This window comes from Francisella sp. 19X1-34 (assembly GCF_041102755.1).
Classification (GTDB): Bacteria; Pseudomonadota; Gammaproteobacteria; order Francisellales; family Francisellaceae; genus Francisella.
On record NZ_JBGCTX010000010.1, the window covers coordinates 1 to 44,344 of the forward strand.

Genomic DNA, 44,344 nt, shown 5'->3' on the forward strand with positions numbered 1-44,344 from the left:
ACTTCTTTTATATGATAATGCATTTGCTAAACCCTTGATATTTACTGCCTTTCAACTTTTAAATAACAACGGTTTAGCTATTTTCAATCTAATTTATATTTTTTGTGCACAGAACCTAATTAAAACTATATATGATGTGCTTATGTTATGAAATCAAAAAGATATTAAAATTAAAGAAATACTTATATGAAAATTTAATTAAGTAGCTTTAAACTAAAACAAAGCTATCTGGTAAAAGTTTTTCTATATCTGTTTCTCTAACATCTGATTGATCTAGGTTCGATAAAATAATAGGACAATTTTTATCCATTAGCTCCGCTATTACTTGGCGACAAACTCCACAAGGAGTTGAAGCTTTAGGAGTATCTGTAACAATTGCTATCATAGTGATATCATCTTTGATATAGCCTTGGCTATATGCACTAAATAATGCTGAACGTTCGGCACAGTTTGATGGTCCATATGCACAGTTTTCAATATTTGCACCTAAAACTATTTCACCACTTTTCATAAGCAAAGCAGAACCAACTTTGAAATTTGAGTATGGAGCATATGCATTGTGAAATGCCTCTATAGCTTTTGAAATAAGTTTAATTTTATCTTCTTGTTTAATCATTAGTCTATCTTTTGCTAAAAAGGACGTTTAGTTTACACTATTTTTATTTAATATTACAACTTTGTAAAGTTTATTCGGGTATTGTGTGATACAGAAGTTAAATTTTATTTGGAATTTAGTAGATAATATTTACAGTTTAAACTTAGGCGTTATAGATATATTAGTCATCGATTATAGTGTTAAAAAGACTTAAAAATACTTTTAATATAAAATACACATTTTGAGGTGTTTTATGTATATAATATTGGGTATTTTCTTATTAGAATCTTAATAATCATAAATGACAAAAATTCAATATGCTAATTTTGCAACCATAGAAAACTTTTTATTATGTGAAACTCCTAATCAATGGATTAAGAAAGCTTTAGATAATATTGAACTAATGCTAATAGATCATGCTCATTGCGAGATGAAGGCTGCTTCATCAGCAATGACATATATTTATCGCCATCCTGACAAGTATGATTTAGTGACAAGGATGTCAAAAATAGCTCGAGAGGAGCTTGTTCACTTTGAGCAAGTTATGCGAATTTTAAAAAGACGTAATATTGAATATAAGGCTATTTCAGCATCAAGATATGCTAGTCAACTTATAAAAACAGCTCGTACTGATAAAGAAGGGCGATTTATAGATGCATTAATAATAGGAGCATATATTGAGGCTAGATCTTGTGAAAGATTTGCAAAAGTTGCACCGTACTTAGATCATGATCTACAAAAGTTTTATAATGGTTTATTAGAATCTGAAAAAAGGCATTTTACTATTTATCTAACATTTGCTGAGAAATACTCATCAAAAGATATAGGTGAAGATATAAAAAGAATAGGTGAGGTAGAAAAAGAGCTTATATTATCTGCTGACAATGAATTTCGCTTTCACAGTGGTATCTAGAATATATCTTTAAAAGGAATTTCCCTCCATCCTTTATTATCTTCTAGATTTAGATATATATTTTTTGCCTTAGTATCATAGATTATCTGATAAATAGTATATGGATTTTTAGCACCGCCATTTCTTACATTTGTATCCATTATTTTTTTAGCTGTAGGAATATCTATCGTTTGATAGCTCTCTATAAGTTTTGTAAGGTTGCTTCTTCTTGTTATGCTTGAACCCATAGTTTTTATATTTGGTTTTGGTACTAAGTCTCCCCACTTAGGGCTAAGAAAGTTATTAGTTACTACAAAATTTGAGTTTGGTTGTATATTATCTTTTTTGTGGCCTTTAGTCGAAGAGTATTCATAAGAAATAGTGTTATTGCTATCTCCAGCATTAATAATTAGTGAAAAATCTGATTGAGTAGCTTCTAGCTTATTATTAAGTTGAGCTATATCTTTAGAGGTTCTTAACATACTAAGCATTTGTATAAGCATAGTTTCTTTATTTGCATTTACTGAAGAGCCACCAGATAAAAAGCCATTATTTAATTCTATAAATACACCTTTACTATTTAAACAAGATGGACAGTATAGTTGACCTGGCATAGCTATAATAGCTACAGGATAACCTGTACTAAAATTGAAAGTTGTAATACTTAGAAGCTTACTAATTTTATTAAATGGTTTTGAGTAGTCATAATTTCTAAGAATTATTCTGCTATTTGAGTAGCTACTTTTTTGTGAAATAGAAGCAAAGGCACAACCGCTGTTTAATTTTGGTTTAGCTGCTTTTATTACAACAAGAGTTTCCATACCATTAAGTATAATTTCATCATTTAGACTTATATTAGCTCCTTTAGCAGCACCTTTAAGTATAGATTTATATTTATCAGGAAACCTTTTATAAAGTTCATTTGCTTGTTTAAATAAATCGTTATAAGTAAGTCCTTTTTGCTTTATATAATAGTTTTCAATAATTTTTAATGACTCTGACATTTGTTGGCGCATTTGTTGGCCATATTCTACTCCCATCTCATAGTTAGAACCTTTTAAGATATTAATAGGTATACCATTAACTATTTTTTGCTCAGCAATTAGTGAACAAGGGATGAGTAAAATAAGTAATAAGAGGTTTTTAATAATTTTCATAATCAATTTATATTTGTGCTAAATAATAGGCAGCTTCCATTTATATACTATAGACATTATTCTTATAGTTAGTCCAATGCCTATTATTATTGCGGCACTTAAGTATAAGTTTATATTTAGATATATAAATACAATATTCATACCACCAACTATCCCTGCTACAGAGGCATATAGCTCAGATGTGAATGCAACAGGAATATCATTACAAATCATGTCTCTCATAATTCCTCCGGCAACACCATTAAGAATAGCAATAACAATACCAACGATAAATACACTAAAAAAGTGCATAGCAAAAACAGCAGTGCAGACATGATATGCTATAGAACTACCTATATATGCAAAAGCAATAAGACCTATAGAGTCAAGTATTAAAAATATTTTATAAAATTTATTTACATATTTTTGCGTAAAAATAGCTATGATTGAGAAAAATAAGCAGATAACTATATAGTGAGGATTTAAGATAATAGTTACAGGTAAGTTACCTAATAATACATCTCTTACTACGCCACCACCTAAAGCCGTTGTTAGGGCAATGGTAACGACTCCAAAAGCATCCATATTTCTTCTTGAGGATGATATAACCCCAGTCATACTTTCAGCAATTATTCCTAAAAGAAACATTATGGTAAAAATTAATGGTCCTGTAATACCAATATGATACATCGCTATCTCCAATAGCTTATAGATGGCTATTATTTTAGAGATTATTTTTCAAAATTAAATCTTTTTTATGATTAGTTTTGCACAAATATTAGAAGTACTCTTTTCTTTTAGAATATCAAAGCCATCTAGTGAGTATTTGGCCTGCTTCTCAGTTTCAATATATATGATAGAGTCTTTGGTAATAAGTTTATTTTCAGCTATTGAGGTTAGTGCTTTGGGAACTAGATTTTTATTAAAAGGTGGATCAAGAAATATAATTAGCTGAGAGTCTTTGATATCTAGTTTTGTAAGAGCTTTTATACTATCAGTCTTAGCTATTTCAAAATTTAAGATATCAAGTGTTTTAAGATTATCTTTAATTTGCTGTAGAGCTTTAAAATTAAGTTCATAAAATATAGCTTTAGTAGCACCTCTGGATAAACTTTCGATACCTAGGCTACCACTACCAGCAAAAGCATCAATACAAACACTGTCATGTATATAAGGAGCAAGCCAGTTAAATATAGTTTCTTTGAGCTGATCAGAAGTAGGCCGTAGACCATTTATGTTAGGAAATTTAAGTCTGCGGTTTTTATATTTTCCAGAAACTACACGAATAGTGTTTGTTTTCACAGTTAAACATCTCCAACCATTACAGTTATAAATTTATTTTGTTGAATTTGTAAGAATGAGTCGTGTATTTGTTGAGCAGTTACATTTTTGATGTTTCCAACATAGGTGTCAAAGAAATCTATAGCTAGATCTTTATTTGCTATAGATGATAACATATTTAACTTTGAGCTATTTTTTACACAGCTAATTAAGTGAGTTCCCTCAATATGTTTTTTTGAGTTTTCTAGAGTTTCATCATCTACTATACTTTGGATGAAATTACTATAAACATCATTTATAGTTTCTAGAGCTAGCTTTGGATTACTAGTTTGAGCAGATATTACAAAACTACCATAATCTGGGTTAAGGTTTGCATTGCTACCAATATTATAAACTAACCCAAGCTCTTCACGTACTTTATTGAATAATAGTGAATTTAGGCCTCCGCCACCAAGTATTTCATTACCTAGTTTTAGTGGAAAATATAAAGGATCACTTATATCTAGCAATAATTGATGTCCCATTAAAATAGATGTTTGTTTACTATCAAAAGTTTTTTTAATGATTTTTGTATTATTTGCTTTTTGTTCAAATGATAGAGTATTTTTAACACCTTTAGGCAATGAGTCTAGAATTTGTTGAGAGATATCTCTTGCTTGATCTAGCTCAACAGCCCCAACAATACAAATATTAGAATTATTTGCACAAATATATTTACTAAAGAAACCTTCTATATCTTTAATGCTTATATTTTGAACACTATTTTCATAGCCAATAACAGGATGTTTATAAGGATTATTTGCAAAAATATTTTTTGAAAACTCTAGAGATGCTAAATAATTAGGCTGCTGAGTTAGGTAATTGATATGAGTTAGAGTTTGGATTTTTTCTCTATCTAATATATTTTGGTCAAAATCAGGAGCTGTAAATATCTCATGAAGGATCTTAATAGTTTTATCAATAATTTCCTTATCATTTAGCAGACGAATTTTAATGTTAAAAAACTCTTTAGTGGTTTCAGCATGTATTGATACACCAATGTCTGTGATCTTATTTATAAGCTCTTGCTCACTAGATATTTGTGTTTTAGTTGCAAACATACTTACAGCAAGATCAGCTAGACCGTTCAAATTACCATCGAATGCTGAACCTGCTCTGAAGTTTAGCTGTATATCTAGCATTGGAAGGCTTTGTGATTCTTGAAAATATATTGGTGTGTTATCTATATTAAATTTTTGGATCATTGTTTAATCTCTTAGTAAATGTAAAGATGTAAGGTTCTCTTTGTTAAAATATTTATTAAGAACTCGATTTACATCTTCAACAGTCACATCATAAAGTTTTTCTAAATATTTATAGTAATCAACATCAAGGTTGATACTAGCCAGAGAGCCAATAAGGTTTGCTTGAGTTTCTAGGGAGTCCATAGCAAAGACTTTATCAGCTTTTATAGTTACTTTAGCTCTATTTAATTGTTCTTGAGAAATACCTGCTGTTTTTAAATTATCTATAGTTCTCTCTATCTTTTCTTGAATATTCTCTAAATCTTGATCATGATTAGCTATAGCTGTGATAATGAATATATCTTCTCCTTTTATGAAAGGTGAGTATTCGCTATCGATATGGCAACATAGATTTTCTTCTCGTACTAGTTTTTGCTGTAGTATTGAGGCATCAGCACTACCGATAATATTATTTAAAACCATAAGTGCGAAAGGATCATTTTCTTCATAGTTAGTAGTTAGAGAAGGGGTTATATATCCTAGTATTGCAGCATCAGTATCATTTGGGGATTTTTTAATCTTTGAGTATCTATAGCCAAAGTTTATTAAGCTAGGTTCTTGGTTATAATTTTTAAGAGTTGATTTAGGAATATTGCCAAAATATTCTTTTACCATTGCAATAGTTGATTTCTCATCAATATCGCCTACTAAAACAATACTTGAGTTATTTGGAGCATAATGCTGTTGATACCAGTCTTTGAGATTACTAAGAGTATAGTTTTCAATATCTTCTCGCCAGCCAATAATAGGCGAATGGCGAGAATTAGTTTGATAAGCAAGTTTCATAAATTGTTCAAAAGCATAACTAAAAGCTTTGTCATCAACACGTAGATTGCGCTCTTCTAAAACAACTTTTCTTTCTGGAGCAAATTCATTATTATCAAACAATAAGTTTGCCATACGCGAAGATTCTATAGATAAACTAAGCTCAAGATTTTTTTTATGCCAAAATTGATAATAGGCTGTATAGTCAAAGCTTGTAAAAGCATTTTGAAGACCACCATTGTTCTCTACAATGCTGTTTAAATCGTCTTTTGAGTATTTGTCAGTACCCTTAAACATCATATGTTCTAGCATGTGAGAAATACCAGTAAGCTTTTTAGGTTCATATGTTGAACCAACCTTGTACCATATTTGTGATAAAACTACAGGAGCTCGAGAGTCTTTTTTTATATATACGTTTAGATCGTTATCTAGTGAGTATTTTGATATGTTCATATGTTAATTACGTTTCTTTTGACTTTATAAATAAGTAAATTAATAATACTAAAGCTACTGCTGTTGGGCCTGCAGCTCCAAATATAGGAGGGATATGCATTATTAAAGCAATAGGACCAAAAATCTGGTTAATAATAAAGAATGCAAAACCAAAAAATGCTCCGAGGATTAGCTTTATTATTAAAGTTGATGACCTTGTTGATCCGATACTTAAAGGTACTGATAAAAGTATTAAAACCATTAAAGATATTGGTTGAAATATTTCTTGCCAGAATTTTAAAGCTATAGCTGTATCATTAGTTTGACCTCGAGAAAACATGTACTTACTTAATTGATTAAAGTTTAAATAGTTATCATCATTAATAGTAATAACTTGAGCTACTGATATTGGAATAGGGTTTGACCAATTTGTTTTGTTTATACCTATTTCTACATGAATATGCTTTTGTTCATCTTTAGTTGGGAATGTAACTGTGCTTATATTAAATACATCTGCTACAGTATCATTTGTATATTTTGCTGATTGTGCAAAACGTATTTGCTTAATTTTATTATCTTCTACAATAAATTTTCTAATGCCAAAAGCTGTTTTCTTTTTTGGGTCGATATCTGTAATGTTCATCAAACCATCTTTAGTTTTAAACCAAAGGTCATATGTGTTGTATGCAACTGTGTTTGTATCTGATATTTTTTGAAGTACAGGTGCTATGTATCCACCAAAAACCATAGTAACTAAAGAACCAATTATACCAACTAAAACAACTCCTTTAGCTATTTGAAAGGTTGAGCGTCCTGATGCTCTAAGGATAATGATCTCAGAATGGTTAGCTAATAAACTAAGTCCCATAAGAGCACCAACCATAGCACATGCAGGTAGCAGTGTATAAAGTATTCCAGGGAGCTGATAAAAAGTATTGATAATTAGTTCAATATTACTGGCGTTACTATTGTTATTACTTACTTGTGCAAGATAAGTGAAAATGAAAAAGAGAATACAAAATATTATTGTAACTATTAGAAAGCTACCAAATACAGTTTTAAAAATATAACGGTCTATACGATTTAATAGCATTACTTATCCTTTTTAGACGATCCATTTTGTTTTCTAATAGCTTTGATAGCAAATATTATAAATACTATATGAGGTAACCATACACCTATCCATACAGGTATTGATCCATTAGTCATACAGGTATTAATAAACATATTTGTACAAAGATATATTGCTAATACAATAACAGCTGGCAATAACTTAGCATATTTATTTTGTCTTGGCCTCAAACGACAAAGCGCTAGAGCAATTAAAGATGCTACAAGCACAGATAAGGAGTTATTTATACGTGAGAAAAACTCTCCTTCACATGCAGTTGCAAGTTTTGAATCTTTATTGTCAAAGTTTTCTATTAATGAGTGCATGTAGTATCTATCAACTCTTTGGTGGTTAAAATCTCTAATAGTATTATCATAAATCGTATAAATAGCTTTATCAGCTTTACCATAACTTGATTTAAAGGTTGTGGGATCTCTTGAATAGATGTTTACATTTTTAAAATCAACATAAGCAGCTTTGCTATTTGAGTCAATTTCTGCATTTGGAGCAGTTATAACTTTGTATTCACTTTCTTTTGGATCTTTTTGGTATAAAAAAACATTATGTAGCTTGTTCCCTGATTTATCTTTTATGTATAGTACTTTTCCCCCTGGGATCTTTATGATTTTATCATCAGTAACCGAAGATAATAGTGCTTGAGCTGATAAAGATGACTGGTATATGTCAGAAGTCTGTTTTGAAAGAGGAGTAAGATACATTGTTGTAACAAGTGTTATTATAGTTAAAACTACAGCTGGTTTAAGCGTGTTTTTAACTATCTCCATCCATGTTACACCGCCAGCAAGAGTTACAAACATTTCGTTATTTGAAAAGTATTTACCAAAACAAATAATAATTGCTAGAAACATAGCTATTGGAGCTATCAAACTTACGTTTTCTGGAAGAGTTAAGATAACAAACTTTATTATTGAATCTATCCCTAGCCCTCTTGCATAAGCTTCATGAAAAAGCCTAATAAGAAGGTTAGCAGATACTATAGATATTATAAATAGAGTTATAGATGTGAATGTGTTAACTATATCTCTATTGTAGTACTTTTCTAGAATCAATGTTTGGCTCTATATTTATGATAAAATTAAACTAACACTAATTTTATATTTTTTATAAACAAAAGTCAGTAGTTAACAATTGCCTGTGCTAAATTTTAATGTTTTAGTTATACTTTTTTGTTATTATGTCCTTAAAATTTGTTCTAAAAATTAATAAATGGAGCGTAAATGAAATTAGTAGTAAATAGTCAGGCTACAATGCCTGCTCAGATAATAATCGTAGCACAAGAGAATTTACAAAATCTTATCAATGAAACAGAATGTCCAAACTCGAGATCTTTACTGGATAGGAAAGTATTTAAAGCAAAGTCTGCAGAGGTGCTGCCATTATTGCATGCTGATAGAACTGTTATTCTTTTAGGTCTTGGTTTACGACAAGACTTTATAGCTTCAGAATACGATAAAGTAATAGCAAAAGCTGCAGAAGAGCTAAAAAGACTAGATATAAAAGAGGTTTCTGTAAATATTGATTATGCATTTGAAAGTGGTGATGCTAAGCAGTTTACATTAGATACAATTAGAGCTCTTATATCAGAGACTTATGTTTTTGATCAGTTAAAATCAAAGAAACAGAATTATTCTCTAGAGCAAATCGAGTTGGTTTATTCAGGTGATCAAGATATTGATGAGGCAGCTAAAATTGGTTCGGCTATTGCGTGCGGTCAAAACTATGCAAAAGATTTACAAAACTTACCAGCAAATATTTGTAATACAGACTATATGCTAAATGAAGCTAGAGAACTTACATCAAAATATGAAGCATTTAATTTAGATTATTTAGATCAGGATGCTATGGCTGAGCAAGGCATGGGGTGTGCTTTAGCAGTTGGTAGAGGTTCTGATATGTCTAACTATACAGTTTGTATGGAGTATAACGGTGGAGATGAAGACCAAGCTCCTATAGTTTTAGTTGGTAAAGGTTTAGTATTTGATAATGGTGGTATCTGTATTAAGCCTGCAGCAGGTATGGATACTATGAAAATGGATATGGGTGGCGCTGCGACTGTTATGGGTATTATGAAAACTGTAGCTATGCTTAATTTACCTGTTAATGTTGTTGGTGTTATGGCACTTGCTGAGAATGCTGTTGATGCAAGATCATATAGACCTGGTGATGTACTTAAGAGCATGAAAGGTATAACAGTTGAGGTAAGTAATACTGATGCTGAAGGCCGACTAGTATTATGTGATACTCTAACTTATATTGGGAAGTACAAACCAAAAACTGTTATAGATATAGCAACTTTAACTGGAGCTATAATAATGGCGTTAGGAGATGCTTTTTCTGGGTTAATGACAAATAGTGATAAGTTAGCAAATAGCTTACAGCAAGCTGCTAATGCTTCTAGTGATCCTGTTTGGAGATTACCACTACACAAGCCTTATCTTAAAAAGCTAGATAGTAAAGTTGCTGATATGGATAACTCTAGTCGTGGTAGGGCTGCAGGATCAATATGTGCAGGACTATTTTTATCTAGGTTTACAGAAGATTATGAATGGGCGCACCTTGATGTAGCAGGCTCTGCTATGGGCGATTTTGCAAATTGTAAAGCAACTGGTAGACCAGTACCTTTATTAGTTCATTACTTACTATCTCAATCAAGATAAGACTAATCTTATTCTACAATAAAATATTTCTTAAAATTTCCTATATGATGATTATTATCAATATCTTTAAATAAAAAATAGCTAAACTTCTAGCTATTAATCTAATTTATACAATTTTATATATGTTTACTTACAGACTTAAGAATCATGATTAATATAAGTGTTTATTTGTGGTATAATCGTATCTAATTGGGTTTATAAAAAATATAACTTGGAGCTTATTAATGTCTGAAAATAAAGCTTATGATTCATCGAGTATTAAAGTACTCAAGGGTCTAGATGCGGTTAGAAAAAGACCAGGAATGTATATTGGTGATACTGATGATGGTAGCGGTTTACATCACATGGTCTTTGAAGTTCTTGATAATGCTATTGATGAAGCATTAGCAGGACATTGTGATGACATTAAAGTTATCATTAATAAAGATGGTTCGGTATCAGTGTCTGATAATGGGCGAGGTATCCCGACAGATATTCATAAAGAAGAAGGCCGATCAGCTGCTGAGGTTATAATGACTATACTTCATGCTGGCGGTAAGTTCGATGATAACTCTTATAAAGTTTCAGGCGGTTTACATGGTGTAGGTGTATCTGTAGTAAATGCATTATCTGAATCATTATCTTTAGATATTTGTCGTAATGGTTATAGATATTTTCAAGAGTATACTCATGGTGTGCCACAATATCCATTAAAGCAACTTGAACAGACTGATAAAAGTGGTTCGATAATTACATTTAAGCCGAGTAAAGATACTTTTTCTTTTGTTGAGTTTGATTATGATATCTTGATGAAGAGAATTCGAGAGCTTTCTTTTTTAAACTCTGGTGTGAAGATAGAGCTTATTGATAAGATTAATAACAGATCTGAAGTCTTTAAATATGATGGTGGTATTGTAGCTTTTGTTGAATATTTAAATAAAAGTAAAAAACCAATTCATGAGAATGTTATAGCTGTAAATGGTATCAAGGATGATATTCAAGTAGAGCTTGCGTTACAGTGGAATGACTCATATAAAGAATCAATATTCTGCTTTACAAATAATATTCCTCAACGCGATGGTGGTACTCATTTATCAGGCTTAAAAGCTGCAGTTACTAGAACAATGAACTCTTATATAGAATCAGAAGGCTTAAATAAAAAACTTAAGGTTTCTTTAACAGGAGAAGATACTCGTGAAGGCTTAGCAGCTGTACTGTCTGTAAAAGTTCCAGATCCAAAGTTCTCATCTCAGACAAAAGATAAGCTAGTATCTTCAGATGTTAAATCAGCTGTGGAGTCACTAGTAAATGAGAAGTTGCAAGAATTTCTTTTAGAGAACCCTAAAGAAGCTAAAATTGTATGCGAGAAGATTTTAGATTCTGCAAAAGCTCGTGAAGCTGCACGTAAAGCTCGTGATATGACTCGTCGTAAGGGAGCTTTGGATATTGCAGGCCTTCCAGGTAAGTTAGCAGACTGTCAAGAAAAAGATCCATCTTTATCAGAAATATATCTGGTAGAGGGTGATTCAGCAGGTGGTTCAGCTAAGCAAGCTCGTGATCGTAAGACTCAAGCAATTTTACCTTTAAAAGGTAAGATTCTAAATGTTGAAAAAGCACGTTTTGATAAAATGTTAGGCTCTCAAGAAGTTGCTACTCTTATTAAAGCGCTTGGTTGTGGTATTGGTAAGGAAGATTATAATCCTGATAAAACTAGATATCATAAAATTATCCTGATGACGGATGCTGATGTTGATGGCTCACACATTAGAACACTTCTTTTGACATTTTTCTATAGACAAATGCCTGAGCTTGTAGAAAGAGGGTATTTATATATTGCACAACCTCCTTTATATAAAGTGAAAAAAGGTAAGCAAGAAACATATTTAAAAGACGAAGATTCTTTAGCAGAATATCTAGGTAATATTGGTCTTGAAGGAGCTAATATCCATCTTAGTAATAGTAATGTTATATCTGGTCAAGTCTTAGCTAATTATTATGAGTTATATCAAAAATCTGAAAAAGTTATTAAAAAATATGCAAAAACATATCCTGAGAAGTTACTTAGAGTTATGGCGTATAGTACAAAATATGTTGATGAGAATATTGATATTAAACAGTGGTGGGAAGCTATTGTTGAAAAGTGTAATGAAAAAGCATTATCTTATGAGAGATTTAAGCTTATAGAATCAAAAGAGATTGATAGTGATGATCAAGAAACAGTTTCTTATGGAGTTAATCATTATATAAATGGTTATGACACGGATTATATAGTTAAAAATAGCTTCTTTACAACTAAAGACTATGAAGATCTTATTACATATGGTGATGTATTGTCTGATATATCTTTTGATGGTGCATATGTGGAAAGAGGATCTAAAAAAGAGTATGTAGATGATTTTGAGTCTGCGATTGACTGGTTATTACAAGAAGCTAGAAGAGGCAATGATGTTCAACGTTATAAAGGTCTTGGTGAGATGAATCCGGGCCAGCTTTGGGAAACGACTATGGATCCAGATAATAGGGTATTGTTACAAGTTTCTGTCAAAGATGCTGTTGAAGCTGATGCTTTGTTTACAACTCTTATGGGTGATGAAGTTGAGCCACGTAGAAACTTTATTGAGTCAAATGCACTAAATGTTATAAATTTAGATGTATAACAAATAATCTAAATTAGTTATTTCTGGGGCACTATATGATCAATAAGTATTGCCAATTTATCTTTTTAATATTCTTGTTTCCTTTCATAGTTATTGCCAATAATGTTGTTAGACCACAAGCTTTACATAAAGGTGATACCGTAGCACTTTTAGCCTCAGCATCAGCTGTAGCATCTGAGCAAATCCAAGATTCTATAGATAAATTACAGTCTTTAGGTTTGAAGGTTAAATTAGGGCACTATGTTAATCCTATTTACCAAGATGGCTATTTTTCTGCTAAGGCAAAGTATAGAGCACAAGATTTAAATAATGCATTTACCGATCCTAATGTTAAGGCTATTTATGAAATTAGAGGTGGTTGGGGTAGTGCTCAATTACTACCACTAATTAACTATAGCCAAATAGCGAAGAACCCAAAAATCATAATAGGATTTAGTGATATAACTTCTTTGCTTTTAGCTATAAATAAAGAAACTGGATTAATTACATTTCATGGACCCTTAGGTGTAGAGCCTTGGCCAGACTTCTCTAGAAAATATATGAAAGAAGTTCTTTTTGATTCTAAGAAAGCAATATTTAAAAGTGTTACTCCTACCCAAACAATTTATCCTGGAAAAGCTACGGGTGTTCTCTTAGGTGGCAATCTAGGCAATTTAGTAGCTTTAATTGGAACTAAATATGAACCTAACTGGAAGGGTAAGATCTTATTTGTAGAAGAAGTTGATGAAAAGAACTATCAGATAGATAGGATGATGAATCAGCTACAATTGGCTGGGGTTTTCAGTAAAATTAATGGTTTTGTTTTTGGCGAATGTACAAAATGTGAAAAGCCTATTAGAGGTGAGCAAACCTTAAAAGGCATACTTAAGTATTACCTCGTTAAAAATAAGATTCCTTCTTTTATGGGTGCAAGCTTTGGACATGGTGAAAATAACTTTACACTGCCTACAGGTGATAAAGTTGAGATTAATACAGATACAAAAACTATCAAAATGCTAGCTCCAGCAACCCAAGCTTAGAGTTAAATAAAATTATATTTCTGAGAATAGTTTTTATTATTAACAAAAAATAATTTATCTATAGCGGTTGAAGATATTATAATGTTGCTTGTATTTTATTTCACTAAATCAAAAAGGAGTACTCTAAAATGTCTGAAATCAACTTAAAAACGGGTTTAGCAGAGATGTTAAAAGGTGGAGTTATAATGGATGTTGTAAATGCACAACAAGCTGAAATAGCTCAAGAAGCTGGTGCTGTGGCTGTGATGGCTCTTGAGAGAGTGCCTGCTGATATCAGAAAAGATGGCGGTATAGCTAGAATGTCTGATCCAAAGCTTATCAAAGAAATCATGTCTGTGGTATCTATACCTGTAATGGCAAAAGCAAGGATAGGTCATTTTGTTGAGGCTCAGATCTTAGAATCTTTAGGTGTTGACTTTATTGATGAAAGTGAAGTTTTAAGCCCAGCAGATGAGATAAATCATGTTGATAAACGAAGTTTTAAAGTACCATTTGTATGCGGGTGTACAAATCTAGGCGAGGCTCTAAGAAGAATAGGTGAAGGAGCTGCTCTTATTAGGACAAAAGGTGAGGCTGGTACAGGAAATATTGTTGAAGCTGTGAGACAGTTAAGACAAGTAACTAGAGATATAAACTATATTAAAAGTGCCGATCCAACAGAGCTAATGTCTATTGCAAAAAATATGCAAGCCCCATATGAGCTTGTTAGATATGTTCATAAAAATGGTAAGCTACCTGTACCAAATTTTTCTGCTGGTGGTGTTGCTACTCCTGCAGATGCAGCATTGATGATGCAATTAGGTGCTGAATCAGTTTTTGTTGGATCAGGTATATTTAAATCAGCGGATCCATTAAAAAGAGCAAAAGCTATAGTAAGTGCAGTTACTTACTATAATGATCCTAAGTTGCTTGCTGAAGTTTCAACGGATCTTGGAGAGCCGATGACAGGTATTAACTGTGATTTTGAAAAGTTCTCAGAAAGAGGTTGGTAATGTCAGTAAAAGTAGGCGTCTTAGCAATTCAAGGAGCTTATGCAAAGCATAGCGATATGCTTAAATCTTTGGGTGCTGATGTGAGGTTAGTAAAATCTAGTGCTGATTTTGAGAGTATTGATAAGTTGGTTATTCCAGGTGGAGAAAGTACTACACTTTTAAATGTACTAGCGAAACATTCTTTATTTGATAAATTGCGTGATTTTTGTAGTAAAAAACCTGTTTTTGGTACTTGTGCTGGGAGTATTATCTTATCAAAAGGACCTAGTTATCTTGGGCTAATAGATTTAACAGTTGAGCGCAATGCTTATGGTAGACAGCTAGATAGTTTTATTACAAACCTTGAGTTTGATGGTGGAAGTATATCAGGTATGTTTATTAGAGCTCCCAGATTTGTATCTATTGGAGATAATGTGGACGTTCTATCTAGCTATAATCATTCACCAGTCTTAGTTAGACAGGGAAATGTTCTAGTCAGTAGTTTTCATCCTGAGCTAACAAATGATGCTTCGATACATCAATATTTCTTAAATATGTGAATTATTTTTGGCACTTCTTACAGTAAAAAGTGTTTCTTTGACCAATTACTAGGCTTTGAATTTTTGTATTACATGTATAGCATTCTTGGTTTACTCTGCCATAAACATTAAGTTGTTGAGTAAAGTAACCAGGTTTTCCTTCTATGTTTTTATAGTCTTTAAGAGTAGTACCACCTTCAGCAATAGCTTTTTCTAGTATCTTTTTTATAGATATCGTGAGTTTTTCAGCTTCTTTTTTAGTAATGGTGTTAGAAGCTCTAGTTGGTAATATATTACTATCAAAAAGTGCCTCACTTGCATAAATATTTCCAACGCCGACGACTATAGAGTTATCCATAATGGTTTGTTTAATCTTTCTAGATGTCTTAGAGAGTCTTGTTACTAAGTATTTAGCGTTGAAATCATTTGTTAGAGGTTCTACACCATGAGAAGCCAAAACTTTATGTTCAAGTGGCGAGTTATTAGAGTTTATTAGCCAGTAGCCAAACTTACGCGGATCGTTATAGATTATACTAATGTTGTCTGAAAGTCGTAAAATTATATGATCATGTTTGATTCTGTCATACTGCTTTGTTTCCTTAATTTTTATAACTCCAGACATTCCTAGATGAATTATAAGTTGTAAATCATCTTTTAATGTTATTATCAGATGTTTACCTCTTCTTTGAACATTTCTTATTTCATTATTTTTAATATTTGATAATTGGGTATTTTCAATTGGATAGCGGAGTTTTTCTGTATATGTCTCTACATCAAGTATTTTTTTACCAATAATATTTTTAGTCAATCCTCTTTTGACTGTTTCTACTTCAGGAAGTTCTGGCATAAATGTTATATTGTTATAAAAATTAATGTGAGTATATGATAACATAATATCCTATGCAGTAAGTTTACATTGTCAATTAACATAGGATAAAAATGCGCCTAAATCAGCTTAAATCTTCTATCCATAAAAGACTTAATCAATCTTATATATATGATTGTAATAAAGAAATTGATTTTAGACAGTTTAAGAACGGCTCGATAATTGTTGCTAACGATACAAGTATTATTAGTGTTCTAGCACTAAAAACATTTTTAGATAGCCAAAATATTACAGTGCTAGATACTTTTGATGAGCGAGCTAAAGGTCTAGAAAAAACTATGCAAAAGATTGGTATTGGTTTTGTTGATCATATTAGTTTTTGGGATCATCAAGGTGTATTGCTAGTTAATAAAAATCTTATTTCTCAATTAGAGCAAAATGATCATAGATTTTTAATGTTTATCTGCGGCCCTGAAATGCCAAGTTTTCCTAAACGCAAAAATTTAGATAGGCAAGTATTCTTTGATATTTCTACTTTACAAAGTTTAAGAACTCTAAATGAGGAAATGGAAGATTTATCTGTAAGAGCATGGGAAGAATATTTGCAATTACTTAAAGCTCCAGCAGAAATATGGTTTAGGCAAATGCTAAATGCGAAAAACAACCTTGTCCTAACAGATACAACCGGGGTTAGTTTAGACGGATATAAATTTACGACTGGGGCTGCTTTAATGTCTAAAAAGCTCCAGGAAATTACTGAAAGTGAAGATAATGTTGGGATATGTTTGCCTACAAGCGGTGGTGGTTACCTAGCAATTTTAGCATTAATGATGAGTGCTAAATCAATAGTTAATCTTAATTACACTGCTTCAGAAGATGCTTTAAGACACGCGATAAAAAATGCCGATATTAAAACTATTATAACTTCTGGGGCATTTGTTGAGAAACTTACACATAAAGGTTTCTTTGTTGAGGAAGTATTCTCAACTTGTAAAATTGTTTATCTTGAAGATATCAAAGCTAAAATTACAAAACTAGAAGCAATTAAAACGCTACTAAGCATGAAGCTATTGCCTGCAGATTGGCTTGTTAAGAAATACATCAAACCAACAAAACTAGAAGATTTATCTTTTATAATCTTTAGTAGCGGTAGTGAAGGTGTACCAAAAGGTATTGCTATTAAACAGAAAAATCTTCTAGCAAATGTTTATCAAAGTACAAATGTTATTGAGTGTAAAGATAATGACTCTGTAGCTGGGATATTGCCAATCTTTCATGCCTTTGGTTTGACTATATCATTGGTTTCTCTTTTTCAAGGTGGCTATATTGCATGTCATCCAGATCCGACAGATGCTAAAGGTGTGGCAAATTTAGTTAGGAAAAATAAAACTACTGTACTTTGTGCAACGCCAACATTCTTAAGAATTTATACAAAGAATAAGTCAGTTGAAAAAGAAGATTTTGCAACTATTAGGCTTATTGTTACTGGGGCAGAAAAATTATCAAAAGAAGTACGCTCAATGTTTGAAGAGAAATTTGATAAGGTAATTAACGAAGGTTATGGCACTACAGAGCTTTCACCAGTTGCTGCAGTTAATAGACCAACAAAATCGCCAAATAAGATAGGAACAGTTGGACTTACCGTGCCAGGTGGGCAGTTTAAAATTATACATCCTGAGTCTCACGAGGAGCTTCCAACAGGTACTGAAGGTATGATTATCTACAGAGGCGTTAATAAGATGGATTATTATCTTAATGACCCTAAGAAGACTAGTGAAGTTATGATAGAGAAATGTGGTCATATATGGTACATAACAGGAGATAAAGGTAAGATTGATGGCGAAGGGTATTTAACTGTTGTTGATAGATACTCTAGGTTTGCTAAAGTAGCTGGTGAAATGGTAAGTTTGGGTCTTCTTGAGCAAAAAGTTTATGATGCTTTGAGAGAAAAAGGATACGATTCTCATCAAATTGATTTTGAAGTTCTGGCTGTTGCCACTTCAGATACTAAACGTGGTGAGATAATTAGTTTACTCTATACTTTAGAAAGTTTGGAGCCAAGTGATTTAAAAGATATTGTTAGACACTCTGGTATAGAAAATTTATATAAACCAACAAATTATTTTAAAGTTATTGATATACCTAAATTAGGGTCTGGTAAGACAGATTTTTCAAAGGCTAAAAAACTAACTAATGAATTAGTCAAGGCATAACAAATGCATTTTTCAGTATTATTACAAGAATCAATAAATGATTTAAATATAAACCCGGAAGGTATTTATGTTGATGCAACCTTTGGAAGAGGTGGACATTCTCGAGCAATACTAAGTAAATTAAATGATGGACGTTTAATAGCTTTTGATAAAGACCTTGATGCTATACACTATGCTAATGATAATTTTACATCTGATAATTTTGAAATAGTTCATACAAGCTTTGCTAATATCTATAAGTATTGTCAGCAAAATAATCTTTTAGGTAAAATAGATGGTATTATTATGGATCTTGGTGTTTCTTCGCCACAGTTAGATAATGCTGATAGAGGATTTAGCTTTATGCATGATGGTCCTTTAGATATGCGTATGGATACTAGTAGTGGGGTTACAGCAAGTCAAGCTTTAGATGATTTATCTGTTGAAGACCTAGCTTATATATTTAAAGTTTATGGTGAAGAACGTTTTGCAAAAAAAATTGCTCAGAGAGTAAAGTCGTATATACAGGAAAATGGTAGTATAAAAACTACTCTAGAGTTATCAAACCTTATAAGAGAAACAATAGGTAAGAGAGAAAAGAAAAATCCTGCAACTAGATGTTTTCAAGCTCTACGAATTTATGTTAATAATGAACTAGGTGATTTAGAAGATTTGTTAGGAGATATCTTAGATGTTATTAAAACTGGTGGAAGGATTGCTGCGATATCCTTCCACTCACTAGAGGATAGAATTGTTAAGCAAAAATTCACATCTTTGATTACTCCAAAGCAAGAAGTTAATCGTATTACTAAGATGTTACCTCAAGATAATAGTCTTATAAAACTAAAATGGATTACAAAAAAATCTAAAGCAAATCAGGATGAACTTGATCAAAATGTTCGCTCGAGAAGTGCTATTTTAAGGGTGGTAGAAAAACTATGATGTTAACAAACCGTCAAATTAGAATAAGACTTTTTGAGTCGCTTAGAAATAGTTTCTTTAGAAAGACTGTTGGGATATCTTTTGCATTGTTATTTATTTTGTTAATAACAGCATTTAGTCTGATTGTTGTGCGTTTTGAATATAAGCTACAATTAAATCAACAAAAAGATTTAATTGTAGAAGATTCTAAACTAGATGAGGAATGGAGCCAGATTGTTTTAGAATATAGCTCCTTAGCTGCACCAACTGCTGTTGAAAAATTTGCAGAAAAAGAAAAAATGTCTTTGCCAACTAAGGCTGATTTACGTTTTCTAAATGAGCAAGGGGAGGACTCGAATAATGAGTAACTATCGACCTAAGCTTAGACACCTTGTTGTTATTGTCCTTCTTATTATAAGTTTCTGTGTATTATTTTTTAAGCTTACGTATATGGAAACTATACAGTATCCAAGATTAAAGCAAGAAGGCGATAACCGTAGTGATAGAAGTATAAATATCAAAGCTTATAGAGGGATAATCGTTGATAGAAATGGAAATCCTCTAGCTATAAGTACGCCAGTTGATACTATTTGGGTAGACCCTTTTTATGTAAAAGCTAATAGTCCGGAACTGAAAAAAGTTATGGATATTTTAGGTTTATCTAAGAAAGAAAGAGAAAAAATTGAAAGACAGGTTAAACCTAGAGAGGGACGTAGTGGCTTTGTATATATCAAGCGAAAAGTTCAGCCATATTTATCACAGAAAATTAAAGATCTTGATATAACAGGTATTCATGTAATACGTGAGTTCAAACGTTATTATCCATTAGCAGAGGTAGCTTCACAGATTGTTGGATTTACTAATATTGATGGTAAGGGTCAAGAGGGGCTTGAGCTTGAGTTTAATAAGTTTCTAACAGGTCATGATGGGTATTTTGAGTACAAAAAAGATCTTCATGGAGGTGTTGCATCTAAAAATGAAGATAAGTATATTGAGCCTAAAAATGGTCATAATTTACAGATAAGTATTGATTCTAGAATTCAATATGTCGCATATAAATATTTAAAAGAAGGCGTGATTAAAACTAATTCCGAAGCAGGTTCTGTAATTGTTGAGAATGTTCATACTGGTGAGATATTGGCTATGGCAAACTATCCATCTTATAACCCGAACAGTATGGCTGATGCGTATCCTGATAGGCGAAGAAATAGAGCGGTTACTGATGTATATGAGTTAGGTTCTGTGATGAAGACTTTTGCTGCTGCTACAGCACTTACTTACGGAGATGATGTGAGTGCGAATGAGCCTGTTATTGATACTCACCCTGGATATTATCGTATCGGTAGAAATACAGTGCGTGATGAAAGAGATTATGGTGATGCAGATCTTAGATATATTCTAATGAAATCAAGTAACGTTGGTATTTCAAAGATGATACTAAGCCTAACAGATCCAACTATACTTGAATCTTCTTTAAGAAATTTTGGTTTTGGTGATAAAACAGGTATAAAGCTTCCTGGAGAAAGAGATGGATATGTTCCTCCTACAGATCAATGGGGAGATTTCCAACTTGCAACTTTATCATTTGGTTATGGGATGAATGCCACAGATTTACAACTAGTAGCTGGAGTATCAGCAATTGCCAATGATGGTCAGTATATCAAACCGACAATTTTAAAAAGACAACCTGGAGAACAAATTAATTCAAGGCCTGTTCTATCAAAAAAAGACTCTAAAGAAATGATAAGTATGATGGAATCTGTCGTTGAAGGGATGGGTGGAACAGGTCCTAAAGCTAGAATCCCTATGTATCATGTTGCTGGTAAAACAGGTACTGCTAGGATGTTAGAAGGGGGAACTTATGGAGCTAAATACTTGGCTAGTTTTGTTGGCATGGTACCAGCGAGCCATCCTGATTTGGCGATAGTTGTAACAATTAAGGATCCTAAAGGGGATCATTATGGGGGTGGTTCAGTTGCTGCTCCAGTTTTTGCAAATGTAGCTTTAAATAGCTTACAGATCTTAGGTATTGAACCTGATAATGTTAATAACTAAAACTTTTGTTTTTTAGATCTTTATAGTATATAATTATGCGTTGGTAAACTGTTCCTTTGTGCGGTTTATCTAAAGTTAATTATAATCAAGAAAACAAACGGAGAAAAGTTATGTTAACAGCTCAAGATAAGCAAAACATCATTAAAGAAAATCAACAGTCAGAAGGTGATACTGGTTCCCCTGAGGTTCAAGTTGCACTTTTAACTGCAAGAATTAATGACCTTCAAGGTCACTTTGCAACTCATAAAAAAGACAATCACTCAAGAAGAGGTCTTTTAAGACTTGTAAGTCAACGTCGTAAATTATTAGACTATTTACATGATAAAGATGTAGAAAGATACCGTAGCCTAATCAAAAAACTAAACCTACGTAGATAATAAAATCTCATCTTAGTTGTTCTTACATCGTATAAAATCAAAAAATAAGGTTAAACTGTGAAAATATTTAGAGAAATCTTTGAATTAGGAAACAAAGAAATTGTTCTTGAAACAGGAGGAATGGCTCGTCAAGCAGATGGGTCAGTAACGGTAAGTTGTGGGAATAATGTTGTATTAGTTACTACAGTAGTAAAGAAATCTGTGGCGGATGGTCAAGATTTTTTTCCATTATCGGTACATTACTTAGAGAAAACTTATGCTGCGGGTAAAATTCCAGGCGGTTTTTTAAGAAGAGAAGGTAGACCTTCTGAAGAGCAAATACTTATTTCCAGGTTGATAGATAGATCTATTAGACCATCTTTCCCTGATGGTTTTTTTAATGAGATTCAAATAGTAGCTACTGTTGTATCTTATGATGGTTCATTTTCACCAGATATATTAGCGTTAATAGGAGCTTCTGCTTCTTTAGCTATTACTGGTGCCCCTTATAATGATGTTATAGCTGGTGTAAGAGTTGGCTATAGTAATGGTAAATATATTCTAAACCCTAATAAAGAAGATTTAAAAGAGTCAGCTTTAGATTTGGTTGTTTCTGGTACTGAAGATGCTATTTTGATGGTTGAATCAGAAGCTAATAGTTTACCAGAATCAGTTATGCTAGGCGGTATATTATATGCTCATAAACATTTAAAAACTATTATTGAATCTATCAATAAACTTGCAAAAGTGGCAGCTAAGCCACCTATGGAATATTCTGTTTATCAAATAAACAAAGTTTTAAAATCACAAATTAAATCACAGTTTTTTGGTGAAATAAAAAATGCTTATACTATAGCATCTAAGCAAGAAAGAAATATCAAGCTTAATGAGATTAGAAAAAGTGTTTTAGAGTTTATATTTTCTAGCGATGTTGATAGTGGTGAATATAGTGAAAAAGAAATACTAGAAGCTTTCCATGATATCGAAAAAGATCTTGTAAGAGCAAATATCTTAGAAGGTAAGCCTAGGATAGATGGTAGATGTACTGAAACTATAAGACCAATTAATGTTAAAGTTGGTGTTTTACCAGGAGTGCATGGGTCAGCTTTATTTACTAGAGGTGAGACTCAGGCTTTAGTTGTTACTACACTAGGTAGTGATAGAGATGCTCAGCTTGTTGAGTCTTTAGATGGTATGGAAAAATCTAGATATATGCTACATTATAACTTCCCTCCATATTCTGTAGGCGAGTGTGGTATGGTTGGTATGGCACCAAAACGTCGTGAAATTGGTCATGCTAATTTAGCTAAGCGTGCGACACAAGCTGTATTTCCTAACCAGGATGCATACCCATATGTTGTAAGAATTGTTTCTGAGATCTTAGAATCAAATGGTTCTAGCTCTATGGCAACTGTTTGTGGTTCATCTTTATCTATGATGGATGCAGGTGTACCAATAGCTGAGCCAGTAGCAGGTATTGCTATGGGTCTTATCAAAGATGGTTCAAAATATGCGGTATTATCAGATATCTTAGGTGATGAAGATCATCTTGGTGATATGGACTTTAAAGTAGCTGGTACTAGATATGGTGTTACAGCTTTACAGATGGATATTAAGATAAAAGGTATTTCTAGAGAAATTCTTGAGCAAGCTTTAGAGCAAGCAAGAGTTGGTAGATTACATATCTTAGGTATCATGAATGAAGTTATAAAAGAGCATAAACAAGCAGTTTCTGATGTTGCTCCGCAAATTCATGTTATGAATGTGAATCCAGCAAAAATTAAAGATGTTGTTGGTCGTGGTGGTTCAGTTGTAAAAGGAATTGTAGAAAAAACTGGAGCACAAATAGACACTAATGATTCAGGTGAAGTTAAAATCTTTGCTAAAGATAAGGCTTCTTTAGACATGGCAGTAGCAATGGTTGAAGAGATAGTTGCTGAAGCTGAAGAAGGCCAAGTATATAAAGGTAAAATTGTTAAGCTTTTAGATTCTGGGGCTTTTGTTAATTTATTTGGAAAGCAAGATGGTTACTTGCCTTTTGCAGATGTTGAACAAGCAGGTATTAAAACTAACTCTTTAGTTGAAGGCCAAGGTCTTGAAGTTGTAGTTCAAGCCATTGATAAAATGGGCAGAGTTAAGGTTGGTATAGTAGCGAGGTAATTTTTATGAGCGAAGTAGTTCAAAGTGTAGACCCAATAAATTTCACAGATGCAGCTTCTTTAAAAGTAAAAGAGCTTATTGAAGAAGAGGGCGATAAATCTCTTAGCCTTAGAGTATATATCACAGGCGGAGGTTGTTCTGGTTTTCAATATGCTTTTGCTTTTGATAATGAAGTAAAAGATGATGATATGGTTATTACAAAAAATGACGTACGTCTTCTTGTTGACTCAATGAGCTTCCAATATTTAGTGGGAGCAGATGTTGATTATAAAGATGACGTTGAAGGCGCATATTTTGTAATTAGGAACCCTAATGCGAAAACTACTTGTGGTTGTGGCTCATCTTTTTCTGTATAATTAAACTAATAAGTATTTCCAAATAAAAGAGATTTATATGAAAATCGCTAATTTTGAAGTAGGTAATGGTAAGCCATTTTTCCTAATGTCTGGACCATGTGTTATTGAATCTGAGCAGATGGCAATGGACACAGCTGGTTATCTTAAAGAAGTAACTAGTGATCTTGGAATTAATTTTGTTTACAAATCATCTTTTGATAAAGCAAACCGTTCTTCGATTGATAGTTTCAGGGGGCTTGGTGTTGATAAAGGGTTAGAAATTTTATCAAAAGTTAAAAAGACCTACAATATTCCCGTTGTAACAGATGTTCATGAGGATACTCCATTTGCTGAAGTAGCTGAGGTGGTAGATGTTCTACAGACTCCTGCTTTTTTATGCCGTCAAACAAATTTTATCTTAGATGTTTGTAAACAAGGTAAACCTGTAAATATTAAAAAAGGTCAGTTCTTAGCTCCTTGGGATATGCAACATGTAGTAGCTAAAGCTAAAGCGACAGGCAATGAGCAGATTATGGTTTGTGAAAGAGGAGTAAGTTTCGGTTATAACAACCTAATTTCAGATATGCGCTCTCTAGAGATTATGAAAGATACAGGTTGTCCAGTTGTGTTTGATGCTACGCATTCGGTACAATTACCAGGTGGTCAAGGAAGCTCTTCTGGCGGACAAAGAGAGTTTGTGCCAGTTTTATCAAAGGCTGCTATGGCTGTTGGTATAGATGGTTTATTTATGGAGACTCATCCAAAACCAGATGAAGCTAAAAGTGATGGGCCTAACTCATTCCCAATGTATAAGATAAAAGAGTTTTTGAGCCTTCTTCAAGAGCTAGATAACTTGATAAAAAGTCAACCTAAAATAGAATTATAGGATTTAGTAGTATGGCTGGGAAAGATGATGTTTTTATAATAGGAATTGTTGGCGGTTCAGGTTCTGGAAAGACCTTATTTTCAAATGAGATAATAAAAAAGTTAAAATCAAAACATCTCAATAGAATAGCAGTCATTTCAGAAGACCGTTATTATAAAAACTGGGGTGAAATTGTAGGCTTTGAAGAGGCTTGCAAAATAAACTATGATCACCCTGATGCTTTTGATCATAAGCTGTTAAGAAAAGATTTGGCTGATTTAATTCAAGGTAATGATATACACATTCCTCATTATGATTATACTACTCATTCTAGAATAGACTCTAAAGCCGAGAAGATTGCTGGTGGTGTGAGTGTTATTATTCTTGAAGGAATTATGCTTTTTAATGACCGTAAGCTTCTAAAAATGATGGATTTTAAGGTTTATATGGATACTCCTTCAGACCTGTGTTTTATTAGAAGATTAATGCGTGATCAGAATGAGAGAGGTAGAAGTGTTGACAGTGTTATAAATCAATATTTAGATACTGTTAGGCCGATGCATATTAAATTTATTGAGCCTTCAAAGAGAAAAGCTGATATTATAATTCCAGATGGTGCTCAAAATAAAACTGTTATTGATGTAATATATAATAAAGTAAAACAATTATTAAAAAGAAATGGAGTAAAAAATGGCTAGAGTAACGATTGAAGATTGTTTAGATAAAGTAGAAACAAGGTTTGACTTAGTGGTTTTAGCTTCTATGAGAGCGAATAATATCTTAAAAAAAGGTTATTCAGAATCTGTAGAGAATGAGAAGAAGGAAAAAGCGACAGTTGTTGCATTAAGAGAAATCGCTGAATCAGAGATAACAGCTGAACAAATCCTTAGAAGTGAAGTGGAAGGATAGTTTTTTTGTAAAAAAAAGATTGACTTGCCTAGAAAGCTCTATATAATATCAGTCTATCGGGTGCATAGCTCAGCTGGGAGAGCATCGCCCTTACAAGGCGAGGGTCGGGGGTTCGAACCCCTCTGCACCCACCACGATACGAAAGGCGATTTATACCGCCTTTTTTGTTTCTATACTTTCTATTTTAATATCGATTTATTAATCCAAATACTATTAACTGTGTTAGAATTTTCTTAGGTTTAACTAGAAAGAGAGAATTATGAGAAGAATAGTATTAACATCATTATTTGTATCAATATCTATTTCAAGTCTTGCTTATGCAGATAGTCCAAAAAGTAATATTTGTCCTAGTGATTTGAAATACAAAAATATAAATATGAAAGATATGAATTTTAAATATGCTAAATATGAAGACCATATTTGTGCTACTTTGAAAGTCAATCTAGATAAAAATAAGACTTGGAAAGAGCAAGGAAGTGGCTGGTTTGCAGCAGGTTTTGGAGCTCCAACAATGAAGGGTGCTAATATGTTTATATTTGTGCCACAAAAATCTAATAGTAGTGATGTAAAGTATAATGTCTTTGCTAATGTGGGTGGTGGATATGGTCCAACGAAACCACTTAATACTAAGCCTAAAAAAGGCCAGATTGATATTTTATCGTCCTCACTAGGAGAGGTTAAATTTGCACTATACCCTAAAAAAGTAGCAAATTTGGTAGATAATGGCACGATTGATATGATTTTTTCGCATTCTAAAGCAGGAGTTTATAAGTTTATGCCACCTCATGTATCAGCTTATGGTGGTAAGAAAATGATTATAAAATAAATATTTCCTTTAAGTTGTATTTAACTACTTAATTAAATACAATTATCCTAATATATTTTAGTTAAATTATTTATGGGAAGAGCCAGAAGAAGAAAGCTCAAAGAAGGTATCTTTGAAGCTGAAATTGTATCTTTAAGTCATGATGGTAGAGGTATAGCAAAAGTAGATGGTAAAACAACTTTTATACCTTTTACATTACCAGGTGAAATAGTCAAATTTGAATATACTTTTTCAAAAGCTAAATTTGATGAAGCTAAAGCTGTAGAGTATATTAAAAAATCTCCAGATAGAATTACACCAAAATGTGATTTCTTTGAAGTTTGCGGAGGCTGTAATTTACAGCACATGTCTAATAGTGCTCAAATTGAGCATAAGCAAGAAACTTTATTAAATCAGCTTAAATATATTGGAGAAGGTGTAGAGCCTGAAAATATTCTAGAACCTCTATTAACAGATAAGACTGAAGGATATCGTAATAAGGCACGTCTAGGAGTCAGATATGTTAATAAGAAAGGTAAGATCTTAGTCGGTTTTAGAGAGCGTAATGGTAGATTCTTAGCAGAGGTTGAAAACTGTATAGTTCTTAACCCATTGGTTGGTGAAAAAATTAATGATATCTCTAAATTTATAGAAAGTTTGTCAATATATAATCAGATTGCACAATTAGAAATAGCTATAGATGATCACCGTCCAGCGATTATTGTTAGGCATTTAGAGCCTTTCACAAATGAAGATTTAGCTAAATTAAGAGATTTTGGTCAGGAAAATAATTATTGGATATATTTACAATCAAAAGGTCCTGATACTATTTATAGACTTTATCCAGATAGAGATATTGCGCCAATTAAGCTAAGCTATGAACCAATAGATGGAATTGAAATCGGTTTTGAACCAAATGATTTTACCCAAGTAAATAATGATATTAATCGGAAAATGATTAAGAAAGCTATAGGTCTCTTAGATATCTCAAAAGAAGATTCTATAATTGATCTATTCTGTGGCTTAGGTAATTTTACACTACCAATATCAAGGTATGCAAAGTCTGTAATTGGTGTTGAAGGTGAGTCAACTATGGTTCAAAGAGCTATCGAAACAGCGCAAAATAATAATATCTCAAATGTTAAGTTTTATGCTGCGAATCTTTTTGAGAGTTTTGATGATAAAGAATGGTTTAATAATTTTGAATATAATAAGATGCTTTTAGATCCTCCAAGAGCTGGCGCTCAAGAGGTTTGTCAAGCTATTGAGAAGTTTAATGTTGAGCGAATCGTTTATGTATCTTGTAATACTGCAACTTTAGCAAGAGATGCGGGTATCTTAGTAAATCAAAAAGGTTATAAATTAGTAAGTGCTGGAGTTATGGACATGTTTCCCCATACTATGCATGTTGAGTCTATTGCAGTTTTTGAAAAGGTTTAATGGAGAGGCTTATGTACATAGGTTTAGATATTGGTGGTACTAACATATCTTCAGGTCTCTTTGATCAAGATAAAAATCTACTAACCACAGCTAAAGTTAAATCAAAAGGCAAAAGTGATAGTGATATTGTTTTAGGTCAAATATTTAAAGTAATTAATAAGCTTATCGATGATTCAAATAAAGATAAAATAAAAGCTATTGGTATTGGTATAGCTGGATTTGTTGATTCTAAGCAAGGGGTACTTAAATTTAGCGCTAATATAAATTTAAATGGTATTAATATTGCTAAAGAAGTAAGTCAAAAGTTTAATAATGTACCTGTATTTTTAGAAAATGATGTTAATGTTGGTGTTATTGGTGAGTGGAAATATGGTGTTGGTAAAGGTCATAGAAATATTGTAGGTATTTTTGTGGGTACTGGTATTGGCGGTGGTCTTGTTATTAATGATCAGTTTTTATATGGAGAAACTGGTGGTGCTGGAGCTGTTGGCCATGTTACTATTAATCCTCAAGGAGCATATTGTCAAAGTTGTGGTTCTCAAGGGTGTGTCGAGACATATGCAGGTAAGGTAGGCATTGAAAATAGAATTATGAATTTGCATAAAAAAGGTATCAAAAGTATGCTGATTGATTCTGTTTTGGAAAATGATAATAAGCTAAAAGGATCTCATCTTAAAAAAGCCTTAGATGCGAAAGATCCCGTTGCTATAGATATTGCAAATACAGCAATGACTCACTTAGGTATAGCTGTCGCAAATTATATAAATTTAATAAATCCATCCTTAGTTCTTTTTGGTGGTGGAATTATGGAAGCTATTGGCCAGGATTATATAAATACTATTTATCAATCTTGTTCAAAATATGCTTTTAAAACGATGTTAGATGTATGTCAGTTAAAGATTGCTACTTTAGGTGACAACTCAGGTGTGTATGGAGCTATGGATATAGCAGTTAATAGACTAGAAGGAAATTGGTAATGCTTATAGGTGTAGATATTGGTGGCTCAAATATGGCTGCTGGATTATTTGATGAAGATAGGAAACTAGTAACAACAGCGAAAGTAAAATCAAAGGCAAAAGATGCAACAGAAGTTGTTATCGGCCAGTTATTTAAAGTCATTAATAAACTAATAGCAGATATCCCTGAAGATAAAAAACTTGAAGGTATAGGTATTGGAATCGCTGGATTAGTAGATAAAAGGACATCAGTCATTCGTAGAAGTGTTAATATCAATGTTAACGGAGTTAACCTTAAGCAGATTTTAGAAGAAGAGTATGGTGTACTTGCTGAGATAGATAATGATGTCAATGTAGGTATCTTAGGCGAGGCTAAATATGGAGCAGGCGTTGGTTACAATGATATCGTTGGAGTATTTGTAGGTACTGGTATTGGAGGTGGCTTTGTATTAAATGGAAAGTTATATACTGGCAATAGTGGTTTGGCTGCAGAGCTTGGTCACACGATTATTAAACAAGGTGGTTCATATTGTCCAGGTTGTGGCTCTCAAGGCTGTTTAGAGGCTTACGCAGGTAAAGTAGGTATTGAGAAGAAGATCGAGAATCTGGCTAAAAAGAGAATCAAAAGCACATTAATTGATTTAGTTACTGAAAATAATGGAAAGCTTAAAAGTAGCCATATGAAAAAAGCTATCGAGGAAAATGATGAAATTGCTTTAGATATTTTATCAGAAGCTATGGAATACTTAGGAGCAGGCTTAGGAAGTGCATTAAATATGATTAATCCATCTATGGTAATCTTAGGTGGCGGGGTTATGGAAGCAATTGGTGAGAGATACCTTCATCAGATAAAAAGATCCGCAATGAAAAACTCATTTGCAGATATCTTTGCCGAATGTGATTTTAAATTAGCAAAACTTGGTGGTCAAGCAGGTATTTATGGTGCTATGGAGTTAGTTGCTAACTAATTTAAATTTACATATTTGGATATAAAATGCTTAATCAAATTCTTTATAATTTCTTCTCACAAACATCAAATTATTTTAAAGGTTTTAAGGATATTAATCTTAAAAATATTTTTGATGATTATAATTCTTTTGAGATTTTATGGCTAATATGTTCTGTTGGAGTGCTTGGTCTTATAAGTATATTAACAACAGATAAGTATTTAGTTTTAACGACTATTGCTACTGTTACAGGGATGTTAAATCTTTTTTTAATAGCTAAAGGTAAAACTCTAAATTATTTTTTTGCTTTTATTAATAACCTAACGTATGCATATGTATGTTATCAACAAGGTATTTTTGGTCAGTTTCTGTTATTTACATTTTTCTTTTTTCCAATGCAGTTTTATGGGTTATATAATTGGACAAAGCCTCAAAGTACAGATGAAAATAATGATATTGTTACAAAAAGTCTTACAACTAAACATAGAGTCTATTTAACTATAGGTATTATTGTTTCTGCTATCTTATATGGAGGATTTATCTTGAAAGGTATATTCAATCAGCAAGTCGGGCTTTTTGCAGACTCTTTAACAGGTGTTGTTTCTGTTGTTGCTATTATACTTATGGTAAAAGCATATCTAGAGCAGTGGACTTTATGGATAATTATTAATACTTTATCTACTATAATATGGCTACAGCAATATTTATCAGGCTCAGGTGACAGTGTTGCTTTTCTTGCCATGTGGTTAATTTATTTATTTAATGCTATATATGGTTATATAAACTGGAAAAAGTTAGAAAAACACTCTTAAATTCACTTAACTTAAACCTTAGCTTCCTATATAATCAGCCTTATTCATTGATTAGGTTTCCAGGAGCTGAGTTATGACTGTTAGACAAACTTTATTTTTGATTCTTACACCAATTGTGGCAATGTGTGTTTTATCGTTTGGTAATGGTTTTTTTACAACGTATTCATCTATCGAGCTTAATAGTCTTGGGCGTTCTAATTTAATGATTGGTTTGATCTCAGCAGCCTATTTTTTTGGGATGATGACGGGGTCTTATTTTTCTCAATCTACGATAGTTAGAGTTGGCTATATTAGAGCATTTGTTTTATTTGCTTCACTAATGGCTATAAGCACCTTAATTATTGGTATTTTTAAAGAAGTCCCAGTTTGGATCTTTTTAAGGTTTGTTTGTGGTTTTTCATTAGCTGCATTATTTATTATTATTGAGAGCTGGTGTATTTTATCTTCTGAGAAGAAAAATAGAGGTTTAGTTTTTTCAGTATACTTGCTTATATACTATGGTTCACAAGCTTTATCTCAATTAATGATAAATATACATTTTAGTGAGAAAATACTAGCTTATTGTTTTATATCTTCATTATGTAGTATAGCCATTGTTTTGATGGCATTTACTAAAACAGTAGCTCCAGTTCCCCAGTCAGAAGATATTTGCTCACCTATAGCAATAATGAAAAAAGTTCCCTTAGCAATGGTTGCTAGTATTATAGGAGGGGCATTGTTAGGTGCAATTTATACAATACTACCTGTATTTTTAGTTAGAGTAGACAGTACTCATAATATGATATCAATGTTAATGATGATTACTATCTTGGGAGGAATGTTACTACAAATTCCTATGGGTAAACTTTCAGATATGATGGATAGACGTAAAGTTATTTTACTAGCTGGTGCAGGTATTTGCCTGGCTTCTATTCTAATTTGTATGTTACATGGCTCATACCTTATATTTTCGCTGATTATCTTTATATTTGGTGGTTGTGCTTTTGTGATTTATCCTTTATCAATATCTCATGCAAGTGATTTTCTTGATGAAAGTGAGATATTAGGAGCAATAGGGGTTTTAACTATTGCATATGGTTTAGGATCTGTAGTTAGCCCAATTATTATATCTAGTTTTATGGCATTTGTTGGACCTTTTGGATTTTTTATTATTACAGCTATTCTTAGCGCTGCATTATGTTTATACTCAGTTTATAGAATTATTACAAGAAAATCAGCTACCGATACCATTCAGTTTACAGCAGCAACTCCAGAGAGTCTTAACTTTAGTGAAGCACAAGAGATTATCTTAGAAGAAGAATAAAGGTCTATATAAAATTGCAAAGCATACTCAGCTAGCTTATAATTACAGGAGTTTGTTTAAATACAAAAAGACTTAACATATCTTAAGGAGTTTATAGTTATGTCATCACAAATAAGTAAAGTTTTTGCAAGACAAATATTAGATTCACGTGGAAATCCTACTGTTGAAGTAGATGTTGTTTTAGAAAGTGGTGCTTTTGGTAGAGCAGCTGTGCCATCAGGTGCTTCGACAGGAATTAGAGAAGCATTAGAGCTAAGAGATGGAAACAAAAAGCTTTTCCTTGGCAAAAGTGTTTATAAAGCAGTAGAAAATGTAAATACGAAAATTGCTCAAGCAGTTAAAGGCCTAGATGCTTTGGATCAAAGATTAGTTGATAAAACTATGATCGAGTTAGATGGTTCAGAAAATAAAAAGAACTTAGGCGCAAATGCCATTTTAGGTGTTTCATTAGCAACAGCCAGAGCAGCGGCATCCCATCTAAGAAAGCCTTTTTATCGTTATTTAATGGATGTTAAAGAGTATTTAATGCCAGTACCAATGATGAATGTGATCAATGGTGGTTCTCATGCTGATAATAATGTTGATATGCAAGAGTTTATGATTGTACCAGCTGGTTTTGAGACTTTCTCAGAAGCTCTTAGATGTGGTACAGAAGTATTCCATACACTTAAGAAAGTTTTAATTGCTGATGGGTATAGTGTTGCAGGTGTTGGTGATGAGGGTGGTTATGCTCCTGATCTTCCATCAAATGAGGCTGCTATTGAGTCAATCTTAAAAGCGGTTAAAGAAGCAGGTTATGAGCCAGGTAAGCACGTGTTTATAGCACTAGATCCTGCAAGTAGTGAGTATTATAAAGATGGTAAGTATGAACTTGCTTCAGAAGGAAAATCTTTAACTTCAGCTGAAATGGTCGAGTACTTTGCTAAATGGGTTGAGAAATATCCAATTGTATCTATTGAAGATGGTATGGCTGAAGAAGATTGGGATGGTTGGAAACTAATGACTGAAAAATTAGGTAAAAAAGTTCAGTTAGTTGGAGATGATCTATTTGTAACTAATCCTAGTATTTTAGCTAAAGGTATTGAGATGGGCGTTGCTAATTCAATATTGATTAAGCTTAATCAAATTGGTTCACTAACTGAAACATTTGAAGCTATGGCAATGGCTGGTCAAGCTGGATATACATGTGTAGTTTCACATCGTTCAGGCGAGACATCTGATACTATTATTGCTGATTTAGCAGTAGCAACTTGCTCAGGTCAAATCAAAACTGGTTCACTTTCTAGGTCTGATCGTATAGCTAAATATAATCAGTTGCTAAGAGTAGAAGAAGAGTTAGGTGAAAGTGCAATTTACCCTGGCCTTAAGTCTTTTGTCTTTAGCTCAGAAGAAGATGATTCTAATAATGATGCACAAGAAATCATTGTAGAAGAAAGTGAAACAGAAAAAGTTGTAGTTCAGGTAGAAGAATAATAGCTATTCCATGAATACAAAATCAAACTTCTTTTTTTATATTTTTATTTCAGCTGTCATATTGTTAATAATTATATTACAGTATGATCTTTGGTTTAGTAATACTGGTATTCTTAAATATAATTCTTTAAAGAAAGCAGTTGCTACTCAATCAAAAGAGGTCAAGCAAAAATCTCAAACTAATGCCCAACTATATTCAGAAGTTGTATCACTGCGTAAAAATAATGAAGTTTTACAAAGTTTAGCGCGTGAAAATATGGGCTTAATCAAGAAGGGTGAGGTTTTTTATAGTGTCAAATAAATATACGATTATTCCTGCAGCAGGTATCGGCTCAAGAATGCAGCTAGATATTCCAAAACAATACTATAAGCTAGCTAATGGTAAAACGATTCTAGATAATACTTTAGAGAAGTTTATTGAGAATCCATTTTTTGATCGTATATTTTTAGCTTTGAATTCTGATGATGAGTTTTGGAGCCAATCTACTTTCTATAACCATCCTAAGATTAATACTTGTATTGGTGGAGAAACTCGTTTTGAAAGTGTTTATAATGGCTTGAAAGCTATCAACGGCTCTAGTGATGATTGGGTGTTTGTCCATGATGCTGCTAGACCTTGTGTTGATATTCAAAATATTATAGAACTGTATGAGTCAACGAAAGCTTCTCATTCTCAGTCTGGTATATTAGCTGTCAAAGCGTTTGAAACAGTCAAGAAAGTAGGCATTAAAAATATTATTGTTAATACTCTTGATCGTAATAATATCTGGTTAGCTCAGACTCCGCAATTATCTAGACTAGGTCAATTAGAAAGATCTTTTGATTTTTGTTACTCAAATGACCTTATAGCTAAAATAACAGATGAAGCCTCAGCTTTAGAGTTATATGGCATTAATCCAATAGTTGTTGAGGGTAGTAGAAAAAATATTAAGATAACTATCCAAGATGATTTAGATTTTGCTAATTGGCAGCTAAATATATAATACTATCTTATTAATAATCCTATCACATACCCAAATATAATTACTAATCCCATTATAAATAATGCTGAATCGATAATAACTCGTCTATATGCTTTACATTTAATGTTTTTATAGATAATTATTACAGGTAGAATATAGAGTAGAAATGCTACTGTTGGAGCTACTAGGATACCTATTATATTAAGGATCTTAAAATTGCATATTGTACATATCCATAGGACTATAAATATTAAACCAACACATATTCTATTTATTTTAGATTCAGATATTTCTTTATTACAGATGTTTCTCAAAAAATATTTAAATAAGTATTTTAGAGCTTCTTTTGAGCCTATGTAGCAGCCAATAAAAGAACTTATAATGGCTGTAAAAACGATCAAAGGAGCTAAAATATCAAGTATAGTGCTATGATGCTGCTCTTGAATTAGCGTCACAATAGATAAGTTGTTATCGTTTGCTTTAGTTATGTCACTAACAGTTGTACTAAGTAAACAAGATGTCACAAAAAGTAGTACAAAGATAAAAAGTATAAAAGCATTTATTTTAAGTATTTTATAAATTTTGATTCTTTCTTCATTGTTATCAAGTTTTACATAATTTTTGTAAAAAACTACTAAACTAGAGATAACAGGAGAGTGGTTCATTGATAATATCAGTATTGGTAGAACCATTAAAATCCCAATAATATATTGAGTTAGCTCAAAGTGGCTATCTGTAATAAAGCTATAATTCCAGTATGGTATAATATAAATTGATAATATTATTACTAATACTATTAAAAAAACTACAATGAGCTGCATAAATTTTAGGATAAGATTTATACCTAGAGAAACTATTGCCAGTAGAACTACTAATATACTAAAGCTAAACCAAATATTAGTTGATAAATTATTATCTGAAATATTGTAGTTTACTAAAAAATTACTTAGCTCATTATTTAAACCAATTGAGTACATCGGCATATTTAGAAATATAGCAAAAAAATATAAGATAACGCAAATTAGGCCAAGAAAGCGACCTAAATTATCCGTAAAAACATTTGTAATGCCGCCATTTTCAGAGCTAATTACAATATTTGCCATATTTTTATGTGAGTAGTATGTTAGTGGTAGCGCAAATACCATTACAGTTAATAGTGCCCAAAAACCACTATCTCCAGCTTGGACTGGTAAATATAAGAGTCCTGCTCCAATCGCTGTGCCAAATAAAGTAAAAACCCATTGAGTATCAATTTTTCTAGAGTTTGAATAATTTATTTCTTCCACTAATTATCCCAATCGAGTATTACTTTACCACACTTACCACTTTTCATTATTTCAAAGCCTTCTTTATAATCATCTATATGTAGTCTATGAGTTATTATTGGGCTTATATCCATACCAGCTTGGATCATACTAGACATTAAGTACCATGTTTCAAACATTTCTCTACCATAGATACCCTTTAGGATTAAACCTTTAAATAGGATAGTTCCCCAGTCTATAGAGATATTCCCAGCAGCTATTCCTAATAAAGAGAGTTTAGCTCCGTGGTTCATAACATCTAACATCATTGATATCGCAGAGTTAACGCCAGACATTTCTAGACCAACATCAAACCCTTCACTCATACCAATATCAGACATTACTTTTTTCACTTGTGTAGTAAGTTCTTCTTGAGTTTTATATGGAGCTACATTTAGTGCAACAGTAGCACCGAACTCTTCAGCTTTTTTCAGACGATATTCATTTACATCTGTAATAACTATTCGACGAGCACCACAAAATCTAGCTATTTTTATAGCCATTAAACCAATTGGACCAGCTCCTGTTATAAGAACATCTTCACCTGTTAGATTAAATGAAAGAGCTGTATGAACAGCATTTCCAAGAGGATCAAATATACTAGCGATCTCATCTGGAATAGAGTCAGGTAGTTTAAATACATTTGATGAAGGCATAGCTAAAAACTCTGCAAATGCACCTTGTACATTAACTCCGATTCCCATGGTTTCTCGACAAAGGTGGCGCTTACCTGCTTTGCAGTTACGACAATGTCCACAAACAAGGTGACCTTCACCAGATACTCTATCACCAATTTCTAAGCCCGTTACTCCATCACCTTTGGCAACAATTTCACCAACAAACTCATGTCCAGTGATCATCGGTACAGGAATAGTATCTTGTGACCACTTATCCCAGTTGTATATATGAAGATCTGTACCACAAATTGCAGTTTTTTTTATTTTAATCAAAACATCATTGTGGCCATGCTGTGGTATTGGAGCATCATTAATCATCCATATGCCAGGTTCTCTTTTTAATTTAGACAATGCTTTCATAATTAAATTCCTTGAAGTAAAATTCTATAAATATAGAACTGAAAAAGTTTTATTTGATGATATCTAGTTCTTTTGCTGCTTTTGTAAATGCATCTACTGCTTTATCTATTTGTTCAAAAGTATGTGCAGCAGACATCTGCGTTCTAATGCGAGCTTTGCCTTTAGGAACAACAGGGTATGAAAAGGCAATTACATATATTCCATAGTCTAAAAGTTTTTCAGCAAACTCAGCTGCTTTTTTCTCATCATATATCATTACAGGAATAATTGGATGTTCTCCTGGGATTAGATCAAATCCAGCGGCTGTCATTTTAGATCTAAATCTCTGTTGGTTAGCTTGTAGTTGATCCCTTAGCTCATTAGAACCTTTAGTTATCTCTAGTGCTTTTAAAGATGTTTTAGCAATAATTGGAGCTAATGAGTTTGAAAATAGATATGGTCTAGATAAGTTTTTTAATAGATCAACGATTTCTTTTTTAGCACATATATAACCACCGGATGCACCTCCTAAACCTTTTCCTAGTGTCCCAGTTAGGATATCTACGCGACCCATTACATTACAATGCTCTATAGAACCTTTACCATTTTTACCAACAAAGCCTGATGCATGCGAGTCATCGACCATTACAATAGCATTATATTTATCTGCTAAATTACAAACAGCTTCAAGGTTTGCAATAATACCATCCATAGAGAAAACTCCGTCAGTAGCAATCATTTTAAATCTTGCTCCAGCTTTATCAGCTTCAATTAGCTTTTCTTCTAGGTCTTGCATATCATTGTTGTTGTATCTAAATCTCATAGCTTTACATAACCTAACACCATCAATGATACTTGCATGGTTAAGCGAGTCACTAATAATAGCATCTTCTTTGGTAAGTAAAGTTTCAAAAAGACCTGCATTAGCATCAAAACATGATGGATATAAAATAGTATCTTCAAACTCAAAGAAATCACTAAGTTCTTTTTCAAGTTGTTTGTGAACACTATTTGTTCCGCAGATGAATCTTACAGAGGCCATTCCGTAACCACACTCCTCTATATGTTCTTTAGCATAAGCAACAATTTCTGGATTATTTGCAAAACCAAGGTAATTATTTGCGCAAAAATTTATAAGAGTTTCACCATTTTCTAAATCTATTACTGGTTCTTGAGGAGTTGATATTATTCTTTCACTTTTATAAGTACCTGCATCTTTTATTTCTTGAATCTTATTATTAACATTACTGTAGAAGTCTTTGTTCATAGTTAAGTCCTTAATTGTTTACTAAATACTCTCACTTTAATATATCTAAGTATACTTAGATTTGGAATTCCTAAATGCTAGATTCTATAAAAAATATACTAGTATAAAAATATTGTTTTTATTTTGTAATAATCATTCAAGATTTAGGAGCAGGAAGCGTATAGATTACATTTTTTTAATAAGGTAAATTTTTATTCGGAAATAGTGAAATTATATTATTTTTTTGCAAAACATAATGAAAAATTAAGCTTTCCTAAAAGCAACGCTAATAATGATAAATTATTATATTTTTTGTTGTATTTATTTTTTTTGTCTTTATAGAATTGATAGTAACAATTAAGTGCACAGTTTTTCAATACCATAGGGAGAAATAATATGAGTGGGAAAAAGAAATTAGTAACAGCAATATCTTATGCATTACTAGGATTAGGTTCATTTAGTATGGCAGAGGCTTCTATTAGTAATAATGTTGAAACTTATGACTTTAAATCGCCATTTAAAGACTATAATAATAAAATAGTTTTAAACATTAATAATGTTGCATCAGCGAAGACTATTGAATTTACAAGTAACTTTAAGCCAAAAGCTGGCTGGGGTAACTGCTTCGGAACTAGAGCAGATCTTGTTAATTTTGCATCTACACAAAATAGTAAAGGTGACTATGTAACAAAGATGACACTAAAAGATAGTGAAGGATCATTTGATTTAACACAGTCTTGTGACATTATGGGAACAGATTCTGGAAATGCGATTGTATTACCAGGTGTTGTAGTTCCTATAGTTAGTGATCTAAAAGTTGATGGTAAGGATCTTGAGATTGAAAGACCTTGTGCTGGTAATGTATGTAAAGATCCAGCTCCTGGTTATACAAATGCTGCTTATTATGCACAATGGGCAGTATGGGGACGTAAATATAATCCTTATGACTTTAAATATAATAAGTTAAACACAATAATTTATGCATTTATAGGTTTTGATAAAAATACGGGTAATATCAAGACACTTGATGCTTCAGCAGATTCATGGGGACTATCAGCAGCAGCAAGAGCAGCTAAGAAGTATCCATATTTAAAATCATTCTTATCATTTGGTGGTTGGACAAATAATGGTGTTACAACAGCACCGATGTTTGAGCAATTAGCATCAAACCAACAAAGTATGGAAAACTTTGCTAAGCAGTCTGTAGAGCTTATGCGTAAGCTTGGCTTTAATGGTATAGATATCGACTGGGAGTGGTGGTCTGATTATGGTAATGATGTAGCACCAGCTAAGAAAATGTTAGCATTCTTTAAAGTTCTTCGTGCTGAGTTAGATAAAGCTGGTAAAGAAGATGGCAAGAAGTACTACCTTGCCATTGCTGTTAATGGAGCTAGAAGTCGTATTGAAGCTATGGAAAATCCAAGTAATCCAAATAGTGTAGCAGATTTCTGGAAACAGACTGGTGAGTTGATGGATGAAATCAATGTAATGAACTATGATTATCAAGGTGCATGGGGTACTGGATTCCCAGCATACTTCCAGGCATCATTTGCATTCCCAGATGTATCAGGAATTAGTAATAGTAGTTATAGTGCTGGAGATGTGTCAAATGATGTACAAGATAATGTTACAGATAGTTCTGGCAGTAATGTTACATTAAGTAAATCTATAGGTGTAGATGGTGGATGGTCAATCCAAGATTCTATTGATGCATATATTAAAGCAGGAGTACCTGCTAAGAAATTGATAGTAGGTTTACCTTTATATGCAAGATCAATGGCTGTAGATAGTGATGTCAATGGCGGTTTATTCCAAACAATTACAGGTCCAGGTCTTGGTGATTATGAGAATGGTGTATTTGACTATAAATGTTTAGTTAATCCAGTTAATGATCCTGTAACGGGATGTGGAACATCAAAACCAGTTAGTGGATTATCAAATCTACAATTCTATAATGAGAGCTCAAATGTGGCCATCTTTGATAAGTATGGTAAAGTTGCTATGCAACCATGGGCATATAGTCCATCTACTAAGTCATTTATAACTTATGATGATGTTTGGTCAGTAACTAAGAAAACAGAATATGCTATGGGTAGAGGACTTGGAGGAACAATGTTCTGGCAAGCTGATGGCGATTCTGTAGACAATAGTAAGTCACTGATAAATGCGGTTGCTAAAGTTTATGAATCAGATAGTGTTTATATATCTGTGGATAGTGTAACAGAGACATCAGCAACAATATCCTGGAACAAGCCAGAGCTTGATGGTAATGTTACATACACTGTTAAATTAAACGGCGATGTAGTTGCTCAAGGCATTAGCTCTCAAAATTATGTTTTAACTAACTTGGATAAAGGTACAAGTTATAATATAGAAGTTACTGCTAATGCTTCTAATGAATCAAGAACTGATAGTCTGTCATTTACAACAGTTGGTGCAGATGATCAAAATCAAGGTACAGATGATCAAAATCAAGGTACAGATGATCAAAATCAAGGTACAGATGATCAAAATCAAGGTACAGATACTGCAACTGGAACTTGGGATTCAGAAAAAGCTTATACAAAAGGCCAAAAAGTAGAAGTTAATGGAGTAGTATATGAAGCTCAATGGTGGACTAAAGGTGAAAATCCTACTCAGTCTGGAGAATGGGGTGTATGGAGAGTGACTAGTGGTCAAGCAGATGATCAAAACCAAGGTACAGATGATCAAAACCAAGGTACAGATGATCAGAGTCAAGGTACAGATACTGCAACTGGAACTTGGGATTCTAAAACCGTATATACTAAGGGAGACCAAGTAACATATAATGGCCAAACCTATACAGCTAAATGGTGGACACAAGGTGATACTCCATCAAATGGAGGAGCTTGGGAAAAACCTGTTGTTGCTGGAGGAGCTTGGGAAAAAGGTATCGCATATACTGGTGGTCAAACAGTAACTTACCAAGGTCAAAAATACAAAGCTAAATGGTGGACACAAGGAGATGTTCCATCACAAGGTTCTCCTTGGGAAAAAATATAATAATAAATCTTAACTTCGCATATATCTAATATGCGAAATTATTCATCTATATCAAAATAAATCTAGGCCTTATACGAATTCATTCTAATATATTTAACTTCATAAAAAATATTTAGAATTATTCATTAGCCTTCTGCGGGTTTTCATAATAGATATATTCATTTTTAAAAGAGTTTACATCCTTCAAACTTTTTTAAAAAATGGCTAGCAATTTTTAATAAGCCTTGTGATTTTTCCTCAATTATATATTTCCAAAATTTGTAATAAGATTGCCATAGTCTTTTATGGTTTGAAGTTAGAACTATAAAACTTGAGGTTAAAAAAGGAGAGGTTATGAAAATAAGAAACAAAATGATAACAGCAATATCTTACGCATTAATGGGCTTAGGTTCGTTTACTATAGCACAAGCATCTACAAATAATAATGTTGAGACATATGATTTTAAAGCACCATTCAAAGATTATAATAATAAAATAATATTAAATATTAATAATATACCATCAGCAAAGACAATTGAGTTTATAACTAATTTTAAACCAAAGGCTGGTTGGGGTAACTGCTTTGGAATTAGTGCAGATCTTATTAATTTTGCTACTACTCAAAATAGTAAGGGCGAATATATAACAAAAATGACACTACAAGATAGTGAGGGATCTTTTGATTTAACACAGTCTTGTGACATTATGGGAACAGATTCTGGCAATGCCGTTGTGCTTCCTGGGGTTGTTGTTCCTCTAGTTAGTAGTTTAAAAGTAGATGGTAAAGCTTTAGAAATTGAGAGGCCTTGTCCAGGGAATGTTTGTAAAGATCCTGGGGCAGGGTATACCAATGCCGCATACTATGCACAATGGGCGGTCTGGGGACGTAAATATAACCCTTACGATTTTAAGTATGATAAGCTAAATACCTTAATCTATGCCTTTGTGGGTTTTGATAAAACAACAGGTAATGTTAAGACTTTAGATGCCTCAGCAGATTCATGGGGAATGTCAGCAGCAGCAAGAGCAATGAAAAAGTATCCATATCTAAAAACTTACCTATCATTTGGTGGTTGGACAAATAATGGTAAAACTACAGCTCCAATGTTTGAAATGCTAGCATCAGATGATTCAAAAATGCAGAATTTCGCATCTCAATCAGTAGAGCTTATGCGTAAACTTGGTTTTAATGGTATAGATATTGACTGGGAGTTTTGGTCTGATTATGGCTTTGATGTTGCACCAGCTAAAAAAATGCTGGCCTTATATAAAGTAGTAAGAGCAGAGCTTGATAAAGCTAGTAAAGAAGACGGCAAAAAATACTATCTAGCAATAGCTGTCCATGGCGGTAGAATTGGCGTAGAGTCGATGCAAGATCCAAATAATCCAAATAGCGTACCAGATTTTTGGAAGCAAGTTGGTGAACTTATGGATAAAATCAGTATTATGAGCTATGACTATCAGGGTGCCTGGGGTGTTGGGGCTCCTGCATATTTCCAAGCATCAGCAGCTTTCCCAAATATTAGTCATTATGGTACTAGTGTTGCTGATTCTATAGGTAAGACAAATGGTTTGGCAATTGAAAATATAGTTGATGCATTTTTAGAAAATGGTGTCCCGGCTAATAAAATCGTAGCAGGTATACCTTTATATGCTAGATCAATGGCTGTTGATAGTGATCAAAATGGTGGTCTATTCCAAACGATTACAGGAGCAGGGTTGGGTGACTATGAGCCCGGAATCCTTGATTATAAATGTGTTATTAACCCAGTAAATGATCCTATAGCTGGATGTGGATCATCAAAACCAGTCAGTGGGTTATCTGATCTTAAGTTTTATGATATGAACTCAAATTCAGATATCTTTGATAAGTATGGAAAAATAGCAATGCAACCATGGGCATATAGTCCATCAACAAAATCATTTGTAACCTATGATAATGTTTGGTCTGTAACTGAAAAGACAAAGCTCGTTAAGAGTAGAGGACTTGGAGGAACAATGTTCTGGCAAGCTGATGGGGATTCTATAGATCCTAGTAAATCCTTAATAGATGCTGTTGCCAAGGTTTATGCGTCAGATACAATTAGTATGACGGTTACTGGTATTACAGAAAATTCTGTTACGTTGTCTTGGAATGAACCAGAGCTTGATGGTAATGTTACATATACACTTAAACTAGATGACAATGTTATAGCTCAAAATCTTACATCTCAAAACTATATACTAACTAATTTAGATAAGGACACTAACTATAGCGTTGAAGTTATTGCTAGTACTTCAAATGAATCTAGAGAAAACAGTTTGTCATTTATAACAGCTGGTGCTAATGATCAAGGTCAGCTCGAGGGTAACCAAGACCAAACAGAAGATGATCAAAATCAAGCACAAGATGACCAAGATCAAAATGTTGATATTATGGCGGGAGCTTGGGATTCTGAGAAAGCCTATACTAAAGGCGAAAAAGTAGTAGTTAATGGAGTAACATATGAAGCTCAATGGTGGACTAAAGGTGAAAATCCTACTAATTCTGGTGAGTGGGGAGTATGGCGAGTTACCGAGGGTCAAAGCTCGGATCAAACAAGTGATCAGTTAACTGATCAAGATACTGATGATACTAAGTCTTCTGGGTCTTGGAGTTCTAATACAGTTTATACTAAAGGAGATCAAGTATCTTATAATGGTAAAACCTACACAGCTAAGTGGTGGACACAAGGCGATAAGCCATCTAATGGAGGGCCTTGGGATACTCCTTATGTGGCAGGAGCTGTTTGGAATGTAGATGAAGAATATAGTGGAGGTCAAACAGTAACTCTAAATGGAAGCACGTATAAAGCTAAATGGTGGACTAGTGGAGATAATCCAAAAGATGGAGGAGTATGGGAAAAGTTATAAAATATATTTTCACTTTCACGAGACATTTTCTAATTTTCACTTTATATATTTCTATATAGCTATTTTATCTTCAATATATTTATTTGGGGATATATTTTGTAATTATTTTAGTTTGATTGAATATTTTCATGTATTTAACTTGGTTATTAGAAAAGATGTAAAAAGGGTTAATTTTTGGTGTTTATATCTTGACATTTAGTGTTTTGGATTGGTTGATTTAGGTATTTT

At 32.7% G+C, this 44,344-nt stretch carries 39 protein-coding genes and 1 tRNA gene; 28 read left to right on the plus strand and 12 right to left on the minus strand.

The features are described 5' to 3' along the window. Positions 1-208: 208 nt before the first annotated feature. Positions 209-616, minus strand: a complete 408-nt coding sequence (cdd, locus tag AB8E56_RS02625; RefSeq protein ID WP_329477680.1) for a cytidine deaminase — start codon at positions 614-616, stop codon at positions 209-211. A gap of 280 nt (positions 617-896) precedes the next feature. Between cdd and AB8E56_RS02630 the strand changes: the two genes are divergently transcribed. Next, positions 897-1,508 (plus strand): tRNA-(ms[2]io[6]A)-hydroxylase, encoded by a 612-nt coding sequence (locus AB8E56_RS02630; protein WP_329477682.1) that lies wholly within the window; start codon positions 897-899, stop codon positions 1,506-1,508. Here AB8E56_RS02630 and AB8E56_RS02635 read toward each other — a convergent pair. The 7 genes from AB8E56_RS02635 to lptF are packed head-to-tail and all read right to left on the minus strand — an operon-like array spanning position 1,505 to position 8,565. Beyond that, positions 1,505-2,644, minus strand: coding sequence for a C45 family autoproteolytic acyltransferase/hydolase (locus AB8E56_RS02635; RefSeq protein WP_329477684.1), 1,140 nt, complete (start codon positions 2,642-2,644; stop codon positions 1,505-1,507). The two genes, AB8E56_RS02630 and AB8E56_RS02635, sit on opposite strands and share 4 nt — an antisense overlap. Positions 2,645-2,662: 18 nt before the next feature. After that, entirely contained in the window at positions 2,663-3,313 is a 651-nt protein-coding gene (locus AB8E56_RS02640) for a trimeric intracellular cation channel family protein (protein WP_329477686.1), read from the minus strand. 54 nt (positions 3,314-3,367) lie between these two features. Beyond that, positions 3,368-3,925, minus strand: coding sequence for a 16S rRNA (guanine(966)-N(2))-methyltransferase RsmD (gene rsmD, locus AB8E56_RS02645; RefSeq protein ID WP_329477688.1), 558 nt, complete (start codon positions 3,923-3,925; stop codon positions 3,368-3,370). Between the two features lie 2 nt (positions 3,926-3,927). Further along, the gene (locus AB8E56_RS02650) at positions 3,928-5,148 is read right to left on the minus strand and encodes a pitrilysin family protein (RefSeq protein ID WP_329477690.1); all 1,221 of its coding nucleotides are present in this window, start codon (positions 5,146-5,148) and stop codon (positions 3,928-3,930) included. A gap of 3 nt (positions 5,149-5,151) precedes the next feature. Then, a complete protein-coding gene (locus AB8E56_RS02655; protein ID WP_329477692.1) occupies positions 5,152-6,405 on the minus strand; it encodes a pitrilysin family protein in 1,254 nt (417 codons plus the stop codon). A 7-nt stretch (positions 6,406-6,412) separates the two neighbouring features. Next, positions 6,413-7,477: an LPS export ABC transporter permease LptG gene (gene lptG, locus AB8E56_RS02660; protein WP_329477694.1), complete on the minus strand. Its 1,065-nt coding sequence runs from the start codon at positions 7,475-7,477 to the stop codon at positions 6,413-6,415. Further along, complete coding sequence (gene lptF, locus AB8E56_RS02665; RefSeq protein ID WP_329477696.1) at positions 7,477-8,565, minus strand: LPS export ABC transporter permease LptF; 1,089 nt, start codon at positions 8,563-8,565, stop codon at positions 7,477-7,479. The genes lptG and lptF overlap by 1 nt, the downstream gene beginning before the upstream one ends. A gap of 168 nt (positions 8,566-8,733) precedes the next feature. On the opposite strand from lptF, the gene AB8E56_RS02670 reads away from it, so the two are divergent. From AB8E56_RS02670 to pdxT, 5 genes are all read left to right on the plus strand, one after another. Continuing rightward, on the plus strand, positions 8,734-10,173 hold the full coding sequence (locus AB8E56_RS02670) for a leucyl aminopeptidase (RefSeq protein ID WP_329477698.1): 1,440 nt from the start codon (positions 8,734-8,736) through the stop codon (positions 10,171-10,173). A 224-nt stretch (positions 10,174-10,397) separates the two neighbouring features. Beyond that, positions 10,398-12,809 (plus strand): DNA topoisomerase (ATP-hydrolyzing) subunit B, encoded by a 2,412-nt coding sequence (gene gyrB / locus AB8E56_RS02675; protein WP_329477700.1) that lies wholly within the window; start codon positions 10,398-10,400, stop codon positions 12,807-12,809. Between the two features lie 35 nt (positions 12,810-12,844). Further along, positions 12,845-13,828: an LD-carboxypeptidase gene (locus AB8E56_RS02680; protein WP_329477702.1), complete on the plus strand. Its 984-nt coding sequence runs from the start codon at positions 12,845-12,847 to the stop codon at positions 13,826-13,828. 128 nt (positions 13,829-13,956) lie between these two features. After that, positions 13,957-14,820 (plus strand): pyridoxal 5'-phosphate synthase lyase subunit PdxS, encoded by an 864-nt coding sequence (pdxS, locus tag AB8E56_RS02685; protein ID WP_329477704.1) that lies wholly within the window; start codon positions 13,957-13,959, stop codon positions 14,818-14,820. Continuing rightward, the gene (gene pdxT / locus AB8E56_RS02690) at positions 14,820-15,359 is read left to right on the plus strand and encodes a pyridoxal 5'-phosphate synthase glutaminase subunit PdxT (protein WP_329477706.1); all 540 of its coding nucleotides are present in this window, start codon (positions 14,820-14,822) and stop codon (positions 15,357-15,359) included. The genes pdxS and pdxT overlap by 1 nt, the downstream gene beginning before the upstream one ends. A 1-nt stretch (position 15,360) precedes the next feature. On the opposite strand, the gene mutM is transcribed toward pdxT, so the two are convergent. Beyond that, positions 15,361-16,185, minus strand: coding sequence for a bifunctional DNA-formamidopyrimidine glycosylase/DNA-(apurinic or apyrimidinic site) lyase (gene mutM / locus AB8E56_RS02695; RefSeq protein WP_329477754.1), 825 nt, complete (start codon positions 16,183-16,185; stop codon positions 15,361-15,363). 92 nt (positions 16,186-16,277) lie between these two features. On the opposite strand from mutM, the gene AB8E56_RS02700 reads away from it, so the two are divergent. From AB8E56_RS02700 to ispD, 20 genes are all read left to right on the plus strand, one after another. Then, positions 16,278-18,377, plus strand: coding sequence for an AMP-binding protein (locus tag AB8E56_RS02700; protein ID WP_329477708.1), 2,100 nt, complete (start codon positions 16,278-16,280; stop codon positions 18,375-18,377). 3 nt (positions 18,378-18,380) lie between these two features. Continuing rightward, positions 18,381-19,298: a 16S rRNA (cytosine(1402)-N(4))-methyltransferase RsmH gene (gene rsmH / locus AB8E56_RS02705; RefSeq protein WP_329477710.1), complete on the plus strand. Its 918-nt coding sequence runs from the start codon at positions 18,381-18,383 to the stop codon at positions 19,296-19,298. Then, entirely contained in the window at positions 19,295-19,645 is a 351-nt protein-coding gene (ftsL, locus tag AB8E56_RS02710) for a cell division protein FtsL (protein WP_329477712.1), read from the plus strand. The genes rsmH and ftsL overlap by 4 nt, the downstream gene beginning before the upstream one ends. After that, positions 19,638-21,332: a penicillin-binding protein 2 gene (locus tag AB8E56_RS02715; RefSeq protein ID WP_329477715.1), complete on the plus strand. Its 1,695-nt coding sequence runs from the start codon at positions 19,638-19,640 to the stop codon at positions 21,330-21,332. The genes ftsL and AB8E56_RS02715 overlap by 8 nt, the downstream gene beginning before the upstream one ends. 110 nt (positions 21,333-21,442) lie before the next feature. After that, positions 21,443-21,709: a 30S ribosomal protein S15 gene (gene rpsO, locus AB8E56_RS02720; protein WP_329477717.1), complete on the plus strand. Its 267-nt coding sequence runs from the start codon at positions 21,443-21,445 to the stop codon at positions 21,707-21,709. Positions 21,710-21,766: 57 nt separating this feature from the next. Beyond that, on the plus strand, positions 21,767-23,848 hold the full coding sequence (gene pnp, locus AB8E56_RS02725) for a polyribonucleotide nucleotidyltransferase (protein WP_329477719.1): 2,082 nt from the start codon (positions 21,767-21,769) through the stop codon (positions 23,846-23,848). A 5-nt stretch (positions 23,849-23,853) separates the two neighbouring features. Beyond that, complete coding sequence (gene erpA / locus AB8E56_RS02730; protein WP_329477721.1) at positions 23,854-24,204, plus strand: iron-sulfur cluster insertion protein ErpA; 351 nt, start codon at positions 23,854-23,856, stop codon at positions 24,202-24,204. 37 nt (positions 24,205-24,241) lie between these two features. Next, positions 24,242-25,069 (plus strand): 3-deoxy-8-phosphooctulonate synthase, encoded by an 828-nt coding sequence (kdsA, locus tag AB8E56_RS02735; protein WP_329477723.1) that lies wholly within the window; start codon positions 24,242-24,244, stop codon positions 25,067-25,069. 11 nt (positions 25,070-25,080) lie between these two features. Further along, positions 25,081-25,746 carry a uridine kinase gene (udk, locus tag AB8E56_RS02740; protein ID WP_329477724.1) on the plus strand — a complete coding sequence of 222 codons (666 nt, stop codon included), beginning with the start codon at positions 25,081-25,083 and terminating at the stop codon, positions 25,744-25,746. Beyond that, positions 25,739-25,957 (plus strand): DNA-directed RNA polymerase subunit omega, encoded by a 219-nt coding sequence (rpoZ, locus tag AB8E56_RS02745; protein WP_150468089.1) that lies wholly within the window; start codon positions 25,739-25,741, stop codon positions 25,955-25,957. The genes udk and rpoZ overlap by 8 nt, the downstream gene beginning before the upstream one ends. Positions 25,958-26,015: 58 nt before the next feature. Then, a tRNA-Val gene (locus AB8E56_RS02750) sits at positions 26,016-26,091 on the plus strand. 122 nt (positions 26,092-26,213) lie between these two features. Then, complete coding sequence (locus tag AB8E56_RS02755) at positions 26,214-26,783, plus strand: hypothetical protein (RefSeq protein WP_329477756.1); 570 nt, start codon at positions 26,214-26,216, stop codon at positions 26,781-26,783. 72 nt (positions 26,784-26,855) lie between these two features. Further along, positions 26,856-28,202: a 23S rRNA (uracil(1939)-C(5))-methyltransferase RlmD gene (gene rlmD, locus AB8E56_RS02760; RefSeq protein ID WP_329477728.1), complete on the plus strand. Its 1,347-nt coding sequence runs from the start codon at positions 26,856-26,858 to the stop codon at positions 28,200-28,202. An 11-nt stretch (positions 28,203-28,213) separates the two neighbouring features. Then, positions 28,214-29,179, plus strand: coding sequence for an ROK family protein (locus AB8E56_RS02765; RefSeq protein ID WP_329477730.1), 966 nt, complete (start codon positions 28,214-28,216; stop codon positions 29,177-29,179). Further along, complete coding sequence (locus AB8E56_RS02770) at positions 29,179-30,126, plus strand: ROK family protein (protein ID WP_329477732.1); 948 nt, start codon at positions 29,179-29,181, stop codon at positions 30,124-30,126. Before AB8E56_RS02765 ends, AB8E56_RS02770 begins: the two co-directional genes overlap by 1 nt. A 26-nt stretch (positions 30,127-30,152) precedes the next feature. Further along, positions 30,153-30,917 carry a nicotinamide riboside transporter PnuC gene (pnuC, locus tag AB8E56_RS02775; protein ID WP_329477734.1) on the plus strand — a complete coding sequence of 255 codons (765 nt, stop codon included), beginning with the start codon at positions 30,153-30,155 and terminating at the stop codon, positions 30,915-30,917. Between the two features lie 73 nt (positions 30,918-30,990). Then, positions 30,991-32,220: an MFS transporter gene (locus tag AB8E56_RS02780; RefSeq protein ID WP_329477736.1), complete on the plus strand. Its 1,230-nt coding sequence runs from the start codon at positions 30,991-30,993 to the stop codon at positions 32,218-32,220. Between the two features lie 99 nt (positions 32,221-32,319). Beyond that, a complete protein-coding gene (gene eno, locus AB8E56_RS02785; protein WP_329477738.1) occupies positions 32,320-33,693 on the plus strand; it encodes a phosphopyruvate hydratase in 1,374 nt (457 codons plus the stop codon). A gap of 10 nt (positions 33,694-33,703) precedes the next feature. After that, a complete protein-coding gene (locus AB8E56_RS02790; RefSeq protein ID WP_329477740.1) occupies positions 33,704-33,994 on the plus strand; it encodes a septum formation initiator family protein in 291 nt (96 codons plus the stop codon). Beyond that, entirely contained in the window at positions 33,984-34,676 is a 693-nt protein-coding gene (ispD, locus tag AB8E56_RS02795; RefSeq protein ID WP_329477742.1) for a 2-C-methyl-D-erythritol 4-phosphate cytidylyltransferase, read from the plus strand. The genes AB8E56_RS02790 and ispD overlap by 11 nt, the downstream gene beginning before the upstream one ends. Before the next feature lie 2 nt (positions 34,677-34,678). On the opposite strand, the gene AB8E56_RS02800 is transcribed toward ispD, so the two are convergent. The 3 genes from AB8E56_RS02800 to AB8E56_RS02810 are packed head-to-tail and all read right to left on the minus strand — an operon-like array spanning position 34,679 to position 38,242. Beyond that, a complete protein-coding gene (locus tag AB8E56_RS02800) occupies positions 34,679-35,941 on the minus strand; it encodes an aromatic amino acid transport family protein (protein WP_329477744.1) in 1,263 nt (420 codons plus the stop codon). Next, positions 35,941-36,996 (minus strand): L-threonine 3-dehydrogenase, encoded by a 1,056-nt coding sequence (gene tdh / locus AB8E56_RS02805; protein ID WP_329477746.1) that lies wholly within the window; start codon positions 36,994-36,996, stop codon positions 35,941-35,943. The genes AB8E56_RS02800 and tdh overlap by 1 nt, the downstream gene beginning before the upstream one ends. Positions 36,997-37,045: 49 nt before the next feature. After that, positions 37,046-38,242 carry a glycine C-acetyltransferase gene (locus AB8E56_RS02810; RefSeq protein WP_329477748.1) on the minus strand — a complete coding sequence of 399 codons (1,197 nt, stop codon included), beginning with the start codon at positions 38,240-38,242 and terminating at the stop codon, positions 37,046-37,048. Between the two features lie 375 nt (positions 38,243-38,617). On the opposite strand from AB8E56_RS02810, the gene AB8E56_RS02815 reads away from it, so the two are divergent. Both AB8E56_RS02815 and AB8E56_RS02820 read left to right on the plus strand, forming a co-directional pair. Next, positions 38,618-41,245, plus strand: a complete 2,628-nt coding sequence (locus AB8E56_RS02815) for a glycosyl hydrolase family 18 protein (RefSeq protein WP_329477750.1) — start codon at positions 38,618-38,620, stop codon at positions 41,243-41,245. A gap of 333 nt (positions 41,246-41,578) precedes the next feature. After that, positions 41,579-44,116: a glycosyl hydrolase family 18 protein gene (locus tag AB8E56_RS02820; protein ID WP_329477752.1), complete on the plus strand. Its 2,538-nt coding sequence runs from the start codon at positions 41,579-41,581 to the stop codon at positions 44,114-44,116. Positions 44,117-44,344: the final 228 nt, after the last annotated feature.

Coding starts and splice junctions, on each gene's coding strand:
- AB8E56_RS02770 (WP_329477732.1), top strand. CDS start 29,179: ATGCTTATAGGTGTAGATATTGGTGGCTCAAATATGGCTGCTGGATTA.
- rsmH (WP_329477710.1), top strand. CDS start 18,381: ATGCATTTTTCAGTATTATTACAAGAATCAATAAATGATTTAAATATA.
- pdxS (WP_329477704.1), top strand. CDS start 13,957: ATGTCTGAAATCAACTTAAAAACGGGTTTAGCAGAGATGTTAAAAGGT.
- AB8E56_RS02630 (WP_329477682.1), top strand. CDS start 897: ATGACAAAAATTCAATATGCTAATTTTGCAACCATAGAAAACTTTTTA.
- AB8E56_RS02680 (WP_329477702.1), top strand. CDS start 12,845: ATGATCAATAAGTATTGCCAATTTATCTTTTTAATATTCTTGTTTCCT.
- AB8E56_RS02815 (WP_329477750.1), top strand. CDS start 38,618: ATGAGTGGGAAAAAGAAATTAGTAACAGCAATATCTTATGCATTACTA.
- kdsA (WP_329477723.1), top strand. CDS start 24,242: ATGAAAATCGCTAATTTTGAAGTAGGTAATGGTAAGCCATTTTTCCTA.
- AB8E56_RS02810 (WP_329477748.1), bottom strand. CDS start 38,242: ATGAACAAAGACTTCTACAGTAATGTTAATAATAAGATTCAAGAAATA.
- lptG (WP_329477694.1), bottom strand. CDS start 7,477: ATGCTATTAAATCGTATAGACCGTTATATTTTTAAAACTGTATTTGGT.
- cdd (WP_329477680.1), bottom strand. CDS start 616: ATGATTAAACAAGAAGATAAAATTAAACTTATTTCAAAAGCTATAGAG.
- AB8E56_RS02820 (WP_329477752.1), top strand. CDS start 41,579: ATGAAAATAAGAAACAAAATGATAACAGCAATATCTTACGCATTAATG.
- AB8E56_RS02640 (WP_329477686.1), bottom strand. CDS start 3,313: ATGTATCATATTGGTATTACAGGACCATTAATTTTTACCATAATGTTT.
- AB8E56_RS02670 (WP_329477698.1), top strand. CDS start 8,734: ATGAAATTAGTAGTAAATAGTCAGGCTACAATGCCTGCTCAGATAATA.
- rlmD (WP_329477728.1), top strand. CDS start 26,856: ATGGGAAGAGCCAGAAGAAGAAAGCTCAAAGAAGGTATCTTTGAAGCT.
- ftsL (WP_329477712.1), top strand. CDS start 19,295: ATGATGTTAACAAACCGTCAAATTAGAATAAGACTTTTTGAGTCGCTT.
- pnuC (WP_329477734.1), top strand. CDS start 30,153: ATGCTTAATCAAATTCTTTATAATTTCTTCTCACAAACATCAAATTAT.
- eno (WP_329477738.1), top strand. CDS start 32,320: ATGTCATCACAAATAAGTAAAGTTTTTGCAAGACAAATATTAGATTCA.
- mutM (WP_329477754.1), bottom strand. CDS start 16,185: ATGCCAGAACTTCCTGAAGTAGAAACAGTCAAAAGAGGATTGACTAAA.
- AB8E56_RS02700 (WP_329477708.1), top strand. CDS start 16,278: ATGCGCCTAAATCAGCTTAAATCTTCTATCCATAAAAGACTTAATCAA.
- rpsO (WP_329477717.1), top strand. CDS start 21,443: ATGTTAACAGCTCAAGATAAGCAAAACATCATTAAAGAAAATCAACAG.
- AB8E56_RS02780 (WP_329477736.1), top strand. CDS start 30,991: ATGACTGTTAGACAAACTTTATTTTTGATTCTTACACCAATTGTGGCA.
- AB8E56_RS02790 (WP_329477740.1), top strand. CDS start 33,704: ATGAATACAAAATCAAACTTCTTTTTTTATATTTTTATTTCAGCTGTC.
- erpA (WP_329477721.1), top strand. CDS start 23,854: ATGAGCGAAGTAGTTCAAAGTGTAGACCCAATAAATTTCACAGATGCA.
- tdh (WP_329477746.1), bottom strand. CDS start 36,996: ATGAAAGCATTGTCTAAATTAAAAAGAGAACCTGGCATATGGATGATT.
- AB8E56_RS02655 (WP_329477692.1), bottom strand. CDS start 6,405: ATGAACATATCAAAATACTCACTAGATAACGATCTAAACGTATATATA.
- pdxT (WP_329477706.1), top strand. CDS start 14,820: ATGTCAGTAAAAGTAGGCGTCTTAGCAATTCAAGGAGCTTATGCAAAG.
- udk (WP_329477724.1), top strand. CDS start 25,081: ATGGCTGGGAAAGATGATGTTTTTATAATAGGAATTGTTGGCGGTTCA.
- AB8E56_RS02765 (WP_329477730.1), top strand. CDS start 28,214: ATGTACATAGGTTTAGATATTGGTGGTACTAACATATCTTCAGGTCTC.
- AB8E56_RS02715 (WP_329477715.1), top strand. CDS start 19,638: ATGAGTAACTATCGACCTAAGCTTAGACACCTTGTTGTTATTGTCCTT.
- AB8E56_RS02650 (WP_329477690.1), bottom strand. CDS start 5,148: ATGATCCAAAAATTTAATATAGATAACACACCAATATATTTTCAAGAA.
- AB8E56_RS02635 (WP_329477684.1), bottom strand. CDS start 2,644: ATGAAAATTATTAAAAACCTCTTATTACTTATTTTACTCATCCCTTGT.
- gyrB (WP_329477700.1), top strand. CDS start 10,398: ATGTCTGAAAATAAAGCTTATGATTCATCGAGTATTAAAGTACTCAAG.
- rpoZ (WP_150468089.1), top strand. CDS start 25,739: ATGGCTAGAGTAACGATTGAAGATTGTTTAGATAAAGTAGAAACAAGG.